At 72.1% G+C, this 56,130-nt stretch carries 55 protein-coding genes and 2 pseudogenes (1 of these 57 only partly in view); 38 read left to right on the top strand and 19 right to left on the bottom strand.

Features of this window, described 5'->3' with window-relative positions; translation table 11 throughout:
• Positions 1–368 precede the first annotated feature (368 nt).
• Complete coding sequence (gene hemG / locus AB0M08_RS02510; protein WP_364487180.1) at positions 369–1,766, top strand: protoporphyrinogen oxidase; 1,398 nt, start codon at positions 369–371, stop codon at positions 1,764–1,766.
• Entirely contained in the window at positions 1,763–2,464 is a 702-nt protein-coding gene (gene hemQ / locus AB0M08_RS02515; RefSeq protein ID WP_364487183.1) for a hydrogen peroxide-dependent heme synthase, read from the top strand. The genes hemG and hemQ overlap by 4 nt, the downstream gene beginning before the upstream one ends.
• Here the strand turns inward: hemQ and AB0M08_RS02520 are convergent.
• On the bottom strand, positions 2,436–2,897 hold the full coding sequence (locus AB0M08_RS02520; RefSeq protein ID WP_364487186.1) for a GNAT family N-acetyltransferase: 462 nt from the start codon (positions 2,895–2,897) through the stop codon (positions 2,436–2,438). The genes hemQ and AB0M08_RS02520 overlap by 29 nt on opposite strands.
• Positions 2,898–2,955: 58 nt before the next feature.
• Between AB0M08_RS02520 and AB0M08_RS02525 the strand changes: the two genes are divergently transcribed.
• The 5 genes from AB0M08_RS02525 to AB0M08_RS02545 all read left to right on the top strand — a co-directional run bounded on the left by AB0M08_RS02525 (position 2,956) and on the right by AB0M08_RS02545 (position 6,228).
• Positions 2,956–3,210 carry an isoamylase early set domain-containing protein gene (locus tag AB0M08_RS02525; RefSeq protein ID WP_364487189.1) on the top strand — a complete coding sequence of 85 codons (255 nt, stop codon included), beginning with the start codon at positions 2,956–2,958 and terminating at the stop codon, positions 3,208–3,210.
• Positions 3,211–3,280: 70 nt separating this feature from the next.
• Positions 3,281–3,886 (top strand): NAD(P)H:quinone oxidoreductase type IV, encoded by a 606-nt coding sequence (gene wrbA, locus AB0M08_RS02530; RefSeq protein WP_364487192.1) that lies wholly within the window; start codon positions 3,281–3,283, stop codon positions 3,884–3,886.
• Between the two features lie 15 nt (positions 3,887–3,901).
• Positions 3,902–4,699 (top strand): thymidylate synthase, encoded by a 798-nt coding sequence (locus AB0M08_RS02535; protein ID WP_364487194.1) that lies wholly within the window; start codon positions 3,902–3,904, stop codon positions 4,697–4,699.
• Positions 4,696–5,175, top strand: a complete 480-nt coding sequence (locus tag AB0M08_RS02540; RefSeq protein ID WP_364487197.1) for a dihydrofolate reductase — start codon at positions 4,696–4,698, stop codon at positions 5,173–5,175. The genes AB0M08_RS02535 and AB0M08_RS02540 overlap by 4 nt, the downstream gene beginning before the upstream one ends.
• 84 nt (positions 5,176–5,259) lie before the next feature.
• Positions 5,260–6,228 (top strand): glycosyltransferase family 2 protein, encoded by a 969-nt coding sequence (locus tag AB0M08_RS02545; protein WP_364487997.1) that lies wholly within the window; start codon positions 5,260–5,262, stop codon positions 6,226–6,228.
• Here AB0M08_RS02545 and msrB read toward each other — a convergent pair.
• Entirely contained in the window at positions 6,209–6,613 is a 405-nt protein-coding gene (msrB, locus tag AB0M08_RS02550; RefSeq protein WP_364487200.1) for a peptide-methionine (R)-S-oxide reductase MsrB, read from the bottom strand. The two genes, AB0M08_RS02545 and msrB, sit on opposite strands and share 20 nt — an antisense overlap.
• Before the next feature lie 73 nt (positions 6,614–6,686).
• On the opposite strand from msrB, the gene AB0M08_RS02555 reads away from it, so the two are divergent.
• The 6 genes from AB0M08_RS02555 to AB0M08_RS02580 all read left to right on the top strand — a co-directional run bounded on the left by AB0M08_RS02555 (position 6,687) and on the right by AB0M08_RS02580 (position 12,108).
• The gene (locus AB0M08_RS02555; RefSeq protein WP_364487203.1) at positions 6,687–7,172 is read left to right on the top strand and encodes a hypothetical protein; all 486 of its coding nucleotides are present in this window, start codon (positions 6,687–6,689) and stop codon (positions 7,170–7,172) included.
• Positions 7,173–7,272: 100 nt separating this feature from the next.
• A complete protein-coding gene (locus AB0M08_RS02560; RefSeq protein ID WP_364487206.1) occupies positions 7,273–7,809 on the top strand; it encodes a hypothetical protein in 537 nt (178 codons plus the stop codon).
• Positions 7,810–7,894: 85 nt separating this feature from the next.
• Positions 7,895–8,914, top strand: a complete 1,020-nt coding sequence (ligD, locus tag AB0M08_RS02565; protein WP_364487209.1) for a non-homologous end-joining DNA ligase — start codon at positions 7,895–7,897, stop codon at positions 8,912–8,914.
• A 75-nt stretch (positions 8,915–8,989) separates the two neighbouring features.
• Positions 8,990–10,057: an ATP-dependent DNA ligase gene (locus tag AB0M08_RS02570; RefSeq protein ID WP_364487212.1), complete on the top strand. Its 1,068-nt coding sequence runs from the start codon at positions 8,990–8,992 to the stop codon at positions 10,055–10,057.
• Positions 10,058–10,081: 24 nt separating this feature from the next.
• On the top strand, positions 10,082–11,653 hold the full coding sequence (locus AB0M08_RS02575; protein WP_364487215.1) for an alpha/beta hydrolase: 1,572 nt from the start codon (positions 10,082–10,084) through the stop codon (positions 11,651–11,653).
• On the top strand, positions 11,653–12,108 hold the full coding sequence (locus AB0M08_RS02580; protein WP_364488000.1) for a GNAT family N-acetyltransferase: 456 nt from the start codon (positions 11,653–11,655) through the stop codon (positions 12,106–12,108). The genes AB0M08_RS02575 and AB0M08_RS02580 overlap by 1 nt, the downstream gene beginning before the upstream one ends.
• Here the strand turns inward: AB0M08_RS02580 and AB0M08_RS02585 are convergent.
• The 3 genes from AB0M08_RS02585 to AB0M08_RS02595 form a co-directional block, all read right to left on the bottom strand.
• The gene (locus AB0M08_RS02585; protein ID WP_364487218.1) at positions 12,103–12,483 is read right to left on the bottom strand and encodes a DUF3037 domain-containing protein; all 381 of its coding nucleotides are present in this window, start codon (positions 12,481–12,483) and stop codon (positions 12,103–12,105) included. The genes AB0M08_RS02580 and AB0M08_RS02585 overlap by 6 nt on opposite strands.
• The gene (locus AB0M08_RS02590; RefSeq protein WP_364487220.1) at positions 12,471–13,193 is read right to left on the bottom strand and encodes a HipA family kinase; all 723 of its coding nucleotides are present in this window, start codon (positions 13,191–13,193) and stop codon (positions 12,471–12,473) included. The genes AB0M08_RS02585 and AB0M08_RS02590 overlap by 13 nt, the downstream gene beginning before the upstream one ends.
• Positions 13,194–13,282: 89 nt before the next feature.
• The gene (locus AB0M08_RS02595; protein ID WP_364487223.1) at positions 13,283–13,831 is read right to left on the bottom strand and encodes a hypothetical protein; all 549 of its coding nucleotides are present in this window, start codon (positions 13,829–13,831) and stop codon (positions 13,283–13,285) included.
• Positions 13,832–14,039: 208 nt separating this feature from the next.
• Between AB0M08_RS02595 and AB0M08_RS02600 the strand changes: the two genes are divergently transcribed.
• From AB0M08_RS02600 to AB0M08_RS02610, 3 genes and pseudogenes are all read left to right on the top strand, one after another.
• Positions 14,040–14,921 (top strand): hypothetical protein, encoded by an 882-nt coding sequence (locus tag AB0M08_RS02600; protein WP_364487226.1) that lies wholly within the window; start codon positions 14,040–14,042, stop codon positions 14,919–14,921.
• A pseudogene (locus AB0M08_RS02605) lies at positions 14,918–16,348 on the top strand (isoprenylcysteine carboxylmethyltransferase family protein). The gene AB0M08_RS02600 and the pseudogene AB0M08_RS02605 overlap by 4 nt, the downstream one beginning before the upstream one ends.
• Positions 16,345–16,917 carry a TetR/AcrR family transcriptional regulator gene (locus AB0M08_RS02610; protein ID WP_364487229.1) on the top strand — a complete coding sequence of 191 codons (573 nt, stop codon included), beginning with the start codon at positions 16,345–16,347 and terminating at the stop codon, positions 16,915–16,917. Before AB0M08_RS02605 ends, AB0M08_RS02610 begins: the two are co-directional and overlap by 4 nt.
• 207 nt (positions 16,918–17,124) lie before the next feature.
• On the opposite strand, the gene AB0M08_RS02615 is transcribed toward AB0M08_RS02610, so the two are convergent.
• The 4 genes from AB0M08_RS02615 to AB0M08_RS02630 all read right to left on the bottom strand — a co-directional run bounded on the left by AB0M08_RS02615 (position 17,125) and on the right by AB0M08_RS02630 (position 21,051).
• Positions 17,125–17,874, bottom strand: a complete 750-nt coding sequence (locus AB0M08_RS02615; protein ID WP_364487232.1) for an HAD-IA family hydrolase — start codon at positions 17,872–17,874, stop codon at positions 17,125–17,127.
• Entirely contained in the window at positions 17,871–18,614 is a 744-nt protein-coding gene (locus tag AB0M08_RS02620; RefSeq protein ID WP_364488003.1) for an ROK family protein, read from the bottom strand. Before AB0M08_RS02620 ends, AB0M08_RS02615 begins: the two co-directional genes overlap by 4 nt.
• A 119-nt stretch (positions 18,615–18,733) precedes the next feature.
• Positions 18,734–19,501: a dethiobiotin synthase gene (gene bioD / locus AB0M08_RS02625; RefSeq protein WP_364487234.1), complete on the bottom strand. Its 768-nt coding sequence runs from the start codon at positions 19,499–19,501 to the stop codon at positions 18,734–18,736.
• Between the two features lie 413 nt (positions 19,502–19,914).
• Entirely contained in the window at positions 19,915–21,051 is a 1,137-nt protein-coding gene (locus tag AB0M08_RS02630; RefSeq protein ID WP_364487237.1) for an 8-amino-7-oxononanoate synthase, read from the bottom strand.
• Between the two features lie 84 nt (positions 21,052–21,135).
• Between AB0M08_RS02630 and bioB the strand changes: the two genes are divergently transcribed.
• Entirely contained in the window at positions 21,136–22,131 is a 996-nt protein-coding gene (gene bioB / locus AB0M08_RS02635) for a biotin synthase BioB (protein ID WP_364487240.1), read from the top strand.
• Positions 22,131–22,313, top strand: a pseudogene (locus AB0M08_RS02640) (hypothetical protein); the annotation flags it as partial. The gene bioB and the pseudogene AB0M08_RS02640, both read left to right, overlap by 1 nt.
• A gap of 28 nt (positions 22,314–22,341) precedes the next feature.
• On the opposite strand, the gene AB0M08_RS02645 reads toward AB0M08_RS02640, so the two are convergent.
• Together AB0M08_RS02645 and AB0M08_RS02650 are read right to left on the bottom strand one after the other, a co-directional pair.
• On the bottom strand, positions 22,342–23,382 hold the full coding sequence (locus AB0M08_RS02645; protein WP_364487243.1) for a GNAT family N-acetyltransferase: 1,041 nt from the start codon (positions 23,380–23,382) through the stop codon (positions 22,342–22,344).
• 157 nt (positions 23,383–23,539) lie between these two features.
• Positions 23,540–24,253, bottom strand: coding sequence for an amino acid-binding protein (locus AB0M08_RS02650; RefSeq protein WP_364487246.1), 714 nt, complete (start codon positions 24,251–24,253; stop codon positions 23,540–23,542).
• Positions 24,254–24,526: 273 nt separating this feature from the next.
• On the opposite strand from AB0M08_RS02650, the gene AB0M08_RS02655 reads away from it, so the two are divergent.
• The 16 genes from AB0M08_RS02655 to AB0M08_RS02730 all read left to right on the top strand — a co-directional run bounded on the left by AB0M08_RS02655 (position 24,527) and on the right by AB0M08_RS02730 (position 41,436).
• Positions 24,527–25,315 (top strand): pyrimidine reductase family protein, encoded by a 789-nt coding sequence (locus AB0M08_RS02655; RefSeq protein WP_364487249.1) that lies wholly within the window; start codon positions 24,527–24,529, stop codon positions 25,313–25,315.
• A 97-nt stretch (positions 25,316–25,412) separates the two neighbouring features.
• Entirely contained in the window at positions 25,413–27,161 is a 1,749-nt protein-coding gene (locus tag AB0M08_RS02660; protein ID WP_364487251.1) for an ATP-binding protein, read from the top strand.
• A gap of 23 nt (positions 27,162–27,184) precedes the next feature.
• Positions 27,185–28,336: an exonuclease SbcCD subunit D gene (locus AB0M08_RS02665; RefSeq protein WP_364487253.1), complete on the top strand. Its 1,152-nt coding sequence runs from the start codon at positions 27,185–27,187 to the stop codon at positions 28,334–28,336.
• A complete protein-coding gene (locus AB0M08_RS02670; protein ID WP_364487256.1) occupies positions 28,333–30,831 on the top strand; it encodes an SMC family ATPase in 2,499 nt (832 codons plus the stop codon). The genes AB0M08_RS02665 and AB0M08_RS02670 overlap by 4 nt, the downstream gene beginning before the upstream one ends.
• On the top strand, positions 30,828–31,790 hold the full coding sequence (locus AB0M08_RS02675; protein ID WP_364487258.1) for a hypothetical protein: 963 nt from the start codon (positions 30,828–30,830) through the stop codon (positions 31,788–31,790). Before AB0M08_RS02670 ends, AB0M08_RS02675 begins: the two co-directional genes overlap by 4 nt.
• 612 nt (positions 31,791–32,402) lie before the next feature.
• Entirely contained in the window at positions 32,403–33,086 is a 684-nt protein-coding gene (locus tag AB0M08_RS02680; protein ID WP_364487261.1) for a sigma-70 family RNA polymerase sigma factor, read from the top strand.
• Positions 33,083–33,859: a zf-HC2 domain-containing protein gene (locus AB0M08_RS02685; RefSeq protein WP_364487264.1), complete on the top strand. Its 777-nt coding sequence runs from the start codon at positions 33,083–33,085 to the stop codon at positions 33,857–33,859. Before AB0M08_RS02680 ends, AB0M08_RS02685 begins: the two co-directional genes overlap by 4 nt.
• Before the next feature lie 240 nt (positions 33,860–34,099).
• Entirely contained in the window at positions 34,100–34,771 is a 672-nt protein-coding gene (locus AB0M08_RS02690; protein WP_364487267.1) for a hypothetical protein, read from the top strand.
• A 31-nt stretch (positions 34,772–34,802) separates the two neighbouring features.
• Positions 34,803–35,573, top strand: a complete 771-nt coding sequence (locus AB0M08_RS02695) for a DUF4142 domain-containing protein (RefSeq protein ID WP_364487270.1) — start codon at positions 34,803–34,805, stop codon at positions 35,571–35,573.
• A gap of 42 nt (positions 35,574–35,615) precedes the next feature.
• Positions 35,616–36,773 carry a Pecanex-like protein 1 gene (locus AB0M08_RS02700; RefSeq protein ID WP_364487273.1) on the top strand — a complete coding sequence of 386 codons (1,158 nt, stop codon included), beginning with the start codon at positions 35,616–35,618 and terminating at the stop codon, positions 36,771–36,773.
• A gap of 359 nt (positions 36,774–37,132) precedes the next feature.
• Positions 37,133–37,972 (top strand): DNA-3-methyladenine glycosylase 2 family protein, encoded by an 840-nt coding sequence (locus AB0M08_RS02705; RefSeq protein ID WP_364488006.1) that lies wholly within the window; start codon positions 37,133–37,135, stop codon positions 37,970–37,972.
• Between the two features lie 19 nt (positions 37,973–37,991).
• Entirely contained in the window at positions 37,992–39,260 is a 1,269-nt protein-coding gene (locus AB0M08_RS02710; RefSeq protein ID WP_364487276.1) for a hemolysin family protein, read from the top strand.
• 42 nt (positions 39,261–39,302) lie between these two features.
• A complete protein-coding gene (locus AB0M08_RS02715; RefSeq protein ID WP_364487279.1) occupies positions 39,303–39,869 on the top strand; it encodes a GAF domain-containing protein in 567 nt (188 codons plus the stop codon).
• A gap of 33 nt (positions 39,870–39,902) precedes the next feature.
• Positions 39,903–40,094 carry a hypothetical protein gene (locus AB0M08_RS02720; protein ID WP_364487282.1) on the top strand — a complete coding sequence of 64 codons (192 nt, stop codon included), beginning with the start codon at positions 39,903–39,905 and terminating at the stop codon, positions 40,092–40,094.
• Between the two features lie 64 nt (positions 40,095–40,158).
• Positions 40,159–41,082, top strand: coding sequence for a diacylglycerol kinase family protein (locus tag AB0M08_RS02725; protein WP_364487285.1), 924 nt, complete (start codon positions 40,159–40,161; stop codon positions 41,080–41,082).
• Between the two features lie 123 nt (positions 41,083–41,205).
• Complete coding sequence (locus tag AB0M08_RS02730; protein WP_364487288.1) at positions 41,206–41,436, top strand: hypothetical protein; 231 nt, start codon at positions 41,206–41,208, stop codon at positions 41,434–41,436.
• Between the two features lie 830 nt (positions 41,437–42,266).
• Here AB0M08_RS02730 and AB0M08_RS02735 read toward each other — a convergent pair.
• Entirely contained in the window at positions 42,267–43,370 is a 1,104-nt protein-coding gene (locus tag AB0M08_RS02735) for an MBL fold metallo-hydrolase (RefSeq protein ID WP_364487291.1), read from the bottom strand.
• Between the two features lie 149 nt (positions 43,371–43,519).
• On the opposite strand from AB0M08_RS02735, the gene AB0M08_RS02740 reads away from it, so the two are divergent.
• Both AB0M08_RS02740 and dgt read left to right on the top strand, forming a co-directional pair.
• Positions 43,520–44,041: a hypothetical protein gene (locus tag AB0M08_RS02740; RefSeq protein ID WP_364488009.1), complete on the top strand. Its 522-nt coding sequence runs from the start codon at positions 43,520–43,522 to the stop codon at positions 44,039–44,041.
• A 10-nt stretch (positions 44,042–44,051) separates the two neighbouring features.
• The gene (gene dgt / locus AB0M08_RS02745) at positions 44,052–45,500 is read left to right on the top strand and encodes a dGTP triphosphohydrolase (RefSeq protein ID WP_364487294.1); all 1,449 of its coding nucleotides are present in this window, start codon (positions 44,052–44,054) and stop codon (positions 45,498–45,500) included.
• 87 nt (positions 45,501–45,587) lie between these two features.
• On the opposite strand, the gene AB0M08_RS02750 is transcribed toward dgt, so the two are convergent.
• Positions 45,588–46,217 (bottom strand): 50S ribosomal protein L11 methyltransferase, encoded by a 630-nt coding sequence (locus AB0M08_RS02750; RefSeq protein WP_364487297.1) that lies wholly within the window; start codon positions 46,215–46,217, stop codon positions 45,588–45,590.
• An 80-nt stretch (positions 46,218–46,297) separates the two neighbouring features.
• Between AB0M08_RS02750 and AB0M08_RS02755 the strand changes: the two genes are divergently transcribed.
• Positions 46,298–49,318 (top strand): EAL domain-containing protein, encoded by a 3,021-nt coding sequence (locus AB0M08_RS02755; protein WP_364487300.1) that lies wholly within the window; start codon positions 46,298–46,300, stop codon positions 49,316–49,318.
• 30 nt (positions 49,319–49,348) lie between these two features.
• Here AB0M08_RS02755 and AB0M08_RS02760 read toward each other — a convergent pair whose 3' ends face one another.
• The 4 genes from AB0M08_RS02760 to AB0M08_RS02775 form a co-directional block, all read right to left on the bottom strand.
• On the bottom strand, positions 49,349–50,428 hold the full coding sequence (locus AB0M08_RS02760) for an NAD-dependent epimerase/dehydratase family protein (RefSeq protein WP_364487303.1): 1,080 nt from the start codon (positions 50,426–50,428) through the stop codon (positions 49,349–49,351).
• 246 nt (positions 50,429–50,674) lie between these two features.
• Complete coding sequence (locus AB0M08_RS02765) at positions 50,675–51,022, bottom strand: Lsr2 family protein (protein WP_364487306.1); 348 nt, start codon at positions 51,020–51,022, stop codon at positions 50,675–50,677.
• A 371-nt stretch (positions 51,023–51,393) separates the two neighbouring features.
• Positions 51,394–52,113 carry an SDR family oxidoreductase gene (locus tag AB0M08_RS02770; protein ID WP_364487309.1) on the bottom strand — a complete coding sequence of 240 codons (720 nt, stop codon included), beginning with the start codon at positions 52,111–52,113 and terminating at the stop codon, positions 51,394–51,396.
• A gap of 67 nt (positions 52,114–52,180) precedes the next feature.
• On the bottom strand, positions 52,181–53,818 hold the full coding sequence (locus AB0M08_RS02775; protein ID WP_364487312.1) for a GMC family oxidoreductase: 1,638 nt from the start codon (positions 53,816–53,818) through the stop codon (positions 52,181–52,183).
• A 74-nt stretch (positions 53,819–53,892) separates the two neighbouring features.
• Here AB0M08_RS02775 and AB0M08_RS02780 point away from each other — a divergent pair, with 74 nt between their 5' ends.
• The gene (locus AB0M08_RS02780) at positions 53,893–54,180 is read left to right on the top strand and encodes a hypothetical protein (protein WP_364487315.1); all 288 of its coding nucleotides are present in this window, start codon (positions 53,893–53,895) and stop codon (positions 54,178–54,180) included.
• Here AB0M08_RS02780 and AB0M08_RS02785 read toward each other — a convergent pair.
• Positions 54,161–55,915 carry a glycosyltransferase family 39 protein gene (locus AB0M08_RS02785; protein WP_364487318.1) on the bottom strand — a complete coding sequence of 585 codons (1,755 nt, stop codon included), beginning with the start codon at positions 55,913–55,915 and terminating at the stop codon, positions 54,161–54,163. The genes AB0M08_RS02780 and AB0M08_RS02785 overlap by 20 nt on opposite strands.
• Positions 55,916–55,937: 22 nt before the next feature.
• On the bottom strand, positions 55,938–56,130 hold the final stretch of the coding sequence (locus AB0M08_RS02790) for an AMP-binding protein (protein ID WP_364487321.1). It continues 1,484 nt past the right edge of the window; 193 of the gene's 1,677 nt are visible here — the last part of the coding sequence; its start codon lies off the right edge, out of view; it ends in the stop codon at positions 55,938–55,940.

Below are 56,130 nucleotides of genomic sequence, written 5' to 3' on the forward strand. Positions count from 1 at the left end.
CCCGCGGCGCCCCCCGCCCGGGGGGGCCTCCCCCCCCCGGGGTGGTGGGGGCCCGGGCCCCCAAACCCGGCCCCGCTTCGCTTGCCGTTTTCGGAGCCCTCGACAACGACGGGCGAAATGCGACTTTCGTTGCGCTGCAACCATGCTGGAGAGGACTTTCGGCCCTGATCGGGCCGGGAGGGGTGGGGCAGGATTCGTTTCGGTCCGGTCGGGAGCCGCACCGGCCGGGCTGCGAAACGGTGTGCGGGGCCGGGCGGTGTTCCGGGGTGCCGCACCGGGAGTGAGGCGCCCCCCGGACGGTGGGCGGCAAGCTCACAGTGGCCAACCCCGGGACCAGCGGGCGTGGACGGGCCTGGGAGGGTGGAGGCGTGGGTAAGCGGATCGCGGTCATCGGTGGAGGCATCGCCGGGCTCGCCGCCGCCGTGCGGTTGCGGGAGCTGACGCCCGAGGACACCGAGATCCTCGTGTACGAGCAGTCCGGCGCCCTCGGCGGCAAGCTGCGGACCGGCGAGCTGGCCGGCCTGCGGGTCGAGCGCGGCGCCGAGTCCTTTCTGAACGGCGCTCCCGACGGGGGCGAGTCCGCGGCCGTGGCCCTGGCCCGGCGCCTCGGCCTCGACGGCGTGCTGGTGCACCCGGCGCCGGAGCCGGCCGCCCTCTCGATCGGCGGGCACCTCACCCGGATCCCGGCCGGCACCCTGGTCGGCGTCCCCGGTGACCTGTCCACGCTCGACGGTGTGGCGCTGCCCGAGGAGGACGCCGACCGGGACACCGGGCGGCCCCTGCTGGCGCCCGGCGAGGATGTCGCGGTCGGCGAGCTGGTCCGCTCCCGGTACGGCGCCGAGGTGGTGGACCGCCTGGTCGACCCGATGCTCGGCGGGGTGTACGCGGGCCGGGCCGACCGTCTCTCGCTGCGGGTCACCATGCCCCAGCTGGCCCGCGCCGCCGAGACCGAGCACACCCTGCGCGACGCCGTGCGGGCCGCCCAGGCGCAGAGCAAGCGGGTGCCGGGACGACCGGTCTTCGCGGCCGTGGACGGCGGGATGACCCGGCTGGTGGGCGCCGCCGCCGCGGCGAGCGGCGCGGTGATCAGCCTCGGACTTGCGGTACGGGAGCTCACGCGTACCCGAAACGGTTGGAAATTGATCCTCGGCCCGGCCCCGGAGCCGCGGGAGACCGAGGTCGACGCGGTGATCCTCGCGGTGCCGGCCAGACCCGCCGCGCGACTGCTGAGCGAGGTGTCCCCGGAGGCCTCGGCCGCGGTCGGCGAGCTGGACTACGCGAGTGTGGCGCTGGCCGGCATGGCGCTGCCCGCCGGGACCCGGCTGCCCGAACTCTCCGGATTCCTGGTGCCGCCCGGTGAGGGGACGCTGGTCAAGGCCGCGACCTTCGTCACCCGCAAGTGGCCGCACCTGAGCCGCGAGGACGGCCCGGTGATCGTGCGGGCCTCGCTGGGGCGGGCCGGCGAGGAGGAACGACTCCAGCGGGACGACGCGGCGCTGCTGGTCCGGGCACACCGGGAGCTGAGCGCGCTGGCCGGTGTGGACCTGCCGTCCCCGGACGCGTCCTGGATCCAGCGCTGGGGAGGCGGCCTGCCGCAGTACGCGCCGGGTCACTCCGATCGGATCGTGGCGGCCCGGGCCGCGCTGCCGCCGGGCCTCGCGCTCGCCGGCGCGGCCTTCGACGGGGTCGGCATCCCCGTCTGTGTGGCCAGCGGAGAGCGGGCGGCGGACGATGTGAGCAGTCATTTGGAGGCAGGACAAGCATGAGCGAGCAGACGAACGCGGCTCGGATCAACGAGCTGAACGCCACGATCCGGTACACCATGTGGTCGGTCTTCCGGGCGTCCACCCCGCTGCCGGCCCTCCGCGACGAGCTGGCCGGCGAGGTCGACACGCTCTTCGGTCAGCTGGAGTCGAAGGACGTGACGATCCGCGGCACGTACGACGTCTCCGGCCTGCGCGCCGACGCGGACGTGATGGTCTGGTGGCACTCGAGCGACCCGGACAACCTGCAGGAGGCGTACTCGCTGTTCCGGCGTACCGCGCTGGGCCGGCACCTGACCCCGGTCTGGTCGCAGATGGCGCTGCACCGGCCGGCCGAGTTCAACAAGAGTCACCTCCCGGCGTTCCTGGCGGGCGAGGAGGCGCGGCCCTACATCTGCGTCTACCCGTTCGTCCGGTCGTACGAGTGGTACCTGCTCCCCGACGAGGAGCGCCGCGACATGCTCGCCGAGCACGGCCGGCAGGCCCGCGGATACCCGGACGTCCGGGCCAACACGGTCGCCTCGTTCGCGCTCGGCGACTACGAGTGGATGCTGGCGTTCGAGGCCGACGAGCTGCACCGGATCGTCGACCTGATGCGGGACCTGCGGGCCTCGCGGGCGCGGCGGCACGTGCGGGAAGAGGTGCCGTTCTACACCGGTCGCCGCCGGTCGGTCACCGAGCTGGTCGCGGCTCTGCCCTGATCATCGGGATGTGGGGGATGCCGTCCTCGAGGTATGCGGGGCCGGCTTCCTCAAATCCGAATTTTCCGTAGAACCCGGTCAGGTGCGCCTGGGCGTCCAGGACGCTCGGCCGGTTGCCGATCACGTCCAGCGCCTGGGCCATCAGGCGCCCGGCCAGTCCCTCTCCCCGGGCCTGCTTGACGGTGATGACGCGGCCGATCCGCTCCGCGTGCTCGTCGCGGAGGATTCTCAGGTACGCCCGGATATCTCCGTCTTTTTCCACCCAGAGGTGCCGGGTGCCGGGCTCGATGTCCCGTCCGTCCAGCTCCGGATAGGGGCACTCCTGCTCCACGACGAACACGTCGACCCGGAGCTTGAGGATGGCGTACAACGTGGTGGTGTCCAGGTCGCGGAAGGACGCGACCCGGAACTCGTCGTGCGGAACCGGATGCATCGGCACAGCTTATTGCTCTTCACGCTAACCGGTCGCGGTCTTGTGCTGTTGTAGGAATGTGATCAAAAAGAGCAGGCTGTTCGGCAACAAGACACGGGTGACCTTCAGCGTCCCGGCGGACGCGGCGGACGGGACGGTCAGCGTGGTCGGCACGTTCAACGACTGGGAACCGGGCCGGCACGAGCTCCAGCCACGCCGCAACGGCACCCGCTCGGTCAGCGTCCCACTCGACCCCGGCCGGTACGAGTTCCGCTACCTGGCCACCGGCGGCGTCTGGTTCGACGACCCGGAGGGCAGCGAACTCCACCTATAAACGTTTCACGCGGCCCGTCCAGGGGATGAGCTTGACCCGTCAAGTCAGCAGCCGTCCCTGAGGGGGAAACGTGGCAGACGTCAAACTGGCGATCGTCTACTACTCGTCGACCGGCACCATCCACGCCATGGCACGCAGGCTGGAGGAGGCGGGGCAGAAGGCCGGTGCCGAGGTGCGCCTGCGCCAGGTCGCCGAGCTCGCTCCCGCCGAGGCGATCGCCTCCAACGCGGCGTGGAGCCAGCACTTCGACCGGACCAAGAACGAGCCGAGGGCGACCGCCGACGACGTGGTCTGGGCGGACGCGGTGCTCTTCGGTACGCCGACCCGGTACGGCAACGTCTCCAGCCAGCTCAAGCAGTTCATCGACACGCTCGGGCCGCAGTGGGGCCAGGGCCTGCTGGCGAACAAGGCGTACGCGGGGTTCACCGCCTCGATGACCGAGCACGGCGGCCAGGAGTCGACCCTGCTCGCGCTCTACAACACGATCTACCACTTCGGCGGGATCGTGGTGGCGCCCGGGTACACCGACCCGCTCAAGTTCTCCGACGGGAACCCGTACGGCGTCTCGCACGTGACCGGTGGGACCAACGACACCCCACTCGGCGACGCCCAGTACGCCGCGCTGGATCATCTTGCTGGGCGAATTGTCGGAATTGCGGGGAAGCTCAGCAGGTAGAGTACGGTGGCGGCCATGCCCGTCGACACCCAGTACGAAGATCTCTTACGAAGAGTCCTGCGGGACGGTACGCCGAAGAGCGACCGTACCGGCACCGGTACCCGCAGCCTCTTCGGGGAGCGCCTGCGGTACGACCTGTCGCAGGGCTTCCCGCTGATCACTACCAAGCGGGTGCACTTCAAGTCGATCGCCGTCGAGCTGCTCTGGTTCCTCCGCGGAGAGACCAACGTCCAGTGGATGCGCGACCAGGGCGTGACGATCTGGGACGAATGGGCGTCCGATGCCGGGGAGCTGGGCCCTGTTTACGGCTATCAGTGGCGTTCCTGGCCGGATAAAGACCGAAATATCGATCAGATTTCGGAAATCATGGACACGCTCCGGACGAACCCCGACTCGCGTCGCATGATCGTCTCGGCCTGGAACGTGGGCCAGCTCGACGAGATGGCGCTGGCGCCCTGCCACGCGATGTTCCAGTTCTACGTGGCCGGCGGCAAGCTCTCCTGCCAGCTCTACCAGCGCAGCGCCGACCTCTTCCTCGGCGTGCCGTTCAACATCGCCAGCTACGCCCTGCTGACCCGGATGATCGCGGCCCAGGCCGGTCTCGTCCCCGGCGACTTCATCTGGGTGGGCGGCGACTGCCACATCTACGACAACCACGTGGAGCAGGTCACCGAGCAGCTGAGCCGGGAGCCGTACGCGTTCCCCGAGGTGGAGATCGCCGAGCGTCCGGGCCTCTTCGACTACCGGTACGAGGACTTCACCGTGGCCGGGTACCGGCACCACCCGTTGATCAAGGCCCCGGTGGCGGTGTGACGGTCCACCTGATCTGGGCCGAGGCGCGGGGGCGTGTCATCGGCCACCGGGGGGAGATCCCCTGGCGGATCCCGGGGGAGCAGCGGCTCTTCAAGGAGCGCACGCTCGGCGGCACCGTGGTGATGGGCCGGGTCACCTGGGACTCGCTGCCCGCCCGGGTCCGGCCGCTTCCGGGGCGCCGCAACGTCGTGCTCACCCGCGATCCCGGCTGGTCCGCCGAGGGCGCCGACGTGGTCGCCGGGCCGGACGGGATCGCCGGCGAGGAGTACTGGGTGATGGGCGGGGCGGAGATCTACGCGCTCTTCCTCCCGCGGGCCGGGCACGTGGTGCGTACGCTGATCGATCTCGATGTCGAGGGCGACACCCACGCGCCGGAGCTCGGGCCCGAATGGGTGGTCTCCGCGGAGACGCCCTGGCAGGAGGCGCCGGGCGGGGTCCGCTACCGGGTTCAGGATCTCACTCGTTCCGCCGCGTGACGCAGTACGGACGTCTTGCTTTAACCCGGCCTGGCTAGTCTCGCCGCATCGGGGGGCCCGCCGAGTGCCGGGGAGTGGATGACGATGCCGGTGACGCTGTCCGTGGTTTCTCCCATGTACGACGAGCGGGAGGCGCTGGACCACTTCGCCGCCCGCCTCCGCCCGGTGCTCGACGGGCTCGGGGTCGGCTACGAGGTGGTCGCGGTCGACGACGGCAGCACCGACGGCACCGTCTCGCGCCTGCTGGAGCTGCGTGCGGACTGGGCCCAGCTGCGCGTGGTGAAGCTCCGGCGCAACGTCGGTCACCAGGCCGCGCTCGCCGCCGGGCTGCGCGCGGCCTCCGGTGCGTACGTGGTGAGCATCGACGCCGATCTGCAGGATCCGCCCGAGGTGATCGGCGAGATGCTGGCCAAGGCCCGCGCCGAGCACCTCGACGTGGTCTACGGCGTGCGCGGCGACCGCAGTGCCGACACGGTCTTCAAACGGCGGACCGCCGGGCTGTTCTACTGGCTGATGCGCCGGATGGCCGGCCCCTGGGTGTCCAGCCAGGCCGGCGACTTCCGGCTGATGAGCCGCCCGGTGGTGGACACCCTGAACGACCTGCCGGAGCAGCGCCCGGTCTACCGCCTGGTGGTGCCCTCGCTCGGCTTCGCGAGCGGCGAGGTGACGTACGTTCGCGGCGAGCGGGTCGCCGGCGCGACGAAGTACCCGCTCGGCAAGATGGTCGGGCTGAGCCTGGACGGCCTGACCGGCTTCTCGGCGGCACCGCTGCGGGTGGCCACCTGGCTCGGCATGGTCACCTTCGTGGTCTGCCTGAGCCTGATCGTCAGCGGCCTGGCCGCCTGGGGCTTCGGCTTCACCGTCCCGGGCTGGACCTCGCTCTACGTGGCGATACTGCTGCTCGGCGCGGTCCAGTTGGTCTGCCTCGGCATGCTCGGTGAGTACGTCGGCCGGATCTACGCCGCCACGCAGAACCGGCCGCGGTTCCTGGTCGCCTTCGACACCGGCGACGAGGCGCCGGCCTCGCGGCCGGTTACCTCGGGTCGAGCCTGATCGACAGGCTGTTCACGCAGTGCCGGGTGTTCTTCGGGGTGAAGCCCTCACCGCGGAACACGTGGCCCAGGTGGGAGTCGCAGCGCGCGCACCGGATCTCGGTACGCACCATCCCGAGGCTGGCGTCCTCGATCTCCTTGATCGCGCCCGGGATCGCGTCGTCGAACGACGGCCATCCGCAGTGGCTGTCGAACTTGGTGTCGCTCGGGTAGAGCGGGGCGCCACACGCCCGGCAGTCGTACATCCCCTCGGTCTTCGTGTCCACGTACTCGCCGCTGAACGGCGCCTCCGTGCCCGCCTCCCGGAGAACCCGGAACTCGTCCGGGCTGAGCCGGATGCGCCACTCGTCCTCGGTCGTGGGCAGGGTGGTCTCGTCGGTTGCCATGCCGTCAACCGTACGTCGTACTCCGTCGCACCGGCGGTCCGGCGACCGGCGGGTCCGCGCCGTTGAGCCGTCTATGGAAGCCTCCTCCCCGACGTTCCGGCCCACCCGGCGCCAGGCCCTCGGCCACGGCCTCTACCTCGGGGCCCTGAGCTCCCTGGCGAGTCTCGCGACGGGGGTGATCGCCGCGCTCGCCTGGCCGGGACCGTCCGCCCCGCCGGCGTGGGCCTGGCTGACGCTGGCCCTGGCGCCGCTCCTGCTGGGCGTGGCCCTCGGGCTCGTCTCCGGCCGGCGTACGGGTGTGGAGGTGGGTTCCCGGGGCATCCGCACGTCCTCGCTACTCGAGGAGGGCGAGGCGCCGTGGAGCCGGGTCGTCGATCTGCGCGCCGAGCGCCGGGGGCGCCGCAACGTGGTCTCCGTCTACCTGGACTCCGGAGCCAGCGTGCAGTTGCACGCGCCGTACAGCGGCGGACTTTTTGCCGCAGATCCCCAGTTCGAGCTGAAGGTGTTTGCTTTGTCGCATTTGTGGCGAAGTCACCGATTCGGTGGTCTTCCGAGTTGATGACCCGCCGGGGGTGTTTTGCGGGTAAAACGGGCAATCCCCGCTAAGCTCCCGTGCGACCATGCAATAGACCATTAAGCAACAGAACGGATACTCCCTCATGAGCAATGTGCGCCGGCTGGCCGCCGGATTGCCCGCGGCCGGTATCACCGTCTTCGCCACCCTCGCCCTCGCGTCGCCGGCCACCGCGTCGCCCGACGTCTCCGACCAGGGTGGCAAGCCCGCCGTCGTGGCCAGCCCGGGCGACCGGGGCGGCGACGGCGGCTACCCGACGGTCGACGACACCACGGCCCCGCCGCCCGCCTCGACGCCCGTGACGACGCCGCCGACCACGCCGCCGGCGACCGTGCCGTCGGAGTCGCCCGTCGCGGTCCTGCCGACCGGCGGCACCCGTGGGCACAGCGGTTACGAGCTGAACGAGACGGTCAGCCCGACGCCCACCGGGACCGGGGGCACCAAGGCGGTGCCGCCGGCCGGTGTCCAGGACGAGCGCGTCCCGCCGGTCAAGACCACGACCAAGGGCGGCACGCTGGCCGTGACCGGTGCTCCGCTGGCCGGCACCCTCGCGCTCGGTGGCCTGCTGGTCGGTGGTGGGGCCGCGGCTCTCTGGTACACCCGCCGCCGCAAGACCGCCTGATCGACGCCGTGTCCGATTTGTGAGGGTCACCCGGTAATGTCGGGTGGCCCTCACGCGTACCGGCCGTACGGCATATCGTCGTGACATGCCGAAAGCCGCCGCGCAGGAGATCGAGGTCGCCGGGCGTACCGTGCGGCTGTCCAGCCCCGACAAGATCGTGTTCCCGGCCCGGGGATACACCAAGCGGGACGTCTTCGAGTACTACCTCGCCGCCGGCGACGGCATCCTGCGCGCCCTGCGGGACCGTCCCACCACATTGCAGCGTTTCCCGGACGGCATCGAGGGCGAGATGTTCTTCCAGAAGCGCATACCCACCCGCGGTGTCCCCGATTGGATCAACACCGCCGAGATCACCTTCCCCAGTTCCCGTACGGCCGACGAGCTCTGCCCGGCCGACCTGGCCCACGTCGCGTGGGCCGCCCAGATGGGCACCGTGGTCTTCCACCCGTGGCCGGTCCGCGGTTCCGCACCGGACCACCCCGACGAGCTCCGCATCGACCTGGATCCCCAGCCCGGCCGCACCTTCGCCGACGTCACCGCGGCCGCCGCCGTGGTCCACGAGATCCTCGGCGAACTGGGCTGGACCGGTTACCCCAAGACCTCCGGCGGCCGCGGCGTCCACGTCTACGTCCGGATCGCCCCGCGCTGGGACTTCATCCAGGTCCGCCGGGCCGCCATCGCCCTGGCCCGCGAGGTGGAACGCCGCGACCCGGCCGCCATCACCACGGCGTGGTGGAAGGAGGAGCGCGGCGACCGCGTCTTCCTCGACTTCAACCAGACCGCTCGCGACCGCACCATCGCCTGCGCGTACTCGCTGCGCGCCAACCCGCGCGCCACCGTCTCCACACCGGTGACCTGGTCCGAGCTCCCCGACGTCGAGCCCGACGACTTCGACCTGCGGACCGTCCCGCAGCGCCTGTCCACCGTCGGCGACCCGCACGCCGGCATCGACGACACCCCGCACGACATCACCCCGCTGCTGGAGTGGTCCGCCCGCGACGAGAGGTCCGGCCTCGGCGACCTGCCCTACCCGCCCGACCACCCGAAGATGCCCGGCGAACCCAAACGCGTCCAGCCGTCGAAGAACCGCGACCTCAAGCTCTGAAGGAAAGACAAGCTCTGAAGGAACGACAAGCACGGAAAGAACGACAAGCACGGAAAGAGGGGGAGATCGAGAGCCATGCAGCTACCGCTCATGCCGCCGGTCAAGCCGATGCTCGCCAAGCCGGTCGCGGACATCCCGCCCGGGCAGGTCTACGAGCCCAAATGGGACGGATTCCGGTCGATCGTCTTCCGGGACGGGGACGAGGTGGAGATCGGCAGCCGCAACGAGAAGCCGATGACCCGCTACTTCCCCGAGGTGGTCGCGGCGGTGCTGGCGAACTTCCCGGACCGGGCGGTGATCGACGGCGAGGTGATCGTCGCCGACATCGAGCGGAACACCCTCGACTTCGAGGCGCTCCAGCAGCGGATCCACCCCGCCGCCAGCCGGGTGCGGCTGCTCTCCGAGCAGACGCCGGCCAGCTTCGTCGCCTTCGACCTGCTGGCCGTCGGCGACGAGGACCTGACCGGCCTGCCGTTCGCGCAGCGGCGCGCGCGTCTCGAGCAGGCGCTCGCGGCGGCCGGGCCACCCGTGCACATCACCCCGGCCACCAGCGATCCGGCGACGGCCCGGCGGTGGTTCGAGGAGTTCGAGGGCGCCGGTCTGGACGGGCTCATCGCGAAGGACCCGGGCCTGCTCTACCAGCCCGACAAGCGCGTCATGTCGAAGATCAAGCACAAGCGCACCGCGGACTGCGTCGTCGCCGGCTACCGCGTACACAAATCGGCGGAGAACCGCATCGGCTCGCTGCTGCTCGGTCTCCACGACGAGCGCGGCGTGCTGGTGAGCGTCGGCGTCATCGGCTCGTTCCCGATGAAGGTGCGCGAGGAGCTCTTCGCCGAGTTGCAGCCGCTGGTCACCGGCTTCGACGGCCACCCCTGGAACTGGGCCGCCCACGAGCAGGGCGAACGCACCCCGCGCAGGAACGAGGTCAGCCGCTGGAACAACGGTAAGGACCTCTCCTTCACCCCGCTGCGGCCGGAGCGCGTGGTCGAGGTCCGGTACGACTACATGGAGGGCATCCGCTTCCGGCACACCGCCCAGTTCGAACGTTGGCGTCCCGATCGCACCCCGGCGACCTGCACCTACGAGCAACTGGAGCACCCGGTGCGATTCGATCTCAGTGAGGTGCTGGCCGGGCGCTGAGCGCGGACCGGCTAGGCTCGCGTGGTGCCTCGTCGTTCACGTCCGGTCGCCGGATTCCTCACCGCCGTGGTCGTGGCCGTCGCCGGGTGCACATTGCCCGCCTTCGCGCCGGACGGGGCCGACGAACCGGCCACCTCCAGCGGCAGCGGTACGGCCAGCGCATCCGTCCCCGGCACGCTGGCACAGTGGAGCTCCTGCCCGGAGATCCCGCAGGAACTGGTCGGCCGCGGCGCCACCGGGATGACCTACGACTGCGCGACGGTCGCCGTGCCGCGCGACTGGTCCAGCCCGAAGGCCGGCGAGACGTACGACGTCGCGATGATCCGGATCCGCTCGGCCACCCAGAAGAACCGGATCGGCTCGCTGCTGCTGAACCCCGGCGGCCCCGGCGGCTCCGGCATCGACCTCGCGGTCTACCTCTCGTTCGGCGAGGCGCTCGGCGGCCTGCCCACCGAGATCACCGACCGGTTCGACATCATCGGCTTCGACCCGCGCGGCGTCGGCCGGTCCAGCCCGGTGAAGTGCATCAGCACCGCCGACCAGGACGCCAGCTTCGGCGCCGACCCGGACCCGGTCAGTACCACCGAGTTCAACCAGGTCGCCGCGCTGAACAAGCGGATCGCCGAGACGTGCGGCGCGAAGTACGGCGATCAGTTGAAGTACTTCTCCACCGAGCAGACCGCCCGGGACATGGACGCGCTGCGCACCGCGGTCGGTGACACCAAACTCAGCTACCTCGGTTTCTCGTACGGGACACTGCTCGGCGCCACCTACGCCCAGCTCTACCCGCAGAACGTCCGGGCCATGGTGCTGGACGGCGCGGTCGACCCGACCGAGTCGTACATCGCCGGCTCCGAGGAGCAGGCCAAGGGCTTCGAACGGGCCTTCTCCAACTTCTCCGCCTGGTGCACCAAGACGCCGGGGAGTTGCCCGATCTCGGCCGATCCACGCGGCGCGATCACCGACGCGATGGCGAAGGCGGAGTCCTCCCCGGTCACGAACTCGGACGGCCGTACGGCGACCTCGGGTTGGATCTTCATCGGTCTGATCTCGTCGCTCTACACCGAGTCCGGCTGGACCACGCTGGCCCAGGCGATCGACGGCCTGCAGTCCGGCGACGCCAAGGGCATCTTCGAGCTGGCCGACCAGTACACCGAGCGCAAGGCGGACGGCAGCTACACCAACCTGTTCGACGCCAACCTCGCGGTCAACTGCGCGGACGCCGACGACGCGCCCACCGCCGAGCAGGTGCGCACGCTGCAGACCGAGTGGCGCAAGAAGTACCCGCTCTTCGGCGCCGCGATCGCGGTGGGGATGCTGCCCTGCACCTACTGGCCGGGTGAGCGGGATCCGTACCCGGCGGGCAAGGCCGAGGGCGCGCCGCCGATCGTGGTGGTGGGCACCACCGGCGACCCGGCCACGCCGTACGAGAACACCGCCGACCTGGCCACCATGCTCGGCGTCGGGCACGTGCTGACCTGGGAGGGCGAGGGCCACACGGCGTACCCGTCCACCACCTGCATCACCCAGGCCGTGGACGGCTACCTGATCGATCTGACCGTCCCGGCGGAGGGCAAGCGTTGCCCGGCGAAGTGATCACCTTCCGGGTCGCGGCGAGGGCGGACGTCCCGGCGATCCTCGGCCTGCTCGCCGACGACGACATCACCCGCGAGCGCGGTTTCGGCATCGTCCCCGAGGAGGTCGACGCCGGGGTCTGGGCCGCCTTCGAGGCGATCGACGAGGACCCGCGCAACGAGCTGATCGTCGCGGAGCTCGCCGGCGAGGTGGTCGGCACCTGCCAGCTCACGTACCTTCCCGGTCTCAGCCGCGGCGGCGCCGAGCGCATGCAGATCGAGGCCGTCCGGATCCGTGCCGACCTGCGCGGCCGGGGCCTCGGCGAGCGGCTGGTCCGCTGGTCCCTCGACCAGGCCCGGGCACGCGGCTGCCGGATGGTCCAGCTGACCTCGGACCACCGCCGCGAGGCCGCCCACCGCTTCTACCTGCGCCTCGGCTTCACCGCCTCACACACGGGCTTCAAGCTCTCGTTATAGGACCAGCAGGGTGAGCAGGCGGTCGAGTTCGGCGGCGGGGTCGGCCGCCAGTCCCATGTGGACCGGGCCGGCGCGCAGGATCGTGCTGCGCGGCGCGACCAGCCAGCGGAACCGCTCGCCCAGCCGCATCCCGGACGGCGCCCCGCCGCCCTGGCAGGTGGTGTCCCAGGAGTCCAGCGCCCGCCGTACCGCGTCCACGTCCGCGCCCGGGTCCAGCGCCAGCAGCCGCGCCTCGTCCAGGTGGGTCCGCGCGGCGAGGTAGTCGTGCCGCTGGCTGTAGAGCAGCACCCCGACGTTGATCAGTTCGCCGCGCTCGATCCGCGGGACGGCCTGGATGATCGCGTACTCGTACGGGACCGGCTTCACGGCAGCCACGCCTCCGGACGCGCCGCGCGGCGCACGAGATGGTCCAGGTAGGCGTCCCGGTCGCCGTCGTCGAGCCACTCCGGGGGTACCAGCCCGAGCACCTCGTCGATCAGGCCGGCGGTGAGGAGCGCGGCCAGCGCCGGGCCCTCGGTCGCCAGCTCGGTCGCGTACGGCTTCAGCACGTGGTCGTCCCATGGGTACGCCCGGTGCACGACCTTCTCCGCGCGTGCCCAGTCGTGGTGGAAGTAGAGCGTGGCGCCGTGGTCGATCAGCCGGAGCCCGCCGTGCCAGATCAGCAGGTTCGGGTTCCGCCACGACCGGTCCACGTTCTCCACGTACGCGTCGAACGCGAGCACCCGGCTGGCCAGGCGTGCCTCCACCGGGTGCGCGTTGGGGTCGTACCCGAGCGCTCCGGGAAGGAAGTCCATGCCGAGGTTGAGGCCCGCGCTCGCCTTGATCAGCTCTTGGACCTCCTCGTCCGGCTCGGCCCGGGCCACCACCGGATCCAGCTCGACCCGGGCCAGGTCCGGCATCGGGAGGTCCAGCCGCCGCGCCAGTTCACCCGCGATCACCTCGGCCACCAGCGCCTTCGGGCCCTGGCCGGCACCGCGGAACTTCACCACGTACGTACCGAAGTCGTCGGCCTCGACCACGCCCGGCAGTGAGCCGCCCTCACGGAGCGGGGTGACGTATCTGATCGCGGTGACCTGGCGCAGCACGCCGCTCACCATAGCGTCCTGACCGGAACCAGTAGCGCCCTGACCGGAACCGATCGCACCTCGGGCGCGGTCGTGCCCCGGCCCGGGCGTTAGGCGGGTCCCTGGCGGCGCAGTTCGTCGACCTTGGTCAGGGCCTCCCGGAGGTCGCCGAGCCACTCCGAGCTGTGCTGGCCGACCAGCTTGACGCACCAGGCGAGCGCGTCCGACCGGGAGCGGGCCACCCCCGCCTCGACCAGGGTGTCCAGCACCCGGCGCTCGGGCTGGCGCAGCCGGGTCATCACCGGGGCGGACAGGTGGGTCCAGAGCTCGGAGCCGTCCCCGCAGCGCGCGCCCCACGCGACCTTGCGCTGGTAGCGGTGCTCGACCTGGCGGGCGACCCGGATCCGGTCGTCGCGGGTGTCCTCCCGGAACTGGGCGATCCGCCCGGCCTGGGCCGCGGCCCGGTCGGCGTCGGTGGCGTCGGCGGCCAGGTCCGGCTCGGGCAGGCGGCCCCAGACGATGATCTCGTCGCGGTCGGTGATCACCTCGGGTGGCTCGATGAACCAGCCGTCCGGCACGGCTCCGGTGATCCAGGCGGCGGCGTCCTCGGCGGGCGGTGGCTCGGTGCGGGCCCCGGGCGGGGCGGGACGGAAGCGCATGACGACCTCCTTGGTTCTTGCAGTGATTACATGCTTACACCGATTTCAGGTAAGCGGCCACGTTACTCCTCTGGCTGGTGCTCAGGGGTGCCCGGCGCGGAGCGACGGACCCCTGGGCACCAGCCGAAACCCGGACTTGAGCAGTCGCTCAAGTCGGTCTAGGCTGCGGATTTGAGCGACTGCTCAAGGAGTGGCAACGGGGGGACCGATGGTGGCGATACGGCGGGCGAACGTGGTGCTGTTCGGCCTGATAACCCTCTTCGGGGCGGTGTTCTTCCTGCTCACGGTGCGATCCGGCCGGGGCGACAGCGCACTGCTCTTCGTGGTGTTGCCGACCGTGCTCGCGGCCGCGCTCTCCCTCGAACCGGGGAAGACCACGCACGGCAGCGTCTTCCGGCTCACCACCATCGGTCTGTTGCTCGCGGCGGTGGCGCTGCACGAGGGCGCGATCTGTGTCGTGCTCGCCGCCCCGCTGGTCTACGCGGTCGCTCACGGCGTCACCCTGATGGTCCAGGCGGTGAAGGAGGCTCCCCGCCGTCCGCTCCCGGTGCTGATCCCGCTTCCGCTGCTGCTGGTCGGCGGCGTGGAGGGGGTGAACCCGCAGTGGCGCGTCCACCCGGAGCAGTCCGTCGAGGTCAGCCGGGTGGTGGCGCTGGCGCCGGAGCAGGTCGCCGCGATGCTGGAGGCCGGTCCGCAGCCGGTCGGCACCCGGCAGTGGTCGCTGCGGATGCTCGGGGTGCCCGTCCCGGACCACGTGCACGGCGACGGGCTGGAGCCGGGCGACCGCTGGACGTTCGCGTACCACGGCAGCGCGCACGGCCCGGGCGGCGACATCGTCACCGAGGTGCGCGACGCCGGTGCCGGGCGGGTCACCTTCGCGGTGCTGGAGGACACCGCGATCACCGGGCGCTGGGTGGGGCTGCGCGACGCCACGCTCGGCTGGCACGCGGCGGGTGCCGGGCGGACCGAGGTGACGTTGCGGATCGACTACCGGCGGGGGCTCGACCCGTCCTGGTACTTCGGACCGCTCCAGGACCGGCTGATGCACGCCGGCGCCGAGCACCTGCTCGACATGCTCACCCCGCGATGATCCTGCCCCGGTATCTCGCCCTGGCTCTTCCGTCGATGGTGGTGCTCGTCTGCGCGTACGGGAAGAACCGGAAGGAACGGGCGGGTGCCCTCCTCGCCTTCCTGGCCGCGGTTCTGGGCCTCGCGATCACCCACGAGCTCGTCGGCTGGTACGCGTTCGCGCGGGTCGACGGCGCCTATCGCGGGATGCCGGTGGATCTCTGGCTGGGCTGGGCCGCGCTCTGGGGCCCGATCCCGGTGCTGCTGCGCCGTCACCTTCCGCTGCCGATCGCGCTCGGCCTGCTCTTCTGGGTCGACCTGCTGGCGATGCCCGCTCTCGATCCGTTGCTCCGCCTCGGGCCGGGCTGGCCGACCGGTGACGCGATCGGCCTGCTCACGGTTGCTCTGCCGGCACAGCTGCTCGGCCGCTGGACCGCCGCGGGCCGCCACTTGATCCCCCGGCTTCTGCTCCAGATGGCCGTTTTCGCCGGTCTCACCCTGTGGCTCGTGCCGACCGCGGCCTTCACCCTCGGTGACGGTTCCTGGAGCCACCTGCTCCGGCTGCCGCCTCCCGCGCTCCTCGCGGTGGTCCAGCTGGGCGGTGCGCTCGCGCTCGTTCCGCTTGCGGGGGTACGCGAGTTCGCGCTGCGCGGCGACGGCACCCCGTTCCCCTGGGATCCACCCCGTCGCCTGGTCACCACCGGGGTCTACGCCTACGTCGCGAACCCGATGCAGCTCGGCATGGTCCTGCTGCTCGCGCTCCTGGCCGTGGTCACCCGCAGCGTCACGCTGGCCGGGGTGGTCCTCGCCACCGTGGCGTTCTCGATCGGGGTGGCCGCACCGCACGAACGCGACGACCTGGAGCACCGCCACGGGCCGGCGTGGCGCGCGTACCGCGGCTCGGTCCGCGACTGGATTCCCCGCTTCCGTCCCCACCCCCAACCCGGTTCCCCCGCCCGGGTCGACCCGGCCCGGCTCTGGCTCGACGGCGACTGCGGTCCCTGCGCCGCCACCCGGGACGCCCTGGCCCGGCGGGCACCCCTAGGCTTGAGCATCATGCCCGCGGCCGCCCATCCCACCGTCCTGTGGCGTGCCCGTTACACGGCCCCCGACGGGTTCACCGCCTCGGGCGTCGCCGCGGTGGCCCGGGGGATGGAACACGTCTCACTGCCCTGGGCGTACGCGGCGTGGTTCCTCGCCCTGCCGGTGATCGCCCCGCTGGCCCAGCTGCTCTCCGACGCGCTGATCGCCCCACCCCACCCCGCCGGCGTATCCCCGGCCGCCCCACCCCACCCCGCCGGCGTATCCCCGGCCGCGGCACCACACGCCGCCGGGGCTTCCCCGGTCGTCCCGCCGGATCCCGCCGTCGCACTCTCGGAGGAGCGATGACCGATACCAAGCAGAAGCTGCTCGACGGCGCCCTCACCGCCCTCCGCGAACACGGCGTGACCGGTGCCTCGGCCCGCACCATCGCCACCGCCGCCGGGGTGAACCAGGCGCTCATCTTCTACCACTACGGCACGGTCGACGACCTGCTCGCCGCCGCCTGCGTGACCACCACCCGCAGCCGCGTCGCCCGGTACGCCGACCGCTTCGCCGCCGTCACCACCCTCCGCGAGCTGCTCGACGTCGGCCGCGCGCTGCACGCCGAGGAGCTGGCCGAGGGCAACGTCTCGATGCTGGCCCAGCTGCTCGCCGCCGCACAGACCGGCCACAAGCTGGCCGGCCCCACCGGCGAGGCCCTCCAGCTCTGGACCGCCGAGATCGAGGCGGTCCTGCACCGTCTCCTCGCCGACTCCCCGTTCTCCGAGTTCGCCGACATCCCCGGCCTGGCCCGCGCGATCGCGGCCGCCTTCGTGGGGCTCGAACTCTACGAGGGCGTCGACCCGGCCGGCGCCGACCAGGCCCTCAGCGCCCTTTCCCAGCTGGCCGTCCTGGTCGAACTGGTCGACGAGCTCGGCCCGCTGGCCACCCGCGTCCTGCGCTCCCGCCTCAAGCGCGCGACCCGCCCCACCTGACGCGACGCCGTGGCCGGCCCGCCCATCGCGCGGCGCCCGCTCTTCTGGCTGGTGCTCACGGGTGTCTCGCTCCGCTGGAGACACCCGTGAGCACCAGCCAGAACCGGGACCCGCGCGGTGGGCGGGAGTGGGCAGGTGGTCGCGGCCCCGTGGCGCGGGTCGCGTCCGAGGGGGCGGTGCGGCGCGGGTGCCGTACCGGAGAAGGGGTCAAAGAAGGGCGAAGAGGGTGTGGCCGTCGTCCACGGTGTGGTCGGGGGCGGGCCAGAGGGTGGGGTCCTCGGTCACCGTGCGGCGGGACGTGAAGAGGATCGCGGTGCCGATGTCGGCGCGGCGGGCGCACGCCACGTCCCGGCGGCGGCTGTCGCCGACGAACCAGCAGGCGGACGGTGGGACGCCGAGCTGGTCGGTGGCGTTCCAGATCATCTGCGGGTTGGGTTTGCGGACGCCGGCCTCGTCGCTGTAGATCTGCGCCGCGAAGAGGTGGCCCACCCCCACCCTGGTGAGGAAGTCGCGGTGGGCGGCGCCGCAGAGCGTGTTGCTGACCACGGCCAGCGGGATGCCCGCGGCGGTGAATCCGGCCAGCGCCTCGGGGATGCCGGGCCGCAGCTCCCAGCTGTCCCGCCAGGCCCACTCGTAGCTGAGGCGGGGGACCGCCGTACGGACCCGCGCCTGCACCAGGGGCGGCCAGCCGGGCAGCACGAACCGCTCCCAGACCTCGGCCTGGGACAGCTCGTCGGGGTGATCCTCGTCGCGCCAGTCGGCGTACGCCACGGCCGCCTCGGTGAGCCGGCGCCTGATCTCACCGGGGGTGAGCGCCCCCGTGATCAGGTTGAAGACGCGGAGTACCAGTTCGGGCGGGACGATCGGGTCGGCCTGCCCGGCGGGCGGGGGTACGGCGGGTGCGGCCGACTCGGCCAGGACGCCGCCGAAGTCGAGGAGGACCGCGGCGGGCGTCACCGGGAGTGTCCCAGGGTCCAGGCGCGTACGCCGCCCACGATGCCCGCCGTGTTCGGCACCACCACCACGTCGTCGCCCATCCGGGCCAGCTGGGCCGGGGTGATCAGGCGGGAGTTGCCGCCGCCGAGGTAGACGCGGTCCCAGAGGAAGACCGGGCGCAGGCCCTCGATCACGTTGCGGACCCTGCGGGACCAGAGCGCGTCGCCGAGACGCCGCCGCTCGTGCTCCCCGATGTACGTGTCGTACGACATCCCCCAGCGCACCGGGGCCTGCGACATCTCCAGGTGCGGCGCGAGCTCCCCGCCGTCGAAGAGCGCGCAGCCCAGCCCGGTCCCGAGGGTCAGCACCAGCTCGCAGCCGGTGCCCGCGACCACGCCGGCCCCGTGCACCTCGGCGTCGTTGAGCACCAGCGTGGGCAGCCCGAACGCCTCGGCCAGCGCGGTTCGCGCGTCGAACCCGTGCCAGGCGTCGACCAGCTCCGGGTCGACCTTGGTCCGCGGCCCGCTCCGGGTCACGTAGTGCGGGGTGGCCACCACCACGCCGTGCCGGATCATGCCGGGCATGCCGACGGTGACCCGGTCCGCGTTCGGCAGCTGCTCACCGAGGGTGACCAGGGTCTTCACGAAGAGGTCGGGCGGCAGGGGGTAGGGGGTGGGCACCCGGATGGGCTGGGCCCGCATGGTGCCCGCCTCGTCCAGCACCGAGCCCTTGATCCCGCCGCCGCCGCAGTCGATGGTCAGCGTGAAGGCGGCTGCCCGTGCCGATTGCCCTTTCGGGAGGTCCGGAAACGATCCTGTTTCGCTCGTCACTTGGGGCCTCTCGCTGCGGTGGATCGGACGTGGCGCGGCCGGGGGAGCGGTCAGCCCGCTTCCTCGGCCCATACGCGCCAATTATCCAATACCCCGTGGAGCGCCGGAGTCAGCCAGCCCGGAGCCGAGCGCCGGAACACACCCGGTTCCATCGATCCGGCGCCGGCGGGCAGCGCGCCGACCAGGTGCGGGACCAGCTCGCCGAGGTTCGCCCAGTGGACCAGCTCAGGCTCGTCGGGCCAGGCGCCGAGGACCACCCGGGCCGGCACCCCGCGGCGGCTCAGCGCCTCCAGGGTCAGCGCGGTGTGGTTGAGCGTGCCGAGGCCGGCCCGGGAGACGACGATCACCTTGGCGCCGAGCGTGGTGGCCAGATCGGCGAAGGTCCAGGCCTCGCCGGAGGGCCGCAGCCCCATCGGCACCAGCAGCCCGCCCGCGCCCTCGACCAGCACCAGGTCGTGCTTCTCGGCCTCGGCGCGGATCGCGTCGACCACCTCGTAGAGCTCCAGCGCGGCCATCCCGGCGACCTTGGCGGCGGCGAGCGGCGCCAGCGGTTCGGGGTACTCGGCCAGGGTGCGGACCGTCTCGGGCCCGGCCAGCCGGGTGACCACCTCGGCGTCGGTGGGCGCGCCGGTGTTGATGCCGGTCTGACCGGGTTTGATCACAGCGACGCGCAGCCCGGCGGCCTGCGCGGCCGCGGCCATCGCGGCGGTCGCGATCGTCTTGCCCACCTCGGTGTCGGTCCCGGTCACCAGCACGATCCCGTGCCACTCGTGCGGCTCGGCCCGGCGCGCGGGCGCTTCCTGCCGCGATTCGGGCACCTCCGGCACCGCTTCCGGGGAAGCCGTCTCTGAGGAAGCCGTCTCCGGGGAAGCGGAACCCGAAGAAGCGCCATCCGCGCCGTCCGCGCCGTCCGCCGCGCCATCCGCGCCATCCGCGCCATCCGCGCCGGATGAATCCGACGTATCCGAAATGCCGGATGCGTCGGAAGGGGTGGATTCTCCGGGAGAGGCGGGCGCGCTGGAGGGAGTGGATGTGGTGGGAGAGGAGGGCTCGAGGGGCGGGGCGGGTGTGCCCGGAGCCGGATCCACCGGATGTCCGCCGCCGTGTGCCTGGAGCGGATCCCGTTCCAGCACCGGCGTCCGCGGGCTGGGGAGCGGCAGACCGTGCCCGCCGCTGCGTGCCCCGCGCGGCGCCGGGGTCACCGCGATCCCGGAATAGGAGGAACTGCCGTTCATGGTGCGCACTCCACGATCACGTCCAGGGCCCGGGCGAAGTCCGCCTCGGGCACCCCCGCGTTCACGGTCAGTCGCAGTCGCGAGCTGCCGTCCGGTGTCGAGGGCGGCCGGAAGCACCCGACCGCCACGCCGCGGTCGCGGCAGTCCGCCGCCCAGGCCACGGCGGCCTCCGGCCCGGGCGCGGGCACGGAGAGCACCCCGGCGGCCGGGTCGGTGGCGGGGAAGCCGGCGGCCCGCAGCCGGCCGGCGATCCGGGCGCCGCGCTCGGCGAGCAGCGCGCGCCGGTCGTCGGCGGCCCGGGCGATCTCCACCGCGGCGAGCACCCCGGCGACCACGGCCGGCGGTGGCGCGGTGTCGTAGATGAAGCTGCGGCCGGTGTCGACCAGGTGCTGGATCACCGTCGGATGCCCGGCGACCACCCCGCCCGCGCCGCCGAGTGACTTGGAGAGGGTGGCGGTGACCAGCACGTCCGGCTCCCCGGCCAGCCCGGCGGCGGCGACCCCGCCGGCGCCGTCCGGCCCGAGCAGGCCGAGCGCGTGCGCGTCGTCGACGATCAGCAGGCCGCCGCGGGCGCTGACGGCCCGGTGCAGGCCGTCGAGGGGGGCCAGGTCGCCGTCGACCGAGAAGACCGACTCGGTGACGACCGCGGCGGTCCGCCCCGGGTGCCCGTCCAGGATCGCGGCGACCGCGGCGGGGTCGTTGTGCGGTGCCACGATCACCTCGGCCCCGGAGATCCTGCAGCCGTCGATCAGCGACGCGTGGTTGTAGGCGTCCGAGACGATCAGGTCGCAGACCGTGGCGGCGGCCCGGACCGCGGCCAGGTTCGCCAGGTAGCCCGAGGAGAAGACCAGCGCGCTCGCGGCGCCGAGCCAGCCGGCCAGCGCGGTCTCCAGCGCCTCGTGCGCGTCGGTGGAGCCGCGGACCAGGCGGGAGCCGGTGGCGCCCAGCCCGTACGCGGTCAGGGCGTCGCGCGCGGCCGCCACCACCGCGGGGTGGCCGGCGAGGCCGAGGTAGTCGTTCCCGGCGAGGTCGACCACGGTGTCGTCCGCCGACCGCGGTCGCAACCGACGGGTGAGTCCCGCCTTGGCCCGCTCGTGGGCCAGGCGATCCAGCGACGCCAACCAGCCGGTCACGACACCCCTTGAGATCACGAGGAACGGAAACTACCACCCACCGCCGACAGTTCCAGCGGCCCGGGAACTCTGTAGGGTACGGGCATGGCTGACATCCTCGATCGGGCCCGTGCCCGGGTTCTCGCCGACGGATCCGGCCTCGGGGAAGCGGAGATCCTCGAGGTCCTGCGACTGCCCGATGAGGACCTGCCAGCACTGCTGCAGCTCGCGCACGAGGTCCGGATGCGGTGGTGCGGCCCGGAGGTCGAGGTCGAGGGCATCGTCTCGCTGAAGACCGGCGGCTGCCCGGAGGACTGTCACTTCTGCTCGCAATCGGGCCTTTTCGCGTCCCCCGTCCGGGCGGTCTGGCTCGACATTCCCTCTCTCGTGGAGGCCGCACGGCAGACCGCCGCCACCGGGGCGACCGAGTTCTGCATCGTCGCGGCGGTCCGCGGGCCGGACAAGCGCCTGATGGACCAGATGCGCGAGGGCGTCAAGGCGATCAAGGAGGCGGTCGACATCCAGGTCGCCGCCAGCCTCGGCATGCTTACCCAGGAGCAGGTCGACGAGCTCGTCGCGATGGGCGTGCACCGGTACAACCACAATCTGGAGACCTGCCGCTCACACTTCCCCAACGTGGTCACCACCCATTCGTGGGAGGAGCGCTGGGGCACGCTGCGGATGGTCCGGGACTCCGGCATGGAGGTCTGCTGCGGCGGCATCCTCGGCATGGGCGAGACGATCGAGCAGCGCGCCGAGTTCGCCGCCCAGCTGGCCGAGCTCGACCCGCACGAGGTCCCGCTGAACTTCCTGGACGCCCGTCCCGGCACCCCGTTCGCCGACCGTCCGGTGGTGGAGGGGAGGGACGCGCTGCGCGCCATCGCCGCGTTCCGGCTGGCCATGCCGAGGACCATTCTCCGGTACGCCGGTGGCCGGGAGATCACTCTCGGCGACCTGGGTACCCGGGACGGCCTGCTCGGCGGCATCAACGCGGTGATCGTCGGCAACTACCTGACGACGCTGGGCCGCCCGGCCACCGCCGACCTGGACCTGCTGGCCGACCTGAAGATGCCGGTCAAGACCCTGTCGGCGACGTTCTGAGCATGTACTGCGACCGATGCGGCGAGCCCGCCGACCGGGGTGACCACGCGGACTGCGCCCGGGCGCGGCAGCTCGAGCCGCCCCGGTTCTGTCCCGAGTGCCGCCGCAGGATGAAGGTGCAGGTGCTGCCGACATCCTGGACGGCGTCGTGTGTGGAGCACGGACGGACCGCGTCAGCCTGACGGTCGCGGGCGCCCTCTCCGGCCGGCGTCAGCCTGACGTCGCGGGCGCCCTCTCCGGCTGGCCGGCGGCGGCCAGTGTCACGCTGACCACGCCGCCGTCTCGCTCGGTGGAGGCCGGGCCGAGCCGCCGCAGCGCACGCAGCAGGGCGACGTTCTCCGCCCCGGTGTACGCCACCAGCGCCGCGAACCCGCCCCGGTCGGCGTGCGCCCGGAGCCGCCGCAGCAGCGCGGTGCCCAGGCCACGGCGCTGCCACGCGTCCTCGACCAGCACCGAGATCTCGCCCAGGTCGCCCTCGGCGGTGAGCGTGGCCATCGCGACGACCCGCCCGGTGGGTGCCACCGCGAGCAGGGTCACCCCGCCGGCCGGCTGCAGCAGACGGCGCAGCCGGGCCTCGCCCGGGACGCCCCCGCCGAGGTAGCGGTGCCGCAGGGTGGCGGGCGAGCACGCGTCGTGCAGCTCGCGGAGGGCGCCCAGGTCGTCCGGGCCGGCCGGGCGCAGGGTGACCTCGGCGCCGTCGGCGAGCATCAGCGCGACGTTCTCCCGCTGGTGGCGGACGACCGCGGCGGAGAGCTCGACCAGGGCCTGGGCACGCGCGTACTCGGCCGGGGTGAAGGCGGGGAGGGCGCGGAGCACCTCGTACGAGCCGCCGGCCGGGTCGATCAGGGTCATCCGCCCGCCGTGCACGCCGGGCTGGTCGGCCGGGGGACGGGGCCGCCAGCGGACGTCGGTCGCGTCGAGGAGCGCGACCAGGGTCTCGCCGAGCGCCTCGGGATCGTGCACCAGGCGCCCGGCCAGAGCCAGTGCGCGGGTGGGCTGATCGACTAATCCCTGTGCCTCGGCCCGGGCGACGAACGCGTCCCGCCCGCGACCCTTGATGACCGCGGCGAGAAGATCGTTCTCGGTCATCGTCTCCGGGGCGTCGACCAGGAAGTCGTCCACCGCGCCGGCCTCGGTGGTGTGCACCTGGACGGCGAGCAGGTTCACCGACTTCAGGGCGAGGCTCGCGGTGAGTACGGAAAGATAGCCGGGCCGGTCGTCGACCGTGGCACGGATCCGCCACAACGCCATGCGGGGCACTCCCTTCGTTCGCTGAACTCAAGAGTGCCCCGGCGTTGTTGCGCGGCTATTGCCTGAGCTGGGATTTCGTGGGTTAGAACGATCACACATCCGGTGCGGACGGTCACACCGGGTGGATGTCGGGTGGGTGGATGCCGGCGGGTGGAGGTCAGGCCTGCGCGGTGGCCGCCGGGGTGCCGGCCGTGTCCAGCCGGTCGCCGAGGATCACCGCGGCGGCGCGGACCAGCTGGGCGACCCGGTCCACCTCGGTGACGTGGAACGCGGCGGCCTGCATGTCGTCCTCGTCGGTACGCGCCACCAGCAGGACCAGCCCGGCGCGGCCGAACGGGGCGACGGCGTACCGCGGGCCACCGGGCTCGGCGAACGGGCGGGCGCGCAGCGGGGTCACCTCGGGCAGGTGCAGCGGGGACGGGGCGCGCCAGGAGGCGTACGCCACCCGGGGCTCGGAGCCGACCCCGTTGGCGCCGTTGCGGGCGGCCCAGTCGGCCGGGACGACGGCCGCGGCGGCCCAGTCGGCGGCGAGCAGGCCGGGGACCGCGTCGACCAGGGTGGCCAGGCCGTCCGCCGGGTTCGCGGCGACCTGGGCGAGCAGCTCGGCGTCGTGGCCGCCGTTGACCGGTGCTCCTATCGCCTGCCACACGCCGTCGACCTGGACGCCGGGGATGGCGGCGAGACCGGCGAGGAGACGCTCGACACGGGAGGCGCCCGGCCACACGACGGTGAAGTCGTCGACGGCCCGGCCGCCGAGGCGCTCCAGCACCACGACCTGCACGATGTCCGCGCCGGCCACCCCGAGGGTGCGCGCGACCTGGCCGAGGGCGCCGGGACGGTCCGGCAGGGTGACTCGAACCCGCAGCAACATGTAACTCCTCCCGTCACGGACGACCGGTGCCGCCGTCCTTGTTGAACAGCGTGCCTACCTGGCGTTTCGGGGCGATTGCACGACCATGTCCCGCCCGTCAAGCTGCATGTCTATGCAGGGTTTCACAACTTAGAGTAAGCATCCGGGCTCCCCGGGAGTGCCACCGTTGTCCGGTGTTGGACAAGTGGGCCGGTGTGGGGCAAGTAGGGTCGTGCTCATGATCTGTCCGGCCTGCCGGGAGCGGCGGCACCACGAGTGCCGCGGCGGATCCTGGTGCGACTGCCAGCACCGCGAGCCGGTGCCCGTCCCGCCGGTCACCGGCCCGCCCGGCTCATGACCGGTGTCCTCCCGGCGACCGCCGAGGGCCTGCGTGCCTGCTATCCGCGCAACCCGGAGCCCACCCTCCGGGTGAACTTCATCGCGAGCGCGGACGGCGCGGTCGCGGTCGACGGCCTCTCCGGCGGGCTGCAGGGTCCGGGGGACCGGGAGGTCTTCGACACCCTGCGGACGGTCTGCGACGGCCTGATCGTCGCGGCCGGCACGCTCCGCGCCGAGCGTTACGACGCGTTACGGCTCACCCCGGCGGCGCGGGAGTGGCGGCTGGCCCGGGGGCTGCCCGAGTTCCCGCTCATGGTGATCGTCTCCGGCTCCCTGGATCTCGACCCTGAGCAGCTTGTCTTCTCCGACGCGCCGATCCGCCCGATCGTGTTGACGCATCGCGCGGCGCCGCCCTCGCCGATTCGAGAGGTCGCCGAGGTGATCGCTCTGGGTGACGACACTGTCAACCTGGTGGCCGGGGTGATGATGCTGCAGCAGCGCGGCGCCACCCAGCTGCTCTGCGAGGGCGGCCCGGGTCTGCTGGGTGCGCTGGTCGCCGCCGATCTGGTCGACGAGCTCTGCCTCACGGTCGCTCCGTTGCTGGTCGGCGGCGATGCCGGCCGCATCGCGACCGGTCCGCCGGCGCCTCCGGTGGAGATGTCGCTGCGGCACGCGCTCACGCGGCAGGACATGCTGTTCCTCCGGTACGCCCGCAGGACCGGCCCGCGTGTCGTCGATAGGTGATCAAGATCTTGTGCATAACTCTGTGGATGAACCCCAGAAGTTGTGGACGACCGAGGCGACGGGCATTTTGTCGTACCTCTGAGGCACCATGATCGGCATGTCTGACGAAGCTGCGCCTGCCCCGAACCCCGTCGGGCGGGTCCTGGGCACCGCGGATGCCACCCCGCTGCAGTTCTGGACGGCCGTCGCGCCCGACAGCTACCTGCAGCTCGACGACGTCGTGACGACCACGCGCGAGCTGCCGGACCGTGAGCCCGTGACGATCTCGGGCGTGGTGACCCAGGTGCGCGCCCGGCACGAGGGCGCCCAGTTCGACTCGGACGTCTTCGCCATCGCCGACGGCACGCTGCCCGCGATGGTGCAGGAGGCCGCCGAGATCACCACCACGCGGGTCGATCCGGAGCTCTACGTCCCGCCCGCCCCCGGCGCGATCGTGCACCGGGCCACCGGCGAGGACCGCGACGCCGCCCTGCACTTCGACCGGATGGAGCGCCGGGTCCCGATGGGCACCGGCCGCGACGGCGTCCCGGTCTTCCTCAACGCCGACTTCCTGGACGGCACCCGGGGCGCGCACGTCTCGATCTCCGGCATCTCCGGCGTGGCCACCAAGACCAGCTTCGCGACGTTCCTGCTGTACTCGGTGTTCCGTTCCGGTCAGCTCGGGGCGGACGGTGCGAACGCCCGTGCGCTGATCTTCAACGTCAAGGGCGAGGACCTGCTCTTCCTCGACCACCCGAACACCAAGCTGGACGAGAGCACCCGGGCGTACTACAAGCTGCTCGACCTGCCGGCCGCCCCGTTCACCGACGTCCGGGTCTACGCGCCGCCGCGGGCCGGCGACTCCTCCGGCGCCCCGGACGTGAGCAGCCGGCTGACCGGGGTCGACGCGTTCTACTGGACGCTCGAGGAGTTCTGCTCGGCGAAGCTCCTGCCGTACGTCTTCGCCGACGCCGACGACGAGCGCCAGCAGTACACGATGGTGGTCCACTCGGTCACCGCCCACCTGCACCGGTACGCGGTACCGGCCGAGGGCGGCATCAGCATCGACGGCCGCCGGATCGGGTCGTACGGCGACCTGGTCGACCACGTCGTCGAGCAGCTCACCGACGACGACACCCGCTCCATCTGGGCGGGCAGCGCGGTCAACATGGGCACCGTGAACGCGTTCGCCCGGCGCCTGATCGGCAGCAAGCGCGACCTCTCCCGGCTGATCCGCGGCGACCTGGCCCAGCGCCGCCCGCACCAGATCAAGACCGCGGACAGCGCCCAGGTCACCGTGGTCGACCTGCACAACCTGCCGGACCGGGCGCAGCGGTTCGTGGTCGGCGTGACGCTCAAGAGCGAGTTCGAGGAGAAGGAGAAGTCCGGCACCGGCCGCCCGCTGCTCTTCGTCGTCCTCGACGAGCTGAACAAGTACGCGCCGCGCGAGGGCTCCTCGCCGATCAAGGAGGTGCTGCTCGACATCGCCGAGCGGGGCCGTTCGCTCGGGGTGATCCTGATCGGCGCCCAGCAGACCGCCAGCGAGGTGGAGCGCCGGATCGTCACCAACTCGGCGATCCGGGTGGTCGGCCGCCTCGACCCGGCCGAGGCCTCCCGCCCGGAGTACGGCTTCCTCCCCACCGCGATGCGCCAGCGCGCCCTGCTGGCCCGCCCCGGCACGATGTTCGTCAACCAGCCGGACATCCCGGTGCCGCTCTGCGTCGAGTTCCCCTTCCCGGCCTGGGCCACCCGCAAGTCCGAGGCGGGCTCGCCGCCGGCCGAGTCGCTCCGCTCGATCGTCCAGGGCGCCGACCCCTTCGCCGTGATCGGCGGGCGCGGCGGGGCCGACGACGACATCCCCTTCTGAGCGCTACCGACTAAGGTTCGACGATGCGCATCCTGCACACCTCCGACTGGCACGTCGGGAAGGTCCTCAAGGGCCGTGACCGGCGCGACGAGCACAAGCGGGTGCTCGCCCAGGTGATCGAGATCGCCCAGGCCGAGCAGCCCGATCTGGTGATCGTCGCCGGTGACCTCTACGACACCGCGGCGCCTACCGCGGAGGCGACCCGCCTGGTCACCCGGGCGCTCTCCGCGCTGCGCAAGACCGGCGCGCGGGTGGTGGCGATCGGCGGCAACCACGACAACGGCCAGGCCCTGGACGCGCTGCGGCCGTGGGCCGACGCGGCCGGCATCGAGCTGCGCGGCTCGTTCCGCGACGACCCGCGGGACCTGCTGATCGAGGGGACCACCGCCGGGGGCGAGCGCTGGCGCCTGGTCGCGCTCCCCTTCCTCTCCCAGCGGTTCGCGATCCGGGCCGCGGAGATGTACCACCTCACCGCCGCGGAGGCGAACCAGACCTACGCCGACCTGGTGGCCCGCCTGATCGGCAAGCTGAGCGAGTCGTTCGACGAGCCGGGTGTGGTCAACCTGGTCACCGCACACCTGACCCTGGTCGGGGCGAGCACCGGCGGCGGCGAGCGGGAGGCGCACACCATCATGGGGTACGCCGTACCGGCCACGGTGTTCCCGCCGAACGCGCACTACGTCGCCCTCGGCCACCTGCACCGGTCGCAGCGGGTGATCGCCCCGTGCCCGACGCGGTACAGCGGCAGCCCGCTCGCCGTCGACTTCGGCGAGGAGGAGAACGTCAGCTCGGTGGCGGTCGTCGACGTGGCCGTGGACCGGGCCGCGCAGGTCCGCGACGTGCCGGTGACCTCGGCCCGGCCGCTGCGTACCGTCCGCGGTGATCTCGAACAGCTGGCGAAGGTGAACCTTCCGGAGGCCTGGCTGCGTGTCCTGGTGCGTGAGGCGCCCCGCCCCGGCCTGCGCGAGGACGTGCAGGAGCTCCTGCCGAACGCCCTGGAGGTCCGCATCGACCCGGACATGCTGCCCGACCGGACGGCACAGCGTGCCGCGCAACGGGCCGGCCGGTCCCCGCGCGAGCTCTTCGGGGACTACCTGGACAGTCGCGGCAACGCCGAGGAGGGCGTCCGCGAGCTCTTCGACCAGCTGTACGACGAGGTGAGCAGCGACAAATGAGGCCCCTTCGGCTGGACATGGCCGGGTTCACGGTGTTCCGTGATCCGACCACCGTGGACTTCACCGACGCCGACTACTTCGCTCTTGTCGGGCCGACCGGCTCGGGCAAGTCGACGGTGCTCGACGCGATCTGTTTCGCCCTGTACGGCACCGTCCCCCGCTGGGGCGGTGCCCGGGGCATCGCCAACGCCCTCGCCCCGTCGGCCGTCGAGGCCCGGGTGCGCCTGGTCTTCGAGTCGGCCGGCGACCGCTACGTCGCCACCCGGGTGGTCCGCCGGGACGGCCGGGGCAACGTCAAGACGGCCGGTGCCGGGCTGCAGCTGATGCCGCCCGGCTTCGACGTGACCAAGCTGGACACCGGCATGGACCTGGAGGATCTCGGCGAGGCGCTGGCGGGCACCCCGGCCGAGATGGAGGAGGCCGTGCTGGACGCGGTCGGCCTGCCGTACGAGCAGTTCACCAGCTGCGTGGTGCTGCCGCAGGGCCAGTTCGCCGACTTCCTGCACGCCAAGCCGGCCACCCGGCAGCAGATCCTGGTCAACCTGCTCGGCCTGCACGTCTACGAGGACGTGCAGATCAAGGCCGCCGAGCGGGGTAAGGCCGCGGAGGCCAAGCTCTCCGTGGTGGAGCAGTCGCTGGCCGGGCTGGACGACGCCACCGACGAGGCGGTCGAGGCGGCCCACGGGCATCTGACCCGGATGCGCGAGCTGACCGGGGCCGTCGAGGCGGCGATGCCCGGCCTGCGGGCGGCACGAGAGTCGGAGGCGACGGCGGTCGGCACCCGGGACACCGTCGACGCCGAGCTCCGGGCCCTCGCCGCGGTGCGTACCCCGGAGAACCTGGACGAGGCGACCGGAGCGATCGCCACCGCCCGGAACGCCGCCGCCAAGGCGGCGGAGGAGGTGCACGAGGCCGAGGAGGCCGAGGAGAAGGTCCGCGGCCGGCTGGCCGGGGCCGGCGACGCCGGATCGCTGCGGGTCGCGCTGGACCGGCACACCGAGCTGGCCCGCCTCACCGAGCAGGAGGGCTGGTTCGCCGGCAAGGTCTCGGTGGCCGAGGTGGAGAGCCACGACGCCCGGGCCGCCGCCGATCTGGCCCAGGCCGAGCACCTCGGCGCCCAGCAGCTGCTGGAGCAGGCCCGCCAGGACTACCGGGATGCCCAGCAGCGGGACCGCGCGGCGGCGCTGCGCGGGCACCTGGCCGCCGGGGACGACTGCCCGGTCTGCGAGCAGAAGGTCGCGGTGGTGCCGGAGGTGCCGGGCGAGTCGGCGGTCCGGCTCGCCGAGGCGGCCGGCAACGCGGCCCGTGAGGCGGCCGAGCAGGCCACCGCCCGCTGGCAGCAGCGCGACGCGGTGGCCCGCAACGTGGAGAGCGACCTGGAGCGCAAGCGCGGCCAGTACGAACACCACCGGGGCCGGCTCGCCGAGGTGCGCAAGGCGGTGCAGGCGCTGCCGAGCGCGGCGGCGATCGAACAGCAGCTGGCCGAGTTCGGCCGGTTGCAGGGGCGGCTGGAGGACGCCACCGCGGCGGTCCGGGCCGCCCGGGACCGGCTGCGCGCCGCGCAGGCCGTGGTCACCTCGGCCGAGGAGGAGCAGCGCACGGCGTGGCGCCGGTTCGACGCGGTCCGCGACGGCCTGGCCCGCTTCGTGCCGCCGCCCGCCGACCGGGACGACCTGGCCGCCGCCTGGCGGACGCTGGTCGAGTGGGCCCGGGCCGAGCACGGCGCCCGGACCGCGGCCCGGGCCGCGGCGGAGACGGCGGTCGACGCCGCGCGGGCGGCCACGACGGCGGCGCACACCGCGGTCGCCGGGCTCTTCACCGACGCCGGGGTGCAGCCCCCGGCCGCCGCGCCGGAGGACGCCGAGGCCACCCTGATCCGGGCCGCCGCGGTCACCGCCGAGCGGGCCGAGGCGGCCTGGAAGCGCCTGGACGAGCGCCGTGAGCAGGCCCGGGAGCAGCAGGAGCAGCGGCTCACCCTGCAGCGGGAGGGCCGGGTGGCCAAGTCGCTCGCCGGTCACCTGCGGGCCAACAACTTCGAGCGGTGGCTGCTGGAGGAGGCGTTGGACCTGCTGGTCGACGGCGCCTCCGGGATCCTCCGCGAGCTCACCGGCGGGCAGTACGAACTGATCCACGACAAGGGCGAGTTCTTCGTGGTCGACCACCACGACGCGGGACTGCGCCGCGGTGTCCGCACGCTCTCCGGCGGCGAGACCTTCCAGGCGTCGCTGGCGCTGGCGCTCGCCCTCTCCGAGCAGCTCGCCGGGATGAGCACCACCGCGGCCAGCCTGGAGTCGATCGTGCTGGACGAGGGCTTCGGCACCCTGGACGCGGCCACCCTGGACGTGGTCGCGGCCACCCTGGAGAACCTCGCGGCCCGTGGCGACCGGATGGTGGGCCTGGTCACCCACGTCCAGGCGCTGGCCGAGCGGGTGCCGGTCCGGTTCGAGGTGCACAAGGACGCGCGTACCGCCCACGTCGAAAGGGCCGGCTTGTGACCAGGATGTTCGTCGACGCGTGGGACCCGTCGTACGGGTCCTCCTACGAGGGTGGCGAGGGGCCCTCCTCCTCGAGCAGCACCCAGGTGGACACCGACGTCGAGATCCGGGCGGCGGACTGGGCGCCGATCGAGGCCGCGGGCGACGACCTCGTGCCGGAGGTGGTGTTCCTGGTCGACGGCGTGCGCCGCAACGACGCCGGACTGTGGACGGCGGAGGAGGACGGCACCTCCTTCCCGGGGCTGGCCGCCTCCTACGCCGCCGGGGTGGTCCGGTGTGATCTGGGCCGTGGCGCGGCCGACCTGGTCGACGCGCAGGTGCGGCGTGGTCTCTTCACGGCGAGCCCGTCGGTCGGCGACCTCCGGGCCGACCGGATCTGTTACACGATCCACAAGCTGGAGGGCCCGGGGGAGGCGAGTAGGCTGCCCGCCGCGGTGCAACCGTCGCTGACGGCGCTGGAGATCGAGATCTCCAGCGCCGCGCGCGCGGGTGGTTCGGACGGCGCCGATCTGCTGATCGTGGACGGTCCTCTCCGGAGCCGCCGCCAGTTGCCGCGCACCATCGGGTACATCAAGACCCAGCAGAAGCACTATCTGCCCGCCGCGCTCACCGGGGTGGTGACCTCGTTGCGGCCGACCCAGCGGACGCCGGTCTTCCGTCTGGAGGGCGTCTGGGGCGGTTGGACCTGGTATCTGCGGCTGCCGGGCGGCAACGGCGCGCCGTGGTCCGGGATCGTCCGGGTGGAGTGCTCGCCGGACCTCACCGCGGATCAGGCGATCGAGCTGGCCGAGATCTCCGGCGCGACGGTGCCGAGGTTCGCGTCGGCGGCGTACAAGGACCCCCGGGCGCCGCAGAACCTGGTGCCGATCGCGGGCCTGGAACGGCGGCTGCGGGGCATGCTCGGCGACGCCCGGGTGCTGCACCGCGCGCTCGCGCTGGCGACGACCCGGCTGCGCTAGCCCGCGTTTCGGAACCCGGCCGCGCCTCGCACCCGGCCCGGTCCAGAGACACGGCCGGCCCGCCGGGCGTCTGTGCTCGAGCACACACGAGGGACGTCGGCGTCCCAATAAGTGGGCGGATCGGTGTCCACTTCGGCCGTCCGTGAAGATCCGGAAATCATGGCCCGGACCCGGGCGAATTCGAGTCCGGCTATTGGGAGCGCTCCCGGCCGGGTGACGCCCAAAAGAGTACGAGCGGTATTCCACTATCCCCCGTACGGACCGCTCACCATGCCTTTCATCAGTCAATACGTGCTTACAAGCACGCTGCGGAATCGCTCGTTCACGCTCCGGGATCACGCTCTCCCGCGTCCGGGGAAATTATTCTCAGGGGCGTGTCTACGGTCGCTCGGTATTGAGTAGTATTCCGCCTTACCCGGCGTCCTAATCGTCGCAGATCAATGCTCCCGATTGATCGGCGTTCGGCGCGCCGTCATGATCGTCGTCACTGCATCACCCACAGCGGAGGACCCTTGAGACCGCGTGTCCCGGAAAATCTTCGACCGGCTTTGATCCCGGCCGGCCCCACAGCCGTATCTCAGGCGACGGGGAAAGGTCCGGGCGGAGGTATCGATGCATGCGGTGGCCGAGGATCGGCTGGCGCCGGAGAGGGTGCGTGTGATGGCACGACACTCCGGTAATAGGTGGCAGGCTCTCGACGGAGGCCGTGATGCGCAGGATGACGGTTCGGTGATCCCCCGGCAGCAGTCGGCCCGGCACGGTGCCGCGGCCAGTAGCACCCCGAGTCACGAGGACACGCTGGTCAAGCTGCTCTACGAAGAGCACGCGGGACCGTTGCTGATGTTCGTGCTGCGGCTGACCGGTGGTGACCGGCAGCGCGCCGAGGACATCGTGCAGGAGACCCTGCTCCGGGCCTGGCGCAACGCGCACCGGCTCGGCGCCCAGGGGCAGCAGTCGCTCCGCCCGTGGCTCGTGACCGTCGCCCGTCGCATCGCGATCGACGAGCACCGCAGCGCCAACGCGCGGCCCGCCGAGACGTACGACCGGGAGCTGGAGAGCTTCCCGAGTACGGCGGACGACACCGATCGGGTGCTGCAGTCGATGACCGTGTCGGACGCGCTCCGCCAGTTGAGTCACTCGCACCGGGAGATCCTGATCGAGACGTACTTCCGGGGACGTACGGTCCCCGAAGCGGCCGAGGTTCTGAACCTTCCGCTGGGCACGGCCAAGTCGCGGGTGTACTACGCTCTTCGTGCACTGCGTACGGCTCTGCAGCAGCGGGGGGTGACACAATGACGCAGGAGGAGCACTACGACGTCGCGTCGTACGCCCTCGGCGTGCTCGACGCCCGTGATGCCGCCCGGTTCGAGGACCACCTCATCGAGTGCCCGCAGTGCGCCTATGAGCTGGAGTCCTTCGTCCAGGTGGCGGACGTGCTCGCCGACGTCGACGCGGAGGCTCTGCTCGCCGCGGAGAAGTCGGAGAAGGACGGCGTCCTGCTCACCAAGGTGATCCGCGAGGTGCGCACCGACCGGCGCCGGGCGAACAGCAAGCGGCTCTACTCGCTCGCCGCCGCCGTGGTCGTCTTCGCGATGCTCTCCATCGGCGCGCTCTTCGCCGGCGGCAAGTGGCTCGGCGCCGGCGACAGCACCACGCCGGGCACGACCGCGCAGCGCGACAGCAGCCAGCTCGACCCGCTGCCGGACAGCGACGGCGTCGGCATCGGTGGCACCGAGCTGCCCGGCACGAACTACAGCGGCTCCGACCCGCGCAGCGGGGTCAGTGCGGCCGTCGGTCTGGAGGAGAAGGACTGGGGTACCCAGGTCTCCTTCGCGGTCTCCAACATCAAGGGCCCGAAGACCTGCGCGCTCGTGCTGGTGCACACCGACGGCACCTCGGAGCGGGTGGCCAGCTGGACCATCGGCGAGAAGGGCTGGGGCACCGCGGCCAACCCGTCCCCGCTGATGTTGCAGGCCGTGACCGGAACCGCACGCGACGACATCGCCCACGTCCAGGTTCAGGAGCTCACCTCCAGCGGCACCGGTGACACGCTTATCAGCATTCCGTAACGGGTACTTTCAGTAACCGCACGAACACGAAAGGGCCGCACCGGCGACGGTGCGGCCCTTTTTCGTATCCACAGGTCTTTGTCATACGTATGAGGCCCGGCGGAGGGTTCAAACAAAAATTCCCCAATTTGATCGAGCCCGATGTTCATCCGCCGGGCGATCCCCGCCGTACTACAGCGCGGAATTGAGCAGAGGTCTCAACCAGCTGGAGGGGCAGTGGTTCCGGAGAAGCGAAAGTTGATGGTCGTCAGCACGGGCCTGGCAGCGCTGGTGGCGCTCGCCGCTTGTGCTCCGGCCGGATACGACGACGCCGACTACGGCAATGCTGCCGAACCGGCTGCCGCTGCCGACGCGGCTACGCCCGAGGCGACCGACGCGGCCGCCGCCGAAGTCGACCCGACCGCGGAGGCCACCGCGGGTGTCGACCCCGACGACGCCGGCACCGCCGAGGTGGCCTCGGACCTGGTGACCTCGTCGCTCACCGGGACCAAGGTGGCGAAGATGGGCAAGGTCGTCGAGGACCAGGACGGCTTCGTCCTGTACCGGTTCGACGACGACGGCGACGACCCGTCCAAGTCCAACTGCAACGGTGACTGCGCGAAGGTCTGGCCGCCCGCCTACACGAACGACGGCGAGCCGACGATCAAGGGCGTGAGCGCCGACCTGGTCGGCACGGTCACCCGCGCGGACGGCACCAAGCAGCTGACCCTCAAGGGCTGGCCCCTCTACCGCTACGTCGGTGACAAGAAGGCCGGTCAGTGGAAGGGCCAGAACGTCAACGGCAAGTGGTTCGTGATCACGCCGACCGGAACCAAGAACCTGACCTGCCTGCCCGCGATCTCGAAGCCCGTCTCGCCCCCGGCGGACGAGGAGAGCGACGCGAGTGACTCCGGCAGCGACATCAGCTACTGAGCCGCATCGTTCCGGGTTTAGGAGGAGAGAGATGAAGGTGGCCCGCATCCCCAAGTGGCTGACCGGCGCTGCGGCCGTGACGCTGGTCTTCCTGCTCACCCCGGCATCGCCGGCGCGAGCGGAGGACGGCATCCCGGTGCCGCCCACCACAGGGCTCACGACCACCGGTAAGGGCGTCGTCAGCGCCGCGGACACCGACTTCGTGATCAAGGTGCGACTGGCCGGCCTCTGGGAGATCCCGGCCGGCAACATGGCGCAGGAGAAGTCGGACGACCCGAACATCGTCAACATCGGGAAGATGATCTCCGCTCAGCACGTCATCCTCGACGAGCTCGACCGGACGGTGGCGAAGCAGCTCAACATCGACCTCCCGAACCAGCCGAACGACGATCAGCAGGGCTGGCTGGCGGAGATGCGGAACGCCGAGGGCACCCAGTTCGACCAGATCTACGTCGACCGCCTCCGCGCCGCGCACGGCAAGATCTTCCCGGCCATCGCGACGATCCGGGCCTCGACCCGGAACGACAGCGTCCGGAAGCTGGCTCAGCAGGCGAACCAGTTCGTCGCCACGCACATGACGCTGCTGGAGAGCAGCGGCGTCGTCGACTACGCGGCCCTGCCTACGGCCGCGGCACCGGTCAGTACCCAGAAGGGTCCCGTGCCGGTGGACAACCAGATGCTCGCCGCGGCCACTCAGGGTGGTGGCGTCCCCGGGCTCAGCAACACCGTGATCCTGCTCGTCCTGGCCGGCGCGCTCGTGGTCGGAGTCATCACGACCATGCGCATCATGCGAGCGCGGTAGCCCTAGAGAACTCGCCGACGGCGACGAAGAAAGGTGTCACCCATGCGAAGGTCCAAGTACCGGCGCGCCAGCAACACAACGTGGTTCAGCGGTAAGCGACGGATCATCGCCGTGGCCGCCACGCTGGCAGCGTTCGGCGGGGTCGTCACAGTCACGCAGATCTCGAGCGCGAGCACGGACGCGACCCAGAAGACCGCCCTGGCCGCCTGCGACAACCTCACGGCCGGCTCGGCCACGAAGTTGTCGACGGAGACCCGTAAGGGCACGTACACCACGAACAACGGCACGGTCACCCAGCACTCGGACGACGGCGCCTCGGACGTGGCGACCACCGCCCAGGTGCGGGCCCGCTGCCGCGAGTGGGTCACGGAGAACGTGGCCGCCACCGCTGACACGCTCGCCCGCCGGAACCGTGGGAACAACAACAACGGCAATAACGCGGGTAACAACAACGGCGGTAACAACAACAACGGCAACAACAACAACGGTGGGAACAACAACAACGGCGGCAACAACAACGGTGGTGCCGCCACCACCGCGCCGACCACCGCCCCTGCCGAGGACACCGGTGACGACGACGCCGATGACAACAACAACGGCGACGACACCGGTGACGACGGTGCCACCGCGGCGCCGACCACCGCGCCTCCCGGTGCCGGCCTGGGCATCCTGACCAACAGCTGCGACACCAGCAACCTGGCGCCGCACACCGGTTTCCAGGAGGGCAACCGCTGCGTCTCCACCGAGTTCGGTGAGGTCGGCACGGCGGCCAACAACCCGTCGCTGCTGATCACCTCGGCGCCGAACCAGGTGCGGGTCGGCCAGGCGTTCACCCTGCAGGTGAGCACCCGGAACCTGATCCGTGACCGGTTCCTCGCGGCTGGCCAGGGCGGTTACTACGTGGAGTCCAGCGTTCTGTCCAACGGTCTGGTCCGCGGTCACTTCCATACCGCCTGCCGGATGCTGGACAGCACCAACGAGGCTCCCGCGCCGGACCCGGTGCCCGCGTTCTTCGTGGCGACCGAGGACAGCAAGGGTGGCGCCACCCCGGACACGGTCGCCATCCAGGTGACCGGCATGCCCACCGCGGGTACCGCCCAGTGCGCCTCGTGGGCCGGTGACGGCTCGCACCGTATCCCGATGATGGAGCGCGCCAACCAGACCCCGGCGTTCGACGTGGTCAAGATCCGGGTGCGCTAGCACGTAGTACGACGTTCGCGGAGCACAGTCGCTTCGCCGGGCCTGAGCCGGAACCGCCCCGTTCCCACCGGAGCGGTTCCGGGACCCCCCTTCAGGGACGGCGACCGTCCTTCCCCCTGCCGGACGTGTAGCGCGGCTGCCCGGCCTCCACCCGGGGCACCGCTCCGCAACTGGGATGACCGGACCTTCTCGGGTGTCCGGTCGCCAACCCGATGGCCCTGACCCCCGGAGCACGGGTCAGGGCCATCGGCCCGCTTCCGGTACGGCCCCGCCCGTGGCACAGTTCTCGGGTGACGTCCGAGGTGATCCGCCGGTTGACGCCGCCGGAGCGCTATCGGTTCGGGCCCTCGGTCGGCGGGCTGCTGGTGCCGAAGCACGACCCGACCGGCTTCTCCCGGGACGGGGAGATCGCGTTCTCCGCTCGTACGCCGGAGGGAGGCGCGACCCTGCACCTGGCCCGCGCCGGAACCGAGCTGATCGCCACCGGCCACGGCCCGGGGGCGCGCTGGATCACCGACCGGGCCGACGCGATCGCCGGCCTCCGCGACGACGTCGAGGGCTTCGCCGCGATCGCGGACCGTCATCCCCTGGTGGCCCGCCTGGCCCGCACCTTCGCCGGGGTCCGGATGCCCGCCACCGGCCTGCTCTTCCCGCGCCTGCTCCGGGCGATCCTGGAGCAGAAGGTCACCGGCAAGGAGGCGCACCGCGCCTACCGGGCGATCTGCCGGCACTTCGGCGAGCCCGCGCCCGGCCCGGCCGGCCTGGTGCTGCCGCCCGACCCGGAGGCGGTGGCGGCCACCCCCTACTGGGCCTTCCACCCGTTCGGCGTCGAGCAGCGCCGCACCCAGACCCTGCTGCGCGCCGCCGCGGTCGCCGCCCGCCTGGAGCGCTGCGCGGACCCGGCCGAGGCGACCGCCCGGATGACCGCGCTGTCCGGCATCGGCCCGTGGACCGCCGCCGAGGTGGTCCGGATCGTCTTCGGCGACCCGGACGCGGTCAGCGTCGGCGACTTCCACATCCCGAACACGGTGGCCTGGGCACTGGCCGGCGAGGCCCGCGGCACCGACGCCCGGATGCTGGAGCTGCTGGAGCCGTTCCGCGGGCACCGGGGCCGGGTCTGCGACCTGCTCGCCCTGGGTGGCCACACCGCGCCGAAGTTCGGCCCCCGCATGCCGGTGCGCTCCTTCGCGAAGTACTGACCTTCGCTACGGTGTCCGAGTGGATGATACGGGCGGTGAAATACTTCTCGTCCTGATCCTGGTGCTGGTCAACGCCGCGTTCTCGGGCAGCGAGATGGCCCTGGTCTCGCTCCGGGACAGCCAGCTGCAACGACTTGAGCGGCAGTCCCGCGGCGGCCGGGTGCTCGCCCGGCTGGCCCGCGACCCGAACCGGTTCCTCGGCACCGTCCAGATCGGCATCACGCTCGCCGGGTTCCTCGCCTCGGCGACCGCGGCGGTCTCCCTCGCCACGCCGCTGATCGGGGTGCTCGGCTTCCTCGGCTCGGCCGCCCGCCCGGTCGCGGTCACGCTGGTCACCATGGCGCTGGCCTTCGTCACGCTGGTCCTCGGCGAACTGGCGCCGAAGCGGATCGCGATGCAGCGCCCGGAGGGGTGGGCGCTGGCCGTGGCCCGGCCGCTGGACCTGCTGGCCCGGATCTCCCGCCCGGTGGTCTGGCTGCTCGGCAAGGCCACCGACCTCGCCGTACGCCTGGCCGGCGGCGATCCCGGCGCCCAGCGCGAGGAGGTCACCACCGAGGAGATCCGGGACATGGTCGCCGCCCGGCAGGACTTCTCCGCCGAGCAGCGGACCATCATCTCCGGCGCCTTCGAGATCGCCGGCCGGATCCTCCGGGAGATCCTGGTGCCCCGCCGGGACGTGTTCACCCTGCCGAGCGGCACGCCCGCGCCCGGCGCGCTGGGCCTGCTGATCGAGAGCGGGCACTCCCGGGCACCGGTGACCGGCCCGGCCGGGCTGGACGACGCGGTCGGCGTGGTGCACCTGCGCGACCTGATCGGCGTGGACCGCCCGGTCGACGAGCTGACCCGGCCGGTGCTGTACCTGCCCGACACGCTGCGGGTCTCCGACGCGCTCCGGCAGATGCGCGCCGAGCGCCGCCAGCTGGCCCTGGTGGTCGACGAGCGGGGCGCGGTGGACGGCATCGTCACCATGGAGGATCTGGTCGAGGAGATCGTCGGGGAGATCTACGACGAGACCGACCGGGACGTGGCGGCGGCCGTCCGGGAGGCCGACGGCGCGCTGCTGATCGCCGGCTCGTTCCCGCTGCACCAGCTGCCGGATCTGGGCTTCTCGCACGAGGAGGGCGGATACACCACGGTCGCCGGGATGATGCTGGCCTCGCTCGGGCACATCCCGACCGGGCCCGGCGAGGTGGTCACGCTGCCCGCGTTCACCGCCGAGGTGGTCGAGGTGACCGGACGGGCGATCACCGGGGTTCGATTGCGGGCCAGGTCTCGCCCGGACGGCTGAACACGCGTGGCGCGGCGCTCCCGGAGGAATAGTCTCGCGTCCATGACTGTCGAGTCGAACGCATACGAGTATCTGGACAACGTGGGCCAACAGGAGCAGGCCCGCCTCGCGGCGGTACGCCGCTACCGGCTGGTCGATCAGCCGGTGGAGGATGCGTACGACCGGATCGCGTACGTTGCCGCGGCCATCTTCGACACTCCGATCGCGACGGTGTCCCTGGTCGAGCGGGACCGCGTGTGGCTCGCGGCGTGCCAGGGCCTGACCGGCGTCCGGGAGATCGGCAAGGAGCCGGGGCTCTGCGCCTCGGTGATCGCCCAGGACGACGTCTACGTGATCAACAACGCGGCGGTGGACCCGCGCACCCTGGAGCACCCGCTGGTCCGGGGCGAGCTGGGCCTCCGCTTCTACGCGGCGGCGCCGATCCGTACCCACGACGGATACCGCCTGGGCACGGTCAACGTGATCGACAACCGGCCGCGCGAGGCCGCGCCACGCCAGCTGCGGGCCCTGGAGCACCTCGCCTCCATCGTCTCCGACGAGCTGGAGCTGCGTCTCATGGTGATCCGCAGCGCCGCCGCCGAGCAGCGTATGCGGGAGACGGTGAACTGATAACCGATCTCCCGGAGTGGGTATGTGACGGTCATGAACCTCCTACGCAGACTCGCCGTCACCGCCGTGGTCGTCCCGCTGGCCGCCACCGGCGCCCGCAAGCTCAGTGACGCCGTCGAGCGCCGCCGCGGCGCGAACCGGGCCTCCCGGCTGCTCCGTCAGGGCGCGGACACGGTACAGACCCTCTTCGGCCGGAAGAAGCGCCGCCGCTTCGGCTTCCGCTGACGTCCCCTCCCTCGGCCGATGTCGATGGTTTGGCCCGGCCGCCGGACCGGGTAACGGCGGCGACATGCGACCCCCACGCACGATCGCCGTCGTTGCCCATCAGCGGAAGACCCTCGACGGCGGGCTCGACGAGCTCCGCCGCCGGATCACCGACCACAAGATCAAAAAGCTTTTCTGGTACGAGATCCCGAAGAGCCGCAAGGCGCCGGACAGGGTTCGCAAGGCGCTCCGGAAGGACCCCGACCTGATCGTCGTCTGGGGTGGCGACGGGATGGTGCAGCGGACCCTGGACGTGGTGGCCGGCTCGGACGTCCCGGTGGCGATCATGCCGGCCGGCACCGGCAACCTGTTCGCCGGCAACCTGGGCATCCCCACCGACCTGGAACAGGCCGTCGAGATCGCGTTCTCCGGCCGCCGTCGCCGGCTCGACCTGGGCCGGCTCGACCTGGGCGGGCTCGGTGGCGAGCATTTCGCGGTGATGGCCGGGGTCGGCTTCGACGGCGCGATGATCAAGGACGCCGACGGGGACCTCAAGGACCGGCTCGGGAAGCTCGCGTACGTCTGGACCGGGATCCGGCACGTCGGCGCCGAGGCACCGCGGACCCGGATCGAGGTGGACGGCACGCCGTGGTTCGACGACGCCGCGAGCTGTGTACTGATCGGCAACGTCGGCACGATCACCGGCGGCATCCGGGCCTTCGACGACGCGACACCCACGGACGGCTGGCTCGACGTCGGGGTGGCCACCGCGCAGGGCGCCCTGCAGTGGGCGCGGGCGCTGGGCACGATGGCGGTCGGCCGGTCGGACCATTCGCCGTTCGTGCGGACCACCCGGGCACGGCGGGTCGACGTCCGGCTCGCCGGGAAGCTTCCGTACGAGCTGGACGGGGGCGCGCGGGGGCGTACCCGGAAGTTCTCCGCCTCGGTGGTCCCCGGCGCCGTCCGGGTCTGTGTCCCGCAATCGTCAGGCGATTCGACTGACCGATAGGCGACAGCGAGGTTCGTCGCGGTCCGGTGCTGTTCTCGTGCTATTCGCCCGCATATCCCGTGGATTGTCGGCGTTGATCCCCGCAGACTTTGCGGAAACCGTTCCTTCCGTAGGGGGATCCTCATGAGCATGCACGCTGCCGGAGCCGTGGGCGCGCTGTCGGCCGTCGCCGCCGCGCTCACCGCCGCCTACCGCTGGGGCCGCGCCGAGGCGGCCTGGCGTGACGTCCGTTCCGCCAAGCGCTCGGTCCGCACCAGCCGTCGCCAGGCCTGGTCACACACCGCCCGATTAGCCACCGGCGCCCTACTGGTCCTGCTCGGCCTCACCGCCGCCGCCTTCGACCTGACCCACTGACCCACTGACCCACTGACCCACCCACTCACGCCCACGCCCGCGCCCGCCTCCGCCTACCCGCGCCCGCCTACCCACGCTCGCGTTCGCCCGCGTTCGCCCGCGTTCGCCCGCGTTCGCTCGCCCGCGTTCGCCCGCGTTCGCCCGCGTTCGCTCGCCCGCGTTCGCTCGCCCGCGTTCGCCGCGCGTGCTGGTCGCGGGCGGAGGCGGTGCCGCGTCGCGCGCTTGTGGCTGGCATCCAGGACCGACCCTGCTGGTCACATCTGGACCACCTGGGCGGGACGCCGGATCCCGTGACCGGGTGCCCGCCCGAACACTCGCCGCCCGCGGATCGCCGGCTCCGCCTGCCAGGGTTCATTCGTGGACCGCCCGGCCGGCACCCCGCGGACGGTGAGCCGGCGGCCCAGGGCACCTCAGCCGGCCGGCTGGCGAATCCGGGGTGGCTCGGCCGGTCGGCTGGCGATCCGGGGTGCCTCAGAGCGGCGGGCTGGCGATCCGGGGTGCCTCGGGCCCTCCGAGAGACCCCTGACCACCAGCCACGCCGGGAAAGCTGGCACTCACGGGTCACTCCAGCCCGCCGACACACCCCCGAGTGCCAGCCAGGGGCGGGAGCGCGCAACGGCAGCGGCCACGCACGGGGCTCGCGTCGAGCGCAACCACTCCACGCACGTCGCGCCGGAGGGCGGAGCGTTCTGGACGCGTCAGCGGCCGGCGAAGACCGCAGGCGCCCTCGGCGGGAGCAGCGGTCTGTACCCCCATCCGACCGCCCCGCCCGCCACCCATCGAGCGGACTGAAGGCTGCCACCCCGCTGCGACGGTAAGAAGTCGATCTGTCAGGCGATCTGTTGCCACCAGCCGTCGACCGGCGGTGGGTTGTCGACGTCGACGCGCTCGCCGGGGCGGGGGATGGCGAGCTGGACGCCGCGGGCCTTGGCCTCGGACCACGTGCGGTCGGCGGGCTCGGACCAGTCGTGCAGGGCCAGGTTGAACGTCGCCCAGTGGACCGGGATCATCAGGCCGGCCTGGACGTCGACGTGGGTGGCGACGCCGTCCTCGGGGAACATGTGGATGTCCGGCCAGGCGTCGCCGTACGCGCCGACCTGGACCAGGGAGACGTCGAACGGGCCGTGCTCCGCGCCGATCCCGGCGAAGCCGGGGAAGTAACCCGTGTCGCCGGAGTAGAACGCGCGGCGGGTCGGGCCCTTGATCACCCAGCTGGCCCAGAGGGTCTCGTCGCGGTTGAAGCCGCGGCCGGAGAAGTGCCGGGCCGGGGTGGCGATCAGCTCCAGGGTGCCGATCCGGTGGCTCTCGTTCCAGTCGAGCTCGATGATCCGGGTCTCCGGGACTCCCCAGCGCTCCAGGTGGGCGCCGACGCCGAGCGGGACCAGGAAGGGCGCGGCCTGCAGGTCGACCAGGTTCTGGATGCTGACCATGTCGAGGTGGTCGTAGTGGTCGTGCGAGATGACCACGGCGTCCAGCGGCGGGAGCTCGCGGAGCGGGATCGGCGGCTCGTGCAGGCGGCGCGGGCCGGCCAGCCGGGACGGGGAGCAGCGGTCGCTCCAGACCGGGTCGAGCAGGACCCGGCGGCCCTCGATCTCGACCAGCGCGGTGGAGTGGCCATACCACGTCACGTGCAGGCCCTCGGCGGCCGGCGGGCCGGGAGTCACCAGCGGGACCGGCAGGTGCGGGCGGCGGGCCTCGCTGCCGCGGACCGCGTCGAGCGCCACCGACGGCATCGAGGCGGCCGGGATCTCGCTGGCCGGGACGGTGTTACGGAACTTACCACCGGAGAACTGCGGGGACGCCTCCATCCGGGCACGGCGGACACCTCGTGCTTTGGCGCCCATCTGGGCGGGTACGTCCCGGGCCGCCCAGGCCACTGCCGCGGCGCCCAGCGCCAGAGCCATCACCGTACGGGTTCGAGCACGCTTCGCCATGGCCTCCAGTCTGCCGCCATCGGAGGGGTCCCGGCCACCGGCTTGCTCAGCGTCCCCTCAGCAAGTGACGCGTATGACACACTGCGCGCGTGACGGTCGATTTCCTTCAGCAACAGAGTCAACTCATAGTCCGGCAGCGCATCCGCCTCATGGTCAACCAGTACGAGGTGCACGGCGTCACGCCCGACGGCCAGGAGGCCGGTGTCCTGGCGTTCGCCCAGCAGAAGCGGCTGGCGTTCAAGGAGCAGGTCACCCTCTACACCGACGACACCAAGCAGGTCCCGGTCCTCGGCTTCAAGGCGCGGCAGGTCATCGACCTGGGCGCGACGTACGACGTGACCGACGCGGCCGGCACCCCGATCGGCCTGTTCCGCAAGAAGTTCGGCGCCTCGCTGCTGCGCTCGACCTGGGAGCTGGAGCAGCCCGGCTACGCGACCTTCGTCGGCCAGGAGCGGAATCAGTTCGTGGCGATCCTGCGCCGCTTCGTGGACGAGCTCTCCTGGCTGCCGTACCACTTCGACTTCGTGCACGCGGACGGCCGCCCGGCCTTCTCGGTGGAGCGCAAGTGGGGTCTGCGGGACTCGTACCGGGTGAACATCCCGGACCCGCACCTGGACCGCCGGCTGGTCGTGGCGATGGCCGTCGGCCTGGACGCCCTGCAGTCCCGGTAACCTCCCGGGGATGGACGATCCCCGTGCTCAACGACTCCACGGCGACAGCCTGGTGGCCCCCGGCGACCTGGCTTCGAGCCCTTTCCGGGTGGACCGGGACCGGATCGTCAGCTCCCCCTTCTTCGCCCGCCTCGCCGGTGTCACCCAGGTGATCAGCCCCGGCGGGGCGGGCCTGTTGGTGCACAACCGGCTCACCCACAGCCTCAAGGTCGCCCAGGTGGCCCGGGCGATCGCCGAGCGGGTCCGGTCGGCCCAGCCGGACCTGGCCGAGAAGCTCGGCGGCTGCGACCCGGAGGTGGTCGAGGCGGCCGCGCTCGCCCATGATCTCGGTCACCCGCCCTTCGGCCACCTGGGCGAGCGGGTGCTGGACCGGCTGGCCCGGCAGCGGCTCGGGCTGGCCGACGGGTTCGAGGGCAACGCCCAGTCGTACCGGATCGTGACCAGCACCGCCGGGCTGGACCTGACCAACGCGGTCCGGGCGGCCGTGCTGAAGTACCCGTGGACCCGGCTCGACTACCCGGACCCGCACCCGCGTTTCATGGTGGACCCGCCGCCGCGGGGCGCCGCGGCCCCCGCGGACGAGCCGGACACCGGTTCGCTGAAGTTCGGGGCGTACTCGACCGAGATCGCCGACGTCCGGGCCGCCCGGGAGCCGTTCAGCGGGCGGGTCGCCGACTGGCAGCAGACCGTCGAGGCCTCGGTGATGGACACGGCGGACGACATCGCGTACGCCATCCACGATCTCGAGGATGTGCACCGGGTCGGCGTCCTGCAGCAGGGCGCGGTCGCCACCGAGCTGACCGCCTGGCAGCGCTGGGGCACCGCGACCGACCTGCACCGCAACGGCGGGGCGATCGAGTCGCTGCGGCGTACGCTGCACCGCAAGGACGCCTGGATCGCCGACGACGACGCGTTCGCGGGCGCCGTCGAGCTGGTCCGCGCCGAGCTGGTCGACGGCCTGCTGGCCCAGCCCTTCGACGGCTCGGTGGCGGCCGAGGCCAAGGTCGCCGCGTTCTCGGCGAACTGGACCCGCCGCCTGGTCGAGTCGGTCGAGCTGACCGCCACCCCGGCGATCCGCAGCGGGCACGTCCAGCTGTCCCGCCAGCAGTGGCACGAGGTGCAGGTCCTCAAGTTCGTGCAGAACCGCTTCGTCCTGGCCCGGCCCGACCTCGCTCTGCACCAGCGTGGCCAGGGCCGGCTGCTCGCCACCCTGGTGGAGGCCCTGCTCGGCTGGCTCACCGACCCCGACGAGGCGGAGCGCCTGCCCCGCCGGCTGCGCGATCTGGTCGAACTGGGCGAGGCCGAGCTGCCGCCGGGCACGCCCGAGCGTCTCACCCAGGCCCGTGGCCGCGCGGTCGTCGACTACGTGGCGGGCCTGACCGACAGCCAGGCCGTGGGTCTGATGGAGGCGCTCTCCGGCCGTTCCCGCCAGCTCTGGACGGACGCCTTCGTGCTCTAGCCCGTGCTTCGGCACCCGACCGCGCCTCGCACTCGGCCGGGTGCCGAAGCGCGGGCTGGGCGTGATGTCCAGCTAGGTGACTGGTGTTTAGGCCGTGATCTGCCAGACCGTGGTGTGCCGGAACGCGCAGCTCTCCAGGGCCTCGTTGACCGGCACGTCGTAGGTCGCCCGCGGGATCAGGCCCTCCGGCGCGTACGCCCGCCCCGGGTCGCCGACCAGCACCAGTGACCCGCGCCCGGCGGCCCGGCGGAGGTACGGCAGCACCCGCCCGGCCATCTCCCGGCTGTAGAAGACGTCGCCGGCCAGCACCACGCCGTACTTGTCGTCGGTGTCCAGCAGGTCCGCCTCGATCGTGTCGACGGAGACCCGGTTGTCCTCGGCGTTCGCCCGGGCCGCCGCGAGCGAGTACGGGTCGATGTCGTTCGCGGTCACCGGCGCGGCACCGGCCTTCGCCGCGGCGACCGCGACCAGCCCGGACCCGGTGGCCAGGTCGAGCACGCTGCGCCCGTGCACCAGCTCGGGATGGTCGAGCACGTGCCGGGCCAGTGCCTGCCCGCCCGCCCAGGCGAACGCCCAGAAGGGCGGCGGCTGCGAGGCGCCGCCCGCCTCGGTGGCCTCCCAGAGGGCGATCGGCTCCTCGGCCTGCCGCAGCAGGACCTCCGGGACGAACGGGACGTGCGCCAGGACGGTGTGGGCGCGGACGAAGTCGAGTGGCACCTCACGATTGTGCCGCTTTCGCTCAGATCATCGGCCGCCGGGCCGATATGGGCGTCGAAGGGGTACGTGAGAGGGGGCTCATGCCGACCCGCTGGCCCGCCGCTCTCTTCGGCGCCTGGATCCTGGTGCTCGGCGTCGTCTACGGCGTCGCGCCGGCCCTCGGCGGCTGGCTGCGCCTGGTCGGCGGACTCTCCGCGGCGGGCGCCGTGCTCCTCGGTACGCGCCGTGCCCAGCCCGACGACCGCCGTCCGTGGTGGCTGCTCGCGGTGGCGGCCGGGCTCTCCGGTGTGGGTGGCTCGATGGCCTCGGCGCCGGACGTCCTCAGCACCCGGTTCACCTGGATGAACACGGCCGGCACCTCGGTGATGCTGATCGCGTACCCGGTGCTGGCCCTGGCCCTGGGCGGCTTCGTGCTCCGGCGGCTCGGCAGCGCGCGGGACCAGGCCGGCCTGCTCGACGCGCTCACCGTCACCTCCGGCGTGGCCCTGCTGATCTGGACGTTCGTGGTCGGCCCGCGGATGGACGCGGCCGCCTCGGTCGACGGGCTCGGTCTCGCCATGCCCTTCGCCGACCTGCTCTGCCTGGGTCTGCTGATCCGGCTGACCACGGTGCCCGGCCGGCTGGTCGCCTCCGCGTGGTGGCTGGGCGCCGGGATCGCGGCGATGCTGGTCGCCGACATCGCCCGGCACTCCTGGGCCGGGCAGCTCGCGCTCTACGCCGCCGCCGGGATGGCCGCGCTGATCCCGGCGATGGCCGGCCTGACCCGTCCCGCGGTCGCTCCGCCGGCCACCGAGACCAGCCGGGGCCGTCTGGCACTGCTCGCCGTCGCCGCGCTGGTCGCACCGACCGTGCTGCTGGTCAAGATGTTCCGGGACAGCCAGGTGTCCGGCCTGGTGGTGGTCGCCGGGCTGAGCATGCTGGTGCTCCTGCTGGTGCTGGCCCGGATGGGCGGCATCATGGCGAGTCACCGGCAGGCGCTGGCCCGGGAGCGGGCGCTGCGCGAGGCCTCGGCGGCGCTGGTCTCGGCGGCCGACACCGAGGCGGTCGGGCTGGCCGTACGCACCACGGTGGCCCAGCTGCTCCCCGGGGACGTGCCGCACGGGGTGGTCCTGGCGATCGCGATCGCGCAGTCCGAGCCGCAGTCCCCGGAGGCCGCCGAGCAGGCCGCCGCGGACCGGGCGATCGGCACCGCGGCCCGGATCGTGCAGACCCGGGACGTCGACTGGGCCGTCTCGGTACGCCTCACCCAGTTCACCGAGACGCTGCGCTGCCCGATGGTGCTGCAGGACCGGCCGACCGGGGATCCGCTGGTCGGCGTGCTGCACGTGGGCGCGCCGGGCTGGGCGCTGGAGGTGCTGCGCCGCTCGGTGGAGGTGCTGGCCGGGCAGGTCGCGCTGGCCCTGGAGCGGATCGCGCTCAGCCACGAGGTGACCCGGCGCAACAGCGAGACGTACTTCCGCACCCTGGTCCAGAACACCGCCGACGTGATCACCATCGTCGACGAGCAGGACCGGATCCGGTACGCGAGCCCGTCCGCCGTCGGGCTGTTCGGCGCCGACCCGACCGGCGTACGCCTGCCGGACGTGATCCATCCCGGTGACCGGGAGCGGCTCGCCGAGGTCCTCGCCGCGGTCCGGGACGGCGAGAGCCGGCTCCACCCGGACTTCCGCGCGGTCGGCAACCGGCCCGCCGACATCCTGCTGGAGATGCACTGCCGGGACCTGCGCGACGACCCCAGCGTGGCCGGCCTGGTGATCACCATGCGGGACGTCACCGAGCGGCGGGAGCTGGAGCGTGAGCTCACCCACCAGGCGTTCCACGACGCGATGACCGGCCTGGCGAACCGGGTGCTCTTCCACGACCGGCTGCGGCACGCGCTGGCCCGCAGCGCCCGGGACGGCTCGGTGGTCGGCGTGCTCTTCATCGACCTGGACGACTTCAAGATCGTCAACGACACGCTCGGCCACGCGGCCGGCGACCAGCTGCTGATCGCGGTGGCCCAGCGGATCGCCGGGGCGCTGCGGGCCGACGACACCGCGGCCCGGCTCGGCGGCGACGAGTTCGCGGCGCTGGTGGAGAACGTCAACGACCCCGGCGCGGTGGAGGAGACCGCGAACCGGATCCTGGCCGCCCTCGCCGAGCCGGTGCAGACCGACGCCAAGCCGCTCTTCGCGGTCGCCAGCATCGGCATCACCACGACACTGGAGTCGAACGACGCGGACGAGCTGCTGCGCCAGGCCGACCTGGGGCTCTACGTCGCGAAGGGGGCCGGCAAGAACCAGTGGCGGCGGTACCAGAAGCACCTGCACGACGAGATGGTGGCCCGGCTGGAGCTGCGTTCGGCGCTCGACCACGCGGTCAACGAGGGCCACTTCCTGCTGCACTACCAGCCGATCGTGGACCTGGTCACCGGGGCCGCGGCGGGCTTCGAGGCGCTGGTCCGCTGGCACCACCCGCGGCAGGGCATCATCACCCCGGACCAGTTCATCGAGGTCGCCGAGGAGAGCGGCCTGATCGTGCCGATGGGCCGCTGGGTGCTGGAGGAGGCGCTGCGCACGGTCGCCGAGTGGCGCCGGGTGCTCCCGCCGGGCCGGGCGCCGTACGTCAGCGTGAACGTCTCGGTCCGGCAGTTCCGCGAGACCGGGTTCGTGGAGCAGGTCCGCAACGCGCTGCACCACACCGGCGTACCCCCGCAGGCCCTGATGCTGGAGATCACCGAGACGCTGCTGATGAAGGACGACGAGCAGCGGGTCTGGGCGGACCTGCTCGCGCTCCGCGAGATGGGCGTCCGGATCGCGATCGACGACTTCGGCACCGGGTACTCGTCCCTGGGCTACCTGCGCCAGCGCCCGATCGACGTGGTGAAGATCGATAAGACGTTCATCGACGACATGGAGTCCAGCCCGCTGGTCAGCGGCATCGTCAGCCTGGCGCAGTCCCTCGGGATGATCGTGGTGGCCGAGGGGATCGAGGACGTCATGCACCGCGACCTGCTGGTCCGGCTGGGCTGCCCGCTCGGCCAGGGCTTCCTCTTCTCCAGCCCGCTCGGCCCGACCGAGGTCCTCGCCTGGCTGGCCGGCAGCCACGCGATCGCCGTCTGATCCCGTCCAGCCCGGGTTCCGGAACACGGGTCAATGGGGGTCGCCGGTGCCGGGCAGACGGCCCCGCAGCAGCCCGCCGAGCCGTCCCGGCAAGGTGGGGTCCGGGGCCAGGGCCGGGCTCTCCGGACGTGCGGCCCGGTCGGCCAGGCCGCCGATCACCTCCCGCAGCGCGGTCAGCGCGTCGGTCGCCGGTGCCCAGCCCAGCTCCTCGGCCGCCCGGTCGCAGCACATCAGCGGCGCTTTCAGCGCCAGGCGCACCCATCCGCGATCCACCGGCTGCATCCGCAGGCGCCAGCTCAGTGCCGCCGCACCCTCCAGGGCGAATTGCGGCACGGGTACGGCCAACCCCCGGAACGCCCGCGCGATCGCCGCCGGATCCAGCACCGGGCCGGCGGCGACGTTGAACGCGCCCCGCACGTCGGCGCGGAGCACCCGCAGATAGGCGTCGGCCACGTCGTCGGCGTGCACCGCCTGCAGCCGGAGCCCGGGGTGCGCGGGGAGGGCCGGGATCCAACCGTACCGCAGTAGGCGCGCCGGAAGCAGTGGCCCGGCGAAGTAGCGCCCGATCTCGGTGCCCGCCTCACGCTGGAAGATCAGCCCCGGGCGCACCCGGACCACGCGCAGCGTCGGGTGGTCCGACTCGATCTCGTCGAGCATGTTCTCCACCAGCACCTTGTGCCGGCTGTAAGAGGACTCCGGCACCCCGGTGCGCAGCCAGCTCTCCCGGACGTACGTCCACTTCGGGCCGGGCGCGTAGACGCCGACCGAGGAGGCGTGCACCAGCGTGGCCACCCCGGCGCGCAGTGCGGCCCGGAACACGGTCCGGCTGCCGAGCACGTTGGTCCGGTACAGGCGGCGGGCGTCGTGGCTGGGCTGGATCTGCCAGGCCAGGTTGATCACCGCGTCGGCGCCGGTGAAGACCGCGGTCAGCCGGTCCGGCGCGTCGTCGCGGCCCACGTCGATCGAGTGCCACTCCACGCCGGCGTACGGGCCGCTGTCGTCGGGCGTACGCCGGGAGACGCCGATCGGCTCGACGTCGGGCTCGGCGTGCAAGCGGCGCAGCAGGGCGGTTCCGGCGTTCCCGCCGGCGCCCACGATCACGACACGCATGGCCCTGTGCTACCCGCGCGCGCCGCCTTTATGCGCGATTCCCCGGAGCTCGCGTCCGAGCCGGGCCGCATTCTCCTCGCCACGGATTTACCTCGATCATCCTGCGAACCGGCCGACGTAACGGTCGCGTCCTTGCGTGAACGCCGGAGCGGCCCCGCCGAGGTCCCGTTTGCAGCGCTAACCCGCCGTCCACGGAAAATGCCGCGGCGCCGCCGGGCGGATGCCGGCGGCGCCGATTTCTCGGCACTATCGCTTCGCGTGGTACGCCTCGACGACGTGGCTCGGGATGCGGCCGCGCTCGGAAACGTTGTGCCCGTTCTTGTTGGCCCACTCGCGAATGGCCTGATTCTGGTCGCGGCTGGAGCGGCTGGTCGCGGCCGGAGCGGCGCGGCGGGTGAGGGCCGGGGTGGCGCCCGCACGGCCCAGGCGGGTGGCGGAGGAGAGGAACGGTTCCAGGGCTTTACGCAGCTTGCCGGCGTTCTTCTCGGACAGGTCGATCGTGTAGTTCACGCCGTCGAGTCCGAATTCGACGGTCCGGTCGGCTTCCCCTCCGTCGAGGTCATCGGTCAGAAGGGTAATAATCTGCTTGGCCATGGTGTGTTCGCTCCTACAGCGATGTCATTGAAGATGACGGCTGAGCGCACCCGGAGGGTTTCCCGCGAATGGTTCGTCGTCGCATTCATTCTGTCGCGCATGAGGTGGCCAGTGCAAATTGCCCCTCTTGGCATGTCGCAATTGTGGCTTGCGGTTCCGCGCTCCGACCCGGGCCAGGGTCTTTTCGTACGCGTGAATGTACGGTAACGTAGCTGGTGGGAGCGCTCCCAGGATCTTCCCCTCCGGGAACGCCTCCCCCCGAACCCGAGCCGCCTCGTCGCCGATTCCCCGGTGCCGGGGCGGTTCGCCGTTTCCCCCGGGCCGTCCGTCGCGGAGCTTTCCGCCGGGCCGGCGGACCACGGTGCGGGGACTCAGAACATCAGGCCGCCGGTCGCGCGGATGTTCTGTCCGGTGATCCATCCCGAGTCCGGCCCGGCCAGGAAGGCGACCACGGCGGCGATGTCCTCGGGCCGGCCGAGGCGTCCGAGACTGGTCAGCGTGGCGGTCTGGGCCAGCCCCTCCTCGGAGTTGACGCTCCGCAGCATGTCGGTGTCGGTGGCGCCGGGGGAGACCGTGTTGACCGTGATGCCCCGCGGGCCGAACTCCTTGGCGGCGACGACGGTGACCTGCTCCAACGCCGCCTTGCTCGCGCAGTAGAGCGTCATCCCCGGCCCGGACAGCGCCGTGTTCAGGGTGGAGAGGTTGACGATCCGGCCGCCGTCGCGCATCAGCGGGGCCGCCTCCCGGATGGCGAGCAGCGGAAAGCGTGTGTTGATCGCGATCACCCGATCGAACTCGGCGACGGTGATCTCGCTGATCGGGCGGAGGTCCGCCACGGCGGCCGAGTTGACCAGGATGTCCAGGCCGTCCTCGCGTACCGGATCGAAGACCGCGGGAAGCGTGCCCGGATCGGCCTGATCGCACCGGACGGCGAGCGCGCCGGTCTCGGCGGTCACCGCCGCGGCGGCCTCGTGATCGGCACGGTAGGTGAAGACGACCCGGGCGCCGTCGGCGGTCAGGCGGCGGACGATCCCGCGCCCGATGCCGCGCGAGCCGCCGGTGACGATCGCGGTCTTCCCCGTCAGCGTCATCCCCCGGCTCTCCAGTCGGCTCTCCAGTCGGCCTCTTCCCGAGGTACGTGATCCGCGGGCGGAGGGATCATCGCAGGATCCGCAACGCCGTCGGCGCGTGCGCCGGGACCGCCGGGGAGCGTGGCGCGACCGGCTCGACCCGCTGGTAGGCGGTGCCGAGATCGGGCCGGGCGTCCGCGTCGCCCCGGTTCGGCCAGAGCGACATCGCCCGCTCGGCCATCGCGGTGATGGTCAGCGACGGATTCACCCCGAGGTTGGCCGGGACCGCCGAACCGTCCACGACGTGCAGCCCGGGATAGCCGTAGACCCGGTGGTACGGGTCGATCACGCCCTCCTCGGCCGAGGCGCCGATCGTCGCGCCGCCCAGGATGTGCGCGGTCATCGGGATGTTGAAGACGTCGCCGACCGTGCCGCCGGGGAAGCCGCCGATCCGGTCGGCCAGCTTCCGGACCGCCTCGTGGCCGACCGGGATCCAGGTCGGGTTCGGGTCACCGTGCCCGGGCGAGGTGGTGAGCCGTCCGCGCCGGGTACGGCGTACGGTCAGCGAATTGTCCAGGGTCTGCATGACCAGCGCGATGATCGTCCGCTCGCTCCAGCGCCGGACCGAGAGCGAGTACGCCAGCACCATCGGGTGGCGCAGGCACTCCCCGAGGAACCGCAGTGGCCGGGGCACCCGCCCGCCGCCGTCCACCAGCAGCGTGGAGAGCAGGCCCATCGCGTTGCTGCCGGGGCCGTACCGGACCGGTTCGATGTGGGTGTTCGCGTCCGGGTGGAAGGACGACGTGATCGCGACGCCCTTCGAGAACGGCTCGGCCGGCACCTGTTTGGTCTCCGCGCCGAGCAGCGCCTCCGAGTTCGTCCTGGTCAGCGAGCCGAGCCGGGCGGAGATCCGGGGGAGCACCCCGGTGTCGCGCATCGCGTGCAGGATCCGCTGGGTGCCGAGCGCCCCGGCCGAGAGGATCACCTGGCCGGCGGTGAAGACCCCGGCGCTCGTCTCGATCCGCCAGTCGCCGTCCGCCGGCCGCAGCGAGGTGACCTCGGTGTCCGGGTGGACCGTGGCGCCCGCGCGCTCGGCCAGGTACAGGTAGTTCACGTCGAGCCGGTTCTTCGCGCCGACCCGGCAGCCGATCATGCAGTTGCCGCACTCCACGCAGCCGGTGCGATCCGGCCCCGCGCCCCCGAAGTACGGGTCCGGCACGGTCTTGCCCGGCTCCCCGAAGTACACCCCGACCGGGGTGCGGTGGAACGTGTGCCCGACGCCCATCTCCTCGGCGACCTGCTGGATCGCCACGTCGGACGAGGTCATGGTGGGCTGCTCGGTGACCCCGAGCATCCGGGTCGCCTGGTCGTAGTGCGGTGCCAGCTCCGTCGCCCAGTCGGTGATGCCGGCCCAGTGCGGGTCCTCGAAGAACCGGGTGGGCGGCTGATAGAGCGTGTTCGCGTAGACGAGCGAGCCGCCGCCGACCCCGGCGGCGGAGAGTACGACGAGGTCCTTGAGCAGCGTGATCCGCTGGATGCCGCGGAGCCCGAGCTTCGGGGCCCAGAGGAAGTTCCGCAGATCCCAGGAGGTCTTGGGGAGCGTGTCCGGGGTGAACCGGCGGCCGGCCTCGAGGACGCCGACGCGGTATCCCTTCTCGGACAGGCGCAGGGCGCTGACGCTGCCGCCGAAGCCGCTGCCGACGATGACTATGTCGTACTCCGTCATCGCTTCACCTAAGCATTACTCGCCGGTAACCGCTAGACCCCAATGTGTCGTCCGTCACGAGGTTTGATGGACCGGTGATTGACACGCTGATCCGCCGGATGGCCGGCGACGCCGTCACCGAGCGGACTTCGACCGGGGTCGGCATCGCGATGTGGTGCGGCGAGAGCTTCACCCCGCCGCTGCGGATGGAGGTCACGGACGCCCAGGTGGAGTGGGCCGTCCGGAGCTACGCGGCGGGACTCGAGGAGGAGGCCGGCTGGTGGCTCCTGATCACCCGCATCGACGAGGCCATTCGCACCCGCCGGGCCGGCGAGACCGCGCTGCGACTGGACCGGGAAGGCGTCATCGCCGGTAGATGGTGATCGAGTAGCCGACCTGGTCGATCGGGGTGCTCGTGTCGATCAGGTACTGCAGCCGCTTGCTGGCCAGCGCCACCCGGGAATCGGAGATCACCAGCAGGCCGCGGACGTTCTGCTCCGGCGTCGAGTACGGATCGGACGCGGTGATCCCGTAGTAGGAGGGCGACCCGCTGCCCTTGTAGACCAGCCAGATCTTCTCCCCCGGGTACGCGGTCCGCAGCCGCTGGGCGAGCCGGGCCAGGTCCTGCCCCCAGTCGACGTTGGAGTCGTGCAGGTTCTCGTGCGTGTTCGCGGTGCCGCCGAAGGCCTCGTTCGAGTACGGCAGGTAGTACGGGAACGTCCGCAGCGAGCTGACCCCGACGAAGAGCACCAGGGCCGCCGTGACCGCGTGTGCCCAGCGGAACCGGATCAGCGCCACGCTCCCGGCCGCCACCGCCAGGAAGACCGGCAGGAAGAGCACGTACCGGGAGCCGTAGTCGCGGGTGCCGGTCATCGCCACCGCCATCAGCACCGCGGTGACCGGGAGCAGGTAGATCGCGGCCGTCCGCAACCGCCGGACCACCAGCATGGTGATCGCGCCGGCGAGCCAGAGCGCCAGCATCCCGAGCGGCGTCTTGATCAGCGTCGCGACCGGCAGGTAGTACCAGAGCGTGCCCTTGTAGGCCTGGCCGAGCAGGAACCCGTTGTGGACCTGGTTCTCGATCTTGAACTGGATCAGCATGCCGTCCCGGTAGGCCTGCGGGAACGGCAGCAGGTCGACGAGGTGGCCGCGCAGGCCGTCCGGGTGCGGCAGGTTGGCCGGCGTGGTCCAGCGCAGGTGCGGGTCGACCGCGAGGTAGACGATCCAGACCACGGCGATCGACATCAGTCCCACACCGGCCGCCGCGCCGAAACTGATCAGCAGCCGGTGCGGCCAGTCCCTCTGTGGTGCGGCCTTCTCCGGCTGTTCCTTTTCGGTCTCGGCCTCAGGCTCGGCCTCAGGTGCGGCCTCGGTCTCGCCCTTGGTCTCGGCCTCCGCGTCGGCCTCGGCCTCGGCTGGCGCTTCGGCCACCGGCCCGGGGGCCGGTTCCGCCGGGCGGGCACGTTGCGCGTGCCAGGTCGAGAGCGCCGCGAGGAGCACCATCACGGGTACGGCGGGGAGCGCGCTCATCCGGGTCGCCAGCGCCGCACCGACCATCACCGCCGTCAGGGGCAGATAGAGCCCCGGGCGGTTCCGCGCTCGCCAGAGGAACCAGAGTGCGGTCAGCATCATCCCGACAGCAGGGACGTCCAGGGTGGCCAGCGAGCCGTGCGCGATCACGTCGGGGGAGAACGCGTACAGGGCGAGGGCGATCAGCCCGGCGGCCGGACCGGCCAGGTCGCGGGCGAAGGCGAGCACGACCAGGCCGAAGAGCAGGGTCAGCAGGATGACCGGCAGCCGGGCCAGCAGCATCACCCGGTACGGGTTGTTGCCGCTCTCGTAGAGCACGTGCCGGGCCAGCCGGGTCTGGTTGGTCAGCACACCGGTGTCCAGCCGGACGTCGGTGAACGCCAGGCCCGCCGCCAGGATCAGCTTGCCGAGCGGCGGGTGCTCCGGGTTGAACCGCAGGCTGTGCTGCTGGGTGTAGACCTCGGCGGTGGCCACGTAGACCGGCTCGTCGATGGTCGGCGACTGCTGCATCGCCGTGGTGACCATGGCGAACGCCATCTGCCCCAGGAGCGCGACAACGACGAGCGGGTACCAGAGGCGTCGCAGCATCCGGCAAAGATAGCTTGTTGATCTATCCGGTGAACTCGCCCTCCGGGGTGGTTGCCGGATCGGCGTGCTTCACCAGCTCGGCCTCGCGCAACTCGACCCGCCGGATCTTGCCGGAGATCGTCTTGGGCAGATCGGCGAACTCGAGACGGCGGATCCGCGCGTACGGCGGCATGTGCTCGCGGGCGTACGCGAAAATCGCGGAAGCCGTCGCGGCA

This window comes from Actinoplanes sp. NPDC051851 (assembly GCF_040681165.1).
Taxonomy (GTDB): Bacteria; Actinomycetota; Actinomycetes; order Mycobacteriales; family Micromonosporaceae; genus Actinoplanes.

Bases quoted from the DNA above. Each gene is read 5' to 3' on its own strand.
- AB0M08_RS02545 (WP_364487997.1), top strand. From the start codon at position 5,260: ATGCCGGTGACGCTGTCCGTGGTTTCTCCCATGTACGACGAGCGGGAG.
- AB0M08_RS02645 (WP_364487243.1), bottom strand. From the start codon at position 23,382: ATGGCGTTGTGGCGGATCCGTGCCACGGTCGACGACCGGCCCGGCTAT.
- AB0M08_RS02570 (WP_364487212.1), top strand. From the start codon at position 8,990: ATGCAGCTACCGCTCATGCCGCCGGTCAAGCCGATGCTCGCCAAGCCG.
- hemQ (WP_364487183.1), top strand. From the start codon at position 1,763: ATGAGCGAGCAGACGAACGCGGCTCGGATCAACGAGCTGAACGCCACG.
- dgt (WP_364487294.1), top strand. From the start codon at position 44,052: ATGGACGATCCCCGTGCTCAACGACTCCACGGCGACAGCCTGGTGGCC.
- AB0M08_RS02555 (WP_364487203.1), top strand. From the start codon at position 6,687: ATGGAAGCCTCCTCCCCGACGTTCCGGCCCACCCGGCGCCAGGCCCTC.
- AB0M08_RS02730 (WP_364487288.1), top strand. From the start codon at position 41,206: ATGAGCATGCACGCTGCCGGAGCCGTGGGCGCGCTGTCGGCCGTCGCC.
- AB0M08_RS02720 (WP_364487282.1), top strand. From the start codon at position 39,903: ATGAACCTCCTACGCAGACTCGCCGTCACCGCCGTGGTCGTCCCGCTG.
- AB0M08_RS02695 (WP_364487270.1), top strand. From the start codon at position 34,803: ATGAAGGTGGCCCGCATCCCCAAGTGGCTGACCGGCGCTGCGGCCGTG.
- AB0M08_RS02535 (WP_364487194.1), top strand. From the start codon at position 3,902: ATGCCCGTCGACACCCAGTACGAAGATCTCTTACGAAGAGTCCTGCGG.
- AB0M08_RS02775 (WP_364487312.1), bottom strand. From the start codon at position 53,818: ATGACGGAGTACGACATAGTCATCGTCGGCAGCGGCTTCGGCGGCAGC.
- AB0M08_RS02560 (WP_364487206.1), top strand. From the start codon at position 7,273: ATGAGCAATGTGCGCCGGCTGGCCGCCGGATTGCCCGCGGCCGGTATC.
- AB0M08_RS02740 (WP_364488009.1), top strand. From the start codon at position 43,520: ATGGTCAACCAGTACGAGGTGCACGGCGTCACGCCCGACGGCCAGGAG.
- AB0M08_RS02725 (WP_364487285.1), top strand. From the start codon at position 40,159: ATGCGACCCCCACGCACGATCGCCGTCGTTGCCCATCAGCGGAAGACC.
- AB0M08_RS02760 (WP_364487303.1), bottom strand. From the start codon at position 50,428: ATGCGTGTCGTGATCGTGGGCGCCGGCGGGAACGCCGGAACCGCCCTG.
- AB0M08_RS02785 (WP_364487318.1), bottom strand. From the start codon at position 55,915: ATGCTGCGACGCCTCTGGTACCCGCTCGTCGTTGTCGCGCTCCTGGGG.
- AB0M08_RS02700 (WP_364487273.1), top strand. From the start codon at position 35,616: ATGCGAAGGTCCAAGTACCGGCGCGCCAGCAACACAACGTGGTTCAGC.
- AB0M08_RS02735 (WP_364487291.1), bottom strand. From the start codon at position 43,370: ATGGCGAAGCGTGCTCGAACCCGTACGGTGATGGCTCTGGCGCTGGGC.
- AB0M08_RS02690 (WP_364487267.1), top strand. From the start codon at position 34,100: ATGGTCGTCAGCACGGGCCTGGCAGCGCTGGTGGCGCTCGCCGCTTGT.
- AB0M08_RS02685 (WP_364487264.1), top strand. From the start codon at position 33,083: ATGACGCAGGAGGAGCACTACGACGTCGCGTCGTACGCCCTCGGCGTG.
- ligD (WP_364487209.1), top strand. From the start codon at position 7,895: ATGCCGAAAGCCGCCGCGCAGGAGATCGAGGTCGCCGGGCGTACCGTG.
- AB0M08_RS02600 (WP_364487226.1), top strand. From the start codon at position 14,040: ATGGTGGCGATACGGCGGGCGAACGTGGTGCTGTTCGGCCTGATAACC.
- bioB (WP_364487240.1), top strand. From the start codon at position 21,136: ATGGCTGACATCCTCGATCGGGCCCGTGCCCGGGTTCTCGCCGACGGA.
- AB0M08_RS02665 (WP_364487253.1), top strand. From the start codon at position 27,185: ATGCGCATCCTGCACACCTCCGACTGGCACGTCGGGAAGGTCCTCAAG.
- msrB (WP_364487200.1), bottom strand. From the start codon at position 6,613: ATGGCAACCGACGAGACCACCCTGCCCACGACCGAGGACGAGTGGCGC.
- AB0M08_RS02595 (WP_364487223.1), bottom strand. From the start codon at position 13,831: ATGCGCTTCCGTCCCGCCCCGCCCGGGGCCCGCACCGAGCCACCGCCC.
- AB0M08_RS02715 (WP_364487279.1), top strand. From the start codon at position 39,303: ATGACTGTCGAGTCGAACGCATACGAGTATCTGGACAACGTGGGCCAA.
- AB0M08_RS02755 (WP_364487300.1), top strand. From the start codon at position 46,298: ATGCCGACCCGCTGGCCCGCCGCTCTCTTCGGCGCCTGGATCCTGGTG.
- AB0M08_RS02680 (WP_364487261.1), top strand. From the start codon at position 32,403: ATGCATGCGGTGGCCGAGGATCGGCTGGCGCCGGAGAGGGTGCGTGTG.
- AB0M08_RS02650 (WP_364487246.1), bottom strand. From the start codon at position 24,253: ATGTTGCTGCGGGTTCGAGTCACCCTGCCGGACCGTCCCGGCGCCCTC.
- AB0M08_RS02770 (WP_364487309.1), bottom strand. From the start codon at position 52,113: ATGACGCTGACGGGGAAGACCGCGATCGTCACCGGCGGCTCGCGCGGC.
- AB0M08_RS02660 (WP_364487251.1), top strand. From the start codon at position 25,413: ATGTCTGACGAAGCTGCGCCTGCCCCGAACCCCGTCGGGCGGGTCCTG.
- AB0M08_RS02765 (WP_364487306.1), bottom strand. From the start codon at position 51,022: ATGGCCAAGCAGATTATTACCCTTCTGACCGATGACCTCGACGGAGGG.
- AB0M08_RS02670 (WP_364487256.1), top strand. From the start codon at position 28,333: ATGAGGCCCCTTCGGCTGGACATGGCCGGGTTCACGGTGTTCCGTGAT.
- AB0M08_RS02520 (WP_364487186.1), bottom strand. From the start codon at position 2,897: ATGCATCCGGTTCCGCACGACGAGTTCCGGGTCGCGTCCTTCCGCGAC.